The sequence below is a fragment of the Achromobacter sp. 18P8.1.1 genome, assembly GCF_057799415.1.
In genome coordinates, this window is sequence record NZ_JBYOKH010000028.1 from 1 (window position 1) to 55,415 (window position 55,415).

52 protein-coding genes and 5 tRNA genes are annotated in these 55,415 nt (G+C 65.1%); 22 read left to right on the forward strand and 35 right to left on the reverse strand.

The annotated features are described in order from the left end of the window. Positions 1-41: 41 nt before the first annotated feature. The 7 genes from AC27VE_RS18155 to rnr all read right to left on the reverse strand — a co-directional run bounded on the left by AC27VE_RS18155 (position 42) and on the right by rnr (position 7,444). Positions 42-839 (reverse strand): energy transducer TonB, encoded by a 798-nt coding sequence (locus AC27VE_RS18155; protein WP_035213168.1) that lies wholly within the window; start codon positions 837-839, stop codon positions 42-44. A 347-nt stretch (positions 840-1,186) separates the two neighbouring features. After that, positions 1,187-1,262: transfer RNA gene (locus AC27VE_RS18160), tRNA-Val, on the reverse strand. A 169-nt stretch (positions 1,263-1,431) separates the two neighbouring features. Continuing rightward, entirely contained in the window at positions 1,432-1,704 is a 273-nt protein-coding gene (locus tag AC27VE_RS18165) for an HU family DNA-binding protein (RefSeq protein WP_003812968.1), read from the reverse strand. 359 nt (positions 1,705-2,063) lie between these two features. Next, positions 2,064-2,744, reverse strand: coding sequence for a Fe2+-dependent dioxygenase (locus AC27VE_RS18170; protein ID WP_488704627.1), 681 nt, complete (start codon positions 2,742-2,744; stop codon positions 2,064-2,066). A 58-nt stretch (positions 2,745-2,802) separates the two neighbouring features. After that, on the reverse strand, positions 2,803-4,047 hold the full coding sequence (locus AC27VE_RS18175; RefSeq protein WP_280029933.1) for a cystathionine gamma-synthase family protein: 1,245 nt from the start codon (positions 4,045-4,047) through the stop codon (positions 2,803-2,805). 51 nt (positions 4,048-4,098) lie between these two features. Next, on the reverse strand, positions 4,099-4,836 hold the full coding sequence (gene rlmB / locus AC27VE_RS18180) for a 23S rRNA (guanosine(2251)-2'-O)-methyltransferase RlmB (protein WP_006224937.1): 738 nt from the start codon (positions 4,834-4,836) through the stop codon (positions 4,099-4,101). Between the two features lie 142 nt (positions 4,837-4,978). Continuing rightward, positions 4,979-7,444 (reverse strand): ribonuclease R, encoded by a 2,466-nt coding sequence (gene rnr / locus AC27VE_RS18185; protein ID WP_035213170.1) that lies wholly within the window; start codon positions 7,442-7,444, stop codon positions 4,979-4,981. Positions 7,445-7,666: 222 nt separating this feature from the next. Between rnr and AC27VE_RS18190 the strand changes: the two genes are divergently transcribed. Together AC27VE_RS18190 and AC27VE_RS18195 are read left to right on the forward strand one after the other, a co-directional pair. Continuing rightward, a tRNA-Leu gene (locus AC27VE_RS18190) sits at positions 7,667-7,751 on the forward strand. Positions 7,752-7,854: 103 nt separating this feature from the next. Next, positions 7,855-7,939, forward strand: a tRNA-Leu gene (locus AC27VE_RS18195). Between the two features lie 206 nt (positions 7,940-8,145). On the opposite strand, the gene AC27VE_RS18200 is transcribed toward AC27VE_RS18195, so the two are convergent. Further along, positions 8,146-8,757 carry a tRNA-uridine aminocarboxypropyltransferase gene (locus tag AC27VE_RS18200; protein ID WP_006224939.1) on the reverse strand — a complete coding sequence of 204 codons (612 nt, stop codon included), beginning with the start codon at positions 8,755-8,757 and terminating at the stop codon, positions 8,146-8,148. A gap of 160 nt (positions 8,758-8,917) precedes the next feature. On the opposite strand from AC27VE_RS18200, the gene AC27VE_RS18205 reads away from it, so the two are divergent. Further along, positions 8,918-9,002, forward strand: a tRNA-Leu gene (locus AC27VE_RS18205). 124 nt (positions 9,003-9,126) lie between these two features. On the opposite strand, the gene AC27VE_RS18210 is transcribed toward AC27VE_RS18205, so the two are convergent. Then, positions 9,127-9,576, reverse strand: a complete 450-nt coding sequence (locus tag AC27VE_RS18210) for a GNAT family N-acetyltransferase (RefSeq protein ID WP_006224940.1) — start codon at positions 9,574-9,576, stop codon at positions 9,127-9,129. Positions 9,577-9,688: 112 nt separating this feature from the next. Here AC27VE_RS18210 and AC27VE_RS18215 point away from each other — a divergent pair, with 112 nt between their 5' ends. The 4 genes from AC27VE_RS18215 (at position 9,689) to AC27VE_RS18230 (ending at position 14,723) form a co-directional block, all read left to right on the forward strand. Beyond that, the gene (locus AC27VE_RS18215) at positions 9,689-10,585 is read left to right on the forward strand and encodes a DMT family transporter (RefSeq protein WP_488704628.1); all 897 of its coding nucleotides are present in this window, start codon (positions 9,689-9,691) and stop codon (positions 10,583-10,585) included. Between the two features lie 38 nt (positions 10,586-10,623). Beyond that, entirely contained in the window at positions 10,624-11,568 is a 945-nt protein-coding gene (locus tag AC27VE_RS18220) for an AEC family transporter (RefSeq protein WP_488704629.1), read from the forward strand. 175 nt (positions 11,569-11,743) lie between these two features. Beyond that, entirely contained in the window at positions 11,744-12,967 is a 1,224-nt protein-coding gene (locus AC27VE_RS18225) for a YeeE/YedE family protein (protein WP_488704630.1), read from the forward strand. Positions 12,968-13,082: 115 nt separating this feature from the next. Next, complete coding sequence (locus tag AC27VE_RS18230; protein WP_315844605.1) at positions 13,083-14,723, forward strand: FMN-binding glutamate synthase family protein; 1,641 nt, start codon at positions 13,083-13,085, stop codon at positions 14,721-14,723. A gap of 27 nt (positions 14,724-14,750) precedes the next feature. Here the strand turns inward: AC27VE_RS18230 and AC27VE_RS18235 are convergent, their stop codons facing one another. Both AC27VE_RS18235 and AC27VE_RS18240 read right to left on the reverse strand, forming a co-directional pair. Continuing rightward, positions 14,751-16,127 carry a phospholipase D-like domain-containing protein gene (locus tag AC27VE_RS18235; protein WP_488704631.1) on the reverse strand — a complete coding sequence of 459 codons (1,377 nt, stop codon included), beginning with the start codon at positions 16,125-16,127 and terminating at the stop codon, positions 14,751-14,753. 138 nt (positions 16,128-16,265) lie between these two features. Continuing rightward, entirely contained in the window at positions 16,266-16,598 is a 333-nt protein-coding gene (locus AC27VE_RS18240) for an ElaB/YgaM/YqjD family protein (protein WP_088590621.1), read from the reverse strand. 336 nt (positions 16,599-16,934) lie between these two features. Here AC27VE_RS18240 and egtD point away from each other — a divergent pair, with 336 nt between their 5' ends. From egtD to AC27VE_RS18255, 3 genes are all read left to right on the forward strand, one after another. Further along, positions 16,935-17,912 carry an L-histidine N(alpha)-methyltransferase gene (gene egtD, locus AC27VE_RS18245; RefSeq protein WP_488704632.1) on the forward strand — a complete coding sequence of 326 codons (978 nt, stop codon included), beginning with the start codon at positions 16,935-16,937 and terminating at the stop codon, positions 17,910-17,912. Between the two features lie 36 nt (positions 17,913-17,948). Next, positions 17,949-19,265, forward strand: coding sequence for an ergothioneine biosynthesis protein EgtB (gene egtB, locus AC27VE_RS18250; protein ID WP_488704633.1), 1,317 nt, complete (start codon positions 17,949-17,951; stop codon positions 19,263-19,265). 150 nt (positions 19,266-19,415) lie between these two features. After that, a tRNA-Met gene (locus tag AC27VE_RS18255) sits at positions 19,416-19,492 on the forward strand. 158 nt (positions 19,493-19,650) lie between these two features. Here AC27VE_RS18255 and AC27VE_RS18260 read toward each other — a convergent pair. The 3 genes from AC27VE_RS18260 to AC27VE_RS18270 all read right to left on the reverse strand — a co-directional run bounded on the left by AC27VE_RS18260 (position 19,651) and on the right by AC27VE_RS18270 (position 21,337). Next, the gene (locus AC27VE_RS18260) at positions 19,651-20,562 is read right to left on the reverse strand and encodes a hypothetical protein (RefSeq protein ID WP_006224949.1); all 912 of its coding nucleotides are present in this window, start codon (positions 20,560-20,562) and stop codon (positions 19,651-19,653) included. Positions 20,563-20,760: 198 nt separating this feature from the next. Continuing rightward, positions 20,761-20,952 (reverse strand): hypothetical protein, encoded by a 192-nt coding sequence (locus AC27VE_RS18265; RefSeq protein ID WP_081534216.1) that lies wholly within the window; start codon positions 20,950-20,952, stop codon positions 20,761-20,763. 133 nt (positions 20,953-21,085) lie between these two features. Further along, positions 21,086-21,337 (reverse strand): hypothetical protein, encoded by a 252-nt coding sequence (locus tag AC27VE_RS18270; RefSeq protein WP_088590617.1) that lies wholly within the window; start codon positions 21,335-21,337, stop codon positions 21,086-21,088. Positions 21,338-21,597: 260 nt separating this feature from the next. Here AC27VE_RS18270 and AC27VE_RS18275 point away from each other — a divergent pair, with 260 nt between their 5' ends. Continuing rightward, positions 21,598-21,789, forward strand: a complete 192-nt coding sequence (locus AC27VE_RS18275; RefSeq protein WP_006224951.1) for a hypothetical protein — start codon at positions 21,598-21,600, stop codon at positions 21,787-21,789. 30 nt (positions 21,790-21,819) lie between these two features. On the opposite strand, the gene yddG is transcribed toward AC27VE_RS18275, so the two are convergent. After that, on the reverse strand, positions 21,820-22,728 hold the full coding sequence (gene yddG, locus AC27VE_RS18280; RefSeq protein WP_488704634.1) for an aromatic amino acid DMT transporter YddG: 909 nt from the start codon (positions 22,726-22,728) through the stop codon (positions 21,820-21,822). Between the two features lie 174 nt (positions 22,729-22,902). On the opposite strand from yddG, the gene AC27VE_RS18285 reads away from it, so the two are divergent. Continuing rightward, positions 22,903-23,151 carry a 6-phosphofructokinase gene (locus tag AC27VE_RS18285; protein WP_315139468.1) on the forward strand — a complete coding sequence of 83 codons (249 nt, stop codon included), beginning with the start codon at positions 22,903-22,905 and terminating at the stop codon, positions 23,149-23,151. Between the two features lie 17 nt (positions 23,152-23,168). Here AC27VE_RS18285 and AC27VE_RS18290 read toward each other — a convergent pair whose 3' ends face one another. Beyond that, positions 23,169-24,743, reverse strand: a complete 1,575-nt coding sequence (locus AC27VE_RS18290) for a diguanylate cyclase (RefSeq protein WP_488704635.1) — start codon at positions 24,741-24,743, stop codon at positions 23,169-23,171. A gap of 187 nt (positions 24,744-24,930) precedes the next feature. Here AC27VE_RS18290 and AC27VE_RS18295 point away from each other — a divergent pair, with 187 nt between their 5' ends. Next, entirely contained in the window at positions 24,931-26,778 is a 1,848-nt protein-coding gene (locus AC27VE_RS18295; RefSeq protein ID WP_488704636.1) for a DUF4153 domain-containing protein, read from the forward strand. A gap of 1 nt (position 26,779) precedes the next feature. Here AC27VE_RS18295 and AC27VE_RS18300 read toward each other — a convergent pair whose 3' ends face one another. The 4 genes from AC27VE_RS18300 to AC27VE_RS18315 form a co-directional block, all read right to left on the reverse strand. After that, positions 26,780-27,001: a hypothetical protein gene (locus tag AC27VE_RS18300; protein ID WP_006224956.1), complete on the reverse strand. Its 222-nt coding sequence runs from the start codon at positions 26,999-27,001 to the stop codon at positions 26,780-26,782. Between the two features lie 130 nt (positions 27,002-27,131). Continuing rightward, positions 27,132-28,223, reverse strand: a complete 1,092-nt coding sequence (locus AC27VE_RS18305) for an AI-2E family transporter (RefSeq protein WP_088590612.1) — start codon at positions 28,221-28,223, stop codon at positions 27,132-27,134. A 67-nt stretch (positions 28,224-28,290) separates the two neighbouring features. After that, positions 28,291-28,995 carry a DUF3053 family protein gene (locus tag AC27VE_RS18310; protein ID WP_488704637.1) on the reverse strand — a complete coding sequence of 235 codons (705 nt, stop codon included), beginning with the start codon at positions 28,993-28,995 and terminating at the stop codon, positions 28,291-28,293. Between the two features lie 194 nt (positions 28,996-29,189). Further along, positions 29,190-29,696: a GNAT family N-acetyltransferase gene (locus AC27VE_RS18315; RefSeq protein ID WP_488704638.1), complete on the reverse strand. Its 507-nt coding sequence runs from the start codon at positions 29,694-29,696 to the stop codon at positions 29,190-29,192. Positions 29,697-29,811: 115 nt separating this feature from the next. On the opposite strand from AC27VE_RS18315, the gene AC27VE_RS18320 reads away from it, so the two are divergent. From AC27VE_RS18320 to AC27VE_RS18330, 3 genes are all read left to right on the forward strand, one after another. Further along, the gene (locus AC27VE_RS18320) at positions 29,812-30,171 is read left to right on the forward strand and encodes a hypothetical protein (RefSeq protein ID WP_488704639.1); all 360 of its coding nucleotides are present in this window, start codon (positions 29,812-29,814) and stop codon (positions 30,169-30,171) included. 817 nt (positions 30,172-30,988) lie between these two features. After that, entirely contained in the window at positions 30,989-31,270 is a 282-nt protein-coding gene (locus AC27VE_RS18325; RefSeq protein ID WP_006224961.1) for a hypothetical protein, read from the forward strand. 87 nt (positions 31,271-31,357) lie between these two features. Then, positions 31,358-32,050: a cytochrome b/b6 domain-containing protein gene (locus tag AC27VE_RS18330; protein ID WP_088590609.1), complete on the forward strand. Its 693-nt coding sequence runs from the start codon at positions 31,358-31,360 to the stop codon at positions 32,048-32,050. 96 nt (positions 32,051-32,146) lie between these two features. Here AC27VE_RS18330 and AC27VE_RS18335 read toward each other — a convergent pair whose 3' ends face one another. Further along, on the reverse strand, positions 32,147-32,605 hold the full coding sequence (locus tag AC27VE_RS18335; protein WP_006224963.1) for a c-type cytochrome: 459 nt from the start codon (positions 32,603-32,605) through the stop codon (positions 32,147-32,149). Between the two features lie 58 nt (positions 32,606-32,663). Beyond that, positions 32,664-34,040: an adenylosuccinate lyase gene (purB, locus tag AC27VE_RS18340; protein ID WP_315139482.1), complete on the reverse strand. Its 1,377-nt coding sequence runs from the start codon at positions 34,038-34,040 to the stop codon at positions 32,664-32,666. Positions 34,041-34,201: 161 nt separating this feature from the next. On the opposite strand from purB, the gene AC27VE_RS18345 reads away from it, so the two are divergent. Beyond that, a complete protein-coding gene (locus AC27VE_RS18345) occupies positions 34,202-34,813 on the forward strand; it encodes a glutathione S-transferase (protein ID WP_006224965.1) in 612 nt (203 codons plus the stop codon). 118 nt (positions 34,814-34,931) lie between these two features. On the opposite strand, the gene AC27VE_RS18350 is transcribed toward AC27VE_RS18345, so the two are convergent. From AC27VE_RS18350 to AC27VE_RS18360, 3 genes are all read right to left on the reverse strand, one after another. Next, positions 34,932-35,753: a sulfite exporter TauE/SafE family protein gene (locus tag AC27VE_RS18350; RefSeq protein WP_280029950.1), complete on the reverse strand. Its 822-nt coding sequence runs from the start codon at positions 35,751-35,753 to the stop codon at positions 34,932-34,934. 110 nt (positions 35,754-35,863) lie between these two features. Next, complete coding sequence (gene mnmA / locus AC27VE_RS18355) at positions 35,864-36,982, reverse strand: tRNA 2-thiouridine(34) synthase MnmA (RefSeq protein WP_488704640.1); 1,119 nt, start codon at positions 36,980-36,982, stop codon at positions 35,864-35,866. A 7-nt stretch (positions 36,983-36,989) separates the two neighbouring features. Next, complete coding sequence (locus AC27VE_RS18360) at positions 36,990-37,916, reverse strand: LysR substrate-binding domain-containing protein (RefSeq protein WP_035213183.1); 927 nt, start codon at positions 37,914-37,916, stop codon at positions 36,990-36,992. Between the two features lie 258 nt (positions 37,917-38,174). On the opposite strand from AC27VE_RS18360, the gene AC27VE_RS18365 reads away from it, so the two are divergent. The 5 genes from AC27VE_RS18365 to AC27VE_RS18385 all read left to right on the forward strand — a co-directional run bounded on the left by AC27VE_RS18365 (position 38,175) and on the right by AC27VE_RS18385 (position 43,273). Next, a complete protein-coding gene (locus AC27VE_RS18365; protein ID WP_006224969.1) occupies positions 38,175-39,164 on the forward strand; it encodes a Bug family tripartite tricarboxylate transporter substrate binding protein in 990 nt (329 codons plus the stop codon). Positions 39,165-39,235: 71 nt separating this feature from the next. Beyond that, a complete protein-coding gene (locus AC27VE_RS18370; RefSeq protein ID WP_035213185.1) occupies positions 39,236-40,111 on the forward strand; it encodes an N-formylglutamate amidohydrolase in 876 nt (291 codons plus the stop codon). A gap of 287 nt (positions 40,112-40,398) precedes the next feature. Then, positions 40,399-41,517 carry a Re/Si-specific NAD(P)(+) transhydrogenase subunit alpha gene (locus tag AC27VE_RS18375; RefSeq protein WP_488704641.1) on the forward strand — a complete coding sequence of 373 codons (1,119 nt, stop codon included), beginning with the start codon at positions 40,399-40,401 and terminating at the stop codon, positions 41,515-41,517. Between the two features lie 2 nt (positions 41,518-41,519). After that, on the forward strand, positions 41,520-41,837 hold the full coding sequence (locus AC27VE_RS18380; protein ID WP_006224972.1) for an NAD(P) transhydrogenase subunit alpha part 2: 318 nt from the start codon (positions 41,520-41,522) through the stop codon (positions 41,835-41,837). After that, complete coding sequence (locus AC27VE_RS18385) at positions 41,834-43,273, forward strand: NAD(P)(+) transhydrogenase (Re/Si-specific) subunit beta (RefSeq protein WP_488704642.1); 1,440 nt, start codon at positions 41,834-41,836, stop codon at positions 43,271-43,273. Before AC27VE_RS18380 ends, AC27VE_RS18385 begins: the two co-directional genes overlap by 4 nt. Positions 43,274-43,327: 54 nt before the next feature. Here the strand turns inward: AC27VE_RS18385 and glcF are convergent, their stop codons facing one another. The 10 genes from glcF to tldD form a co-directional block, all read right to left on the reverse strand. Continuing rightward, on the reverse strand, positions 43,328-44,563 hold the full coding sequence (gene glcF, locus AC27VE_RS18390) for a glycolate oxidase subunit GlcF (RefSeq protein WP_280025248.1): 1,236 nt from the start codon (positions 44,561-44,563) through the stop codon (positions 43,328-43,330). Between the two features lie 6 nt (positions 44,564-44,569). Continuing rightward, positions 44,570-45,676: a glycolate oxidase subunit GlcE gene (gene glcE / locus AC27VE_RS18395; RefSeq protein ID WP_424625728.1), complete on the reverse strand. Its 1,107-nt coding sequence runs from the start codon at positions 45,674-45,676 to the stop codon at positions 44,570-44,572. Between the two features lie 12 nt (positions 45,677-45,688). Continuing rightward, complete coding sequence (locus AC27VE_RS18400; protein WP_006224976.1) at positions 45,689-47,188, reverse strand: FAD-linked oxidase C-terminal domain-containing protein; 1,500 nt, start codon at positions 47,186-47,188, stop codon at positions 45,689-45,691. 131 nt (positions 47,189-47,319) lie between these two features. Continuing rightward, positions 47,320-48,168, reverse strand: coding sequence for an IclR family transcriptional regulator (locus AC27VE_RS18405; RefSeq protein WP_488704643.1), 849 nt, complete (start codon positions 48,166-48,168; stop codon positions 47,320-47,322). Positions 48,169-48,212: 44 nt separating this feature from the next. Next, the gene (locus AC27VE_RS18410; protein ID WP_488704644.1) at positions 48,213-48,929 is read right to left on the reverse strand and encodes an SDR family NAD(P)-dependent oxidoreductase; all 717 of its coding nucleotides are present in this window, start codon (positions 48,927-48,929) and stop codon (positions 48,213-48,215) included. 10 nt (positions 48,930-48,939) lie between these two features. Beyond that, entirely contained in the window at positions 48,940-49,458 is a 519-nt protein-coding gene (locus AC27VE_RS18415) for a 2,4'-dihydroxyacetophenone dioxygenase family protein (RefSeq protein ID WP_006224979.1), read from the reverse strand. 3 nt (positions 49,459-49,461) lie between these two features. Beyond that, complete coding sequence (locus AC27VE_RS18420; RefSeq protein ID WP_488704645.1) at positions 49,462-50,427, reverse strand: tripartite tricarboxylate transporter substrate binding protein; 966 nt, start codon at positions 50,425-50,427, stop codon at positions 49,462-49,464. Between the two features lie 242 nt (positions 50,428-50,669). Then, positions 50,670-52,079 (reverse strand): FAD-binding oxidoreductase, encoded by a 1,410-nt coding sequence (locus AC27VE_RS18425; protein WP_088590599.1) that lies wholly within the window; start codon positions 52,077-52,079, stop codon positions 50,670-50,672. A gap of 102 nt (positions 52,080-52,181) precedes the next feature. Continuing rightward, positions 52,182-53,255: a 3-deoxy-7-phosphoheptulonate synthase AroG gene (gene aroG, locus AC27VE_RS18430; RefSeq protein ID WP_006224982.1), complete on the reverse strand. Its 1,074-nt coding sequence runs from the start codon at positions 53,253-53,255 to the stop codon at positions 52,182-52,184. A gap of 277 nt (positions 53,256-53,532) precedes the next feature. Next, positions 53,533-54,993 carry a metalloprotease TldD gene (tldD, locus tag AC27VE_RS18435; protein ID WP_006224983.1) on the reverse strand — a complete coding sequence of 487 codons (1,461 nt, stop codon included), beginning with the start codon at positions 54,991-54,993 and terminating at the stop codon, positions 53,533-53,535. Positions 54,994-55,415: the final 422 nt, after the last annotated feature.

Genomic DNA, 55,415 nt, shown 5'->3' on the forward strand with positions numbered 1-55,415 from the left:
CCTGCGCCACCAGGGTGGCGCTATGCAGTGCGTTGGACATCTCAGTTCCTCATTACGAAATCGAACGGAATTTTGGCTTTGGCGGGATAGGCCACGCCGTTACGGGTATAGGGCTTGAACTTGGCCTTGCGGGCGGCGGTCAGTGCCGATTCGTCCAGTCTCGGGAAACCCGATGACGTGTCGATCGAGGCGCGGTCCACCAGGCCCTGCGTATTGATCTCCACCAGCACCAGCACCCGTCCCTCTTCCCGCATGCGGCGTGAGGTCTGCGGGTAGACGGGCATGGGGCGCGCACCCTGGAACTCGATGCTCGACACCAGGATCGGCTGGTCAGGCGGAGGCCCTTGCTGCGGGCTCTGCGAGGCCTGCGCACCATCCGTCGCGCCAGCGGGCGGCGTCTGCGGAGGCGGCGTCTCGGGCTTGGGCTCGGGTTTGACTTCCTGCTTGGGCTGGGGCTTGGGTTTGGGCTTCGGTTTGGGCTTGGGCGCCGGCATCGGCGGCTTCTCGACCACCGGCTCGGGTTCCGGTTCGGGCTCGGGCTTCAACTCGGGTTCGGGCTCGGGTTCCGGCTCGATCTCGGGTTGCGGCTCGGGCGGCGGTTCGACGACCGGCTGCGGCACTTCCGGCGTGGGTTCAGCCTTCGCGATCTGCGGGATGGGCGCATCCACCAGACTGACCATGACGGCCTCGGGCTCCTCCAGTTCAGGACGATTCGCAGGAGCCATGAAAATGGCACCGATCACTGCCGCATGAAGCGCGACAACCGCCAGGCCAGCGCCTGCACGTATACCAAATGAAGACGGCGAAGATGAATTCCAACCGCGTTGAAAACTAGGCATGAATCAGCCAGGGGTGCATTGACTTATCCGGCCAGCCAGGAAGAAGACGCACACGAAAAAGTGACGCCGGTTGGCCGGTACAAGCCGAACATAATATCTTAAATGCGAATGATTCGCACGTCCTATTTCGTCTGGGCTAGCGTAGCACCCCTGGGCGCGCATCCGTTCCGAATGCATAAAACGTTTACGAAAAAATCTGGCGCCCCGGAAATGGCGGGGACAACCGGGGCCGGCCCGCACGCGAAAACGGGGGCCCGAAAACAAAAAACCCGCCACGGTGACGTGTGCGGGTCTTGTGTGCGGCAGGAAGGGAACCCTTGGGGATCCAAACCGCCTGCGTGGGCTTCTGGTGGGTGCTACAGGGGTCGAACCTGTGACCTACGCCTTGTAAGGGCGCCGCTCTACCAACTGAGCTAAGCACCCGATCCTGACTGCTTATCGCTGCTTGCCACTCGCCATCAATGTGATGATTCGTGCCAGGCAAACTGCCAACTCGGGGTACTCAAAAGCAATACGCGGGCCGGAGTATACCGGACCGCGTAGTTGTCGGCAAATCGCTTGGGGCCAATGCCCGGCGACCGCCATGCCGTCCTTAGTTGACGGCGTCCTTCAGGGCCTTGCCCGGACGGAACTTCGGCACCTTGGCCTTCTTGATCTTGATGGTTTCGCCGGTACGCGGATTACGGCCGGTGCGAGCAGCGCGAGCCGACACGGCAAACGTGCCAAAGCCAACCAGCGTGACCGTACCGCCCTTCTTCAGGGTGGTCTTGACGGCACCGATCAAGGCGTCGAGCGAACGACCGGCGGCAGCCTTGGAGATATCGGCCTTGCTGGCGATGTGATCGATGAGTTCGGTTTTGTTCATTCAGGTGTACCCCTCACAAGGTATTGAGTCTGGCGAGGCCGTGCGGTTCATGGCTGTCAAGATGGGACGCCACAAACCAACGCATGGCCCGACAAACGACGAACAGACAGTGGATAAACTTTTTTCTTGCGCTGCAAAGCACAACTTTTAAACTGCTGCGCCGCTTAGGTTTTGATGGCTTTGATGCCGTCAAACCGTCAGCGACGCAGACATGTATTAGGCCTTGGCGGGGCGCGGCTGTCAAGCGAAAACCTCACCACAACCCGCGCCAATACTAGCTTTTAGCTGATTTCGCAATATACAAAAACGCGCATTTCGGTGTTTGCGCGACACCGTCCGGATATCGTTTCAAGCCTGAATCAAACATCGACCCAACGACGCAGCAAATTGTGATAAATGCCCGTCAGCTGCACGATGGAAGGATGCCCCGCGGCATCCTGGTTCAGACGCTGTATGGCCACATCCATGTCCAGCAGCAAGGCGCGCTGGCTGTCTTCCCGCACCAGGCTCTGCATCCAGAAGAACGAGCTCACGCGCGCTCCGCGCGTCACGGGATTCACCTTGTGCAGGCTCGTGCCCGGGTACAGCACCATGTGCCCTGCAGGCAGCTTTACCGCCCGCGGCCCGTAGGTGTCGTCGATGACGAGCTCGCCGCCGTCGTAGGAATCGGGTTCAGAGAAGAACAGCGTGGCGGACAGGTCGGTGCGCACGCGCTCGGCCGTGCCGGTAATGCCGCGCACCGCGTTGTCCACGTGATAGCCGAAGGCTTCGCCGCCTTCATAGCGGTTGAATAGCGGGGGGAATATCTTGCGAGGCAACGCGGCCGACATGAACAGGTTGTTCGCCGCCAGTCGCTGCAGGATCAGGTTGCCCAGCTCTTCTGCAAGCGGGTGCTGCTCGTGCAACTGGCGGTTGCGCTTGACCTCGGCCGACTGGTAGCCCGCCGTGACCTTGCCGTCCACCCAGTCGGCGGCGTCCAGCCTGGCCCGGATATCCGCTGCTTCTTGCGGCGTGAAAACTTCTGCGATCTGTATAAGCATGAGAACCGTCCCGATTGCAAAGCCGGCGCGCCCTCGCGCCCGGCTTGCGCTTGCCGCATTATCCCTTCAGGCAGCCGGTCAGCGCCTGATCGAAATCAAACAGCAAATCGGCCTCGTCCTCGATGCCCACCGATACCCGGATGAGGCTGTCGGCAATGCCCATCTGCTTGCGGCGTTCGGCGCCCATCTCGTAATAGATGGTGTGCGCGGCAGGCAGCGCCAGGCTGCGCGTGTCGCCCAGGTGCGTGGCCATCAGCACGATGCGCAGGCGATTCAGGAAATCGAAGCAATCGACGCCATCGGCCAGCTCCACACCCAGCAGCCCGCCGAAGCGCGCGCCGAACAGCGCCGTCGCCCGCGCATGCTGCGGATGGCCTGCCAGGCCCGGATAGTGCACCTTGGCCACGCCGGGGTGCTCTTCCAGGAAACGCGCCAGCGCCAGCGCGTTGGCGCAGTGCTTGGCCATGCGCAGCGCCAGCGTCTCGGCGCCCACCGCGATCCGGTGCGCGGGCTCGGCGGCCAGCGTGCCGCCCATGTCGCGCAAGCCCTTCTTCTTGATCTGAGTCAGCCCCCAACCGGTGGACGGGCCCTTGCGGTACGCGTCATAGATGTTGGAGTAGTCGGACCAGTCGTACAGGCCGGTGTCGGTAACCGAGCCGCCCAGCGCGTTGCCATGGCCGCCGATGTACTTCGACAAGGAATTCATGACCAGCGACGCACCCACCGTCGAGGGGCGGAACATCCACGGCGAGGTCAGCGTGTTGTCCACGACGTAGACCAGGTTCTTCTCGCGGCAGATCTCGCCGATGACGGCCAGGTCGGCAATCTGCGTGCCCGGGTTGGCAATCGTCTCGGTAAAGACCATGCGCGTGTTGGGCTGGATCGCAGCGCGCACCTGGGCCGAGTCCGTCGCGTCCACGAAGGTGATCTCCACGCCCAGCTCAAGCAGCGTGCCCAGCAGGCTGTTGGTGTTGCCGAACACGAACTGGCTGGACACCAGATGGTCGCCCCGGCGCAGCAGCGTCGTGAAGATGGCCGACAGCGCGGCCATCCCCGTGGCGAAGCTGACCGTGCCCTTGCCGCCTTCCATGTGGTTGATCTTGGCTTCCAGCGCCGTGGTGGTGGGCGTACCCTGGCGCGCGTAAGTGAAGCCCGCCTTCCCCTGGAACACCGCAGCCAGCTCGCGGGCGTCGTCATAGGCGAACTCCGACGACGGATGCATGGGCTTGTGCACCGCTCCGTGCTCGACGGATTGTTGGCGGTCGGAATGGAGGATCGTGGTGGTAAAGCCGTTCTGGTGCATGATGGGCTGACGCGTAAAGGAAGAGCTACGAATAAGTCGGGTCGGGCAAAATCAGGATTGGCGCTGGCGCACGGTCTCGTACAGGCAGACGGCGCTGGCCACGCTGACGTTCAGGCTTTCCACCGAACCCAGCATGGGGATGTTCACCAGTTGGTCGCAGGTTTCCCGCGTCAGGCGGCGCATGCCCTCGCCTTCCGCCCCCATGACCCACGCCATCGGCTGGCGCGCATCGATCTTGTGCATGCTGTCGGTCGCCTGGTCGTCGGTGCCGACCAGCCAGACGCCGCGGTCCTTCAGGCTGCGCATCGTGCGCGCCAGATTGGTGACCATCACGTACGGCACGGTGTCGGCGGCGCCGCAGGCCACGCGCTGCACCGTGGCGTTCAAGCCCACGGCACGGTCGCGCGGCGCGATCACGGCGTGCACGCCGGCGGCATCCGCGGTGCGCAGGCAGGCGCCCAGGTTGTGGGGATCGGTCACGCCGTCCAGGATCAGCAGCAGCGGCGGGCCCTCGATCACGTCGAGCACCTCATCCACGTCCACCGCCAGTTGGCGTTCGTCGGCCAGGGCCACCACGCCTTGATGGCGCGTGCCGCGCGACAGGCCGTCCAGGCGCTCCATCGGCACCGGATGCAGGCGGCAGCCCGCCTTTTCGGCTTGCTCGATGAACGTCTGCATCCGCTTGTCGCGGCGCGACGCCTCTACATAGATTTCCTTGATCGACTCGGGCGCGTGACGCAGCCGCGCGACAACCGCGTGAAACCCGGCCAGAACTTGGGTCGACGCCATAAATGCAATACCTTTAGATAAACGAATACCCGCCCCAAAGGGGGCGGGCCACCGGACCAAGCCGGCCATCAGCGCAATGTTACCCCTTATGGCCGCGCCGCCCTAAGACGGGCTGGCCATAACGGGGCGCATTCAGGGCAGATCAGTGCCGCTTGTGCGTCGCCTTCTTGGCCGGCGCGGCGCGTTTGGCTGCCCTGGGCGGCTTGCCCGCCTTCTTGGCGTCCGCGCGCCGCTCCTTGGCGGTCTGTCCCTTCAGGGCGGCCGGCTTGGGCGCCGCCGCCTTCTTCACGCGGCGCATCGGCTCTTCCGGCCCACGGGCCGCCGCCTTGCGCAGCGCGTCGAAACTCGTGCCTTGCACCAGGCGGAATTCGATGCGGCGCGCTTCCAGATCCACGCGCGCCACCTGCACCTGCACCTTGTCGGTCAAGCGATACCGCATGCCGGTGCGCTCACCGCGCAGTTCGTGCAGGGCGTCGTTGAACTGGAAGTACTCGCCGCCCAGTTCGGAGACGTGCACCAGCCCTTCGACGTGCAGCGTATCCAGCGTGACGAAGATGCCGAAGCTGGCCACGCCGGTGACGGTGCCGCTGAAGTCTTCGCCCACACGCTCCTTGACGAACCAGCACTTGAGCCAGGCCTCGACGTCGCGCGACGCCTCATCGGCGCGGCGTTCGCTGGCCGACAGCACCAGGCCCATCTTTTCCCAGATGGCGTGCTCGTGTTCCTTCTGCGTGCGGCCGATGACGACCGCCTGGTCGTCCAGGCTGGGCACATAGCGCTGCCCGGCCAGCAAGGCCTTGATCACCCGGTGCGTCAGCAGGTCGGGATAGCGGCGGATGGGCGACGTGAAGTGGCTGTAGCCCGGGTAAGACAGGCCGAAGTGGCCCATATTGTCGGGGCTGTAGACGGCCTGCTGCATGGAACGCAGGCACATGGTCTGCAGCAGCTGGTAGTCGGGACGGCCGCGCACGGTATCCAGGAAATCGCCGTAATCCTTGGCGGTAGGCGTTTCGCCACCGCCCATCGACAGGCCCATCGTGCGCAGGAATTCGCGCAGCGACTGCAGGCGTTCCGGGGTGGGACCTTCGTGGATGCGGTACAGGCCCGGATGCTTGCTGCGCGTCATGAAGTCGGCCGCGCAGGTGTTGGCGGCCAACATGCATTCTTCGATCAGCTTGTGGGCATCGTTGCGCACCGACGGGACGATCTGTTCAATCCGGCCCAGTTCGTTGCAGACGATCTTGGTCTCGACCGTGTCGAAATCAATGGCGCCGCGCTTCTTGCGGCCCTGCACCAGTAACTGGAACAGCTCGTACAGGTGCTGGACCTGCGGCATGACGGCGCGCATCGCCGCGGCGGCCGGGCCGCCGGGCTGCTGCAAGGCCGCCCAGATGTTCGTGTAGGTGGTGCGGGCATGCGAGTGCATCACCGCGTTGTAGAACTGGTAGGCCGTTACCGTGCCGGCCTTGGCGCCGGTGGCCGGAATCACCATGTCGCAGACCAGCACCAGGCGGTCCACGTCGGGGTTCAGCGAACACAAGCCATTGGACAGCGTCTCGGGCAGCATCGGAATAACGCGGCGCGGGAAGTAGACGCTGGTGCCGCGTTCGATCGCGTCATCGTCCAAGGCGTCGCCCGGGCGCACATAGTGGCTGACGTCGGCAATGGCCACCAGCAAACGCCAACCCGGGCGCTTGCGCTGGCCCGTGCCCAGTTCGACGGGTTCGCAATAGACGGCATCGTCGAAGTCGCGCGCGTCTTCGCCATCGATGGTGATCAGCGGCACATCGCGCAAGTCCACGCGGTCTTTCAGGTCGCTCTTGCGCACCACGTCCGGCAGGCGCGCGGCCTGCTTGCGGGCGGCTTCCGAGAATTCGACGGGCACGTCGAACTTGCGCACCGCGATCTCGATTTCCATGCCGGGGTCATCGATTTCGCCCAGCACCTCGGCCACGCGGCCCAGCGGCTGCGTGTGGCGCGTGGGCTGTTCCATGATCTCGACCGCGACCACTTGCCCGTGCTGGGCGCCGTTGGTGTCACTGGGCGGAATCAGGATGTCGTGCTTGATGCGCTGGTCTTCGGGCACGACGATGGACAGGCCATGCTCGTGCAGGAAACGGCCCACCAGCTTGTTGGTGCGGCGTTCGATGACTTCGACGATGGTGCCTTCCGGCTTGCCGCGGTATTCGCCCGACGGCTTGACCAGCACGCGGTCGCCATGCAGCACCTTGAGCATTTCGCGCGGCGACAGGAACAGGTCCGGGCCGCCGTCATCACGCAGCAGGAAGCCGAAACCGTCGCGGTGACCCAGCACCTTGCCGGCGACAAAATCCAATTTGGTCGCGAGCAGCAACACGCCCTTGCGGTTGGGCATCAGTTGCCCGTCGCGTTCCATGGCGCCAAGCCGGCGCTCGAACCCGACCATCGTCGCGGCACGCTCTACGCCCATGCGCTCGGCCAATTCCACCGGAGACAACGGCGAACCCGCGGCACGCAGCGCGGTCAGAATGGCTTCACGGGACGGGACATCAGGATCGAAGTCCGGCGGCGCTTCGGGCAAGGGTGTTGATCTGTTGTTTTTCGATTCGTTATTCGATCGTTTTGCCAAAGCTGAAATTTCCGTATATAATGCGCAGCTTCTGTGGTTCGCCCAAGGCTGAACACTGAAGCAGAAATGGTCAGAGGGGTCGAAAGACCCATTGTAAAACCAACTGCGCTCGGGACGCATGTTTTAGTTAAGTAAGTACGCTGGAAACAACGTACAGGCCTTAATAAAAACAAAGCAACTAGAGCGGCAGCGTATCACATAGTTCTGACAGTATCTTTCAGTGCCCAGGTGGCGGAATTGGTAGACGCGCACGGTTCAGGTCCGTGTGCCGCAAGGTGTGGAGGTTCGAGTCCTCTCCTGGGCACCACGGAATTTAAATCGAATCAGCTTTCGGGCTGGCTTGATAAGAAAGCAGTAAATTAAAGAGCAGTAAAAATAGCAAGACGCGAAGTACGCAAGTATTTCCCAGTGCCCAGGTGGCGGAATTGGTAGACGCGCACGGTTCAGGTCCGTGTGCCGCAAGGTGTGGAGGTTCGAGTCCTCTCCTGGGCACCACCCGCATATAGGTCTAATCAGCAGCATGCTGGTTTTGATAGCAAGGCTGAAAGCCCCGAAAATCGAAAGATGTTCGGGGCTTTTGCTTTTTCCGCACGTATCCTTGCCCCGATCTTTATCCCCCGCCCTTTAAACGCATCTTCCCCGCATTCATCGTTGAGCGCCCTGCCATTATTTTCCAGGCCAGGCGCGCCCCACCGCTGGCATCAGCGCCACGGCACCTTGCGCTGCAGATGATGGCGCGCATACAGGTCTTCGCCCATGCCCTCGATCTGGCCGTCGATCAAGGCTTCGAAAGGCCGCAACAACGCATCGGCGTTCATCGGCGCCTCCAGCGCATTCAAGGCATGCGTCACGGCTTCGATCGTGGACAAGGCGCCCGGGATGTCCGCATGGCGCACGCGATAACGCGTCGTCAGCCCCGCCGGCAGCATCACGCGCGGTAGCGCCGCCAACTCAGGATTGATGTGCAGCAGCTTGCGCGCGTGCCCCCAGGTGCCGTCCGGCACGATCAATTGGATCGGCAGGTCCTGGTCCTGCCCATATCCGGGATGCAAAATGTCGGCCGCTGGACCGGGAAACAGCAGACGGGGCGCGTAACCGGGCTCCGCCCAATCGGCCGGCGAGAAATATTCGCCCACGACGCGCCGCGCGCCCGCCAACCCCAGGACGGCCAACCTGGCCGTGTTCAGCGCATGGCGCGCTTCGCTGGGATGCTGCAAGACCACGACGCGCGTGCGGCATGACAAGGAAGGAATGAGCGCGCACAGGCAGTGCGATTCGGGACGCAGGCAACGCGTGCAAAGGGTACGGGACATGGGGCGACACTATAGCGAAAGCCCGCCGCTCGAAAAAATGCAAAAAAGATGAAAAATGGTCGCCATTACTTGCACACCTTAAAAAAAGCATGCATAATCTCGTTCCTCTGCTGCTGAACAAGAAACGAAGCGAAAGCGACGCAACAAGTGAAGCACCAGCGCCCAGGTGGCGGAATTGGTAGACGCGCACGGTTCAGGTCCGTGTGCCGCAAGGTGTGGAGGTTCGAGTCCTCTCCTGGGCACCAATTATTACATCACGAGGTACCTGTCGTGATGCGCCAAGAAGAACCCCGTTCGTGAAAACGACCGGGGTTTTTTCTTTTTCGTCCCGGCCTTTTCAGCCCCGGCAGCGCCGGGGCCATGGGCGCCCTACTTCAGCACGCGGGTCATCACCACGTGCGGAATCCCGGCTTCGACGAATTCCTCGCCCTCCACGGTAAAGCCGTGCGCCTCGTAGAACCCGGCGGCATGGGTCTGCGCGTGCAGCACCAGCATGCGGTGGCCGTCGCCGTGGCCTTGCCCGATCAACGCATCCAGCAATTGGCCGCCTACCCCCATGCCACGCGCCTTCTTATGCACGGCCATGCGGCCGATATGGCCGTCGGGCAGCAATCGGCCCGTGCCCATCGGCGTGCCGTCAGGTCCGTAGGCCACGGCATGCACTGACACGGCATCGTCGTCATCCAGCTCGACCTCAGGGGGCACTCGCTGTTCGACGACGAACACCTCGTAGCGAACCGAGTAGGCATCTTCGCGCAGCCGGTCCCACGTACCCAACGCGATACGCACCGATGATTGCTTGTTGGTCGACATCTCCATTCCCTCGCGTGCAGCTTGTCAATAATAAATATCCTACGCCGCATTCTCGCAGGGATGACATCCAGGCGAAAAGGGGTACGATCGCGGCTTGCCCACGTTGCCTAGGCACGACATGACGCCCTCCGCCCCACCGGCTTGGCTGAAAGCCGCCCCCGCGCTTTTCCTGGTGTTGTGGTCCAGCGGCTTCGTCGTGCTCAAGATCGGGCTGGCCTATGCAGACCCGATGACGTTCCTGGCCGTGCGATACGCCTGCGTCGTCCTCATCCTGCTGCCTTTCATGCTGGTCCTGCGTCCGCCGCTGCCGCCGGGCGCCAGCGCCTGGGGCCATCTGGCGATGGTCGGGCTGCTATTGCAGGCCGGCTACTTCTGCTGCACCTATCTCTCGCTGAAGCTGGGCATGTCCGCGGGCGGCATGGCGCTGATCGCCTCGCTGCAGCCGATCCTGATCGGGCTGTTGGCGCCCCTGATCGCGCATGAACGCGTGGATGCGCGGCGTTGGGCCGGCCTGGGCCTGGGGGTCGCGGGCGCCGCGCTCGTCATCGTCGCCAAGGCGTCCATCGACGTGCTGGCGCCGCTGGGACTGCTGTTCGCCGTGGGCGCGCTGCTTTGCATCACGAGCGGCACCCTCTATGAAAAGCGCTATGGCGCGCAGACGCACCCCGTCACGTCCAACCTGGTGCAGTACGCCGTCGGGCTGGCCGTATCGGCGCCGCTGGCCTTCTGGCTGGAACCGATGCGCATCGAATGGACCGGCCCGTTGCTGGCGTCGCTGGCCTATCTGGTCGTGGGCAATTCGCTGGTTGCCATCACCTTGCTGCTGACGATGATCCGGCACGGCGAGGCCTCGCGCGTGTCGGCGCTGTTCTTCCTGGTACCGCCCTGCACGGCGGTCTTCGCCCTGATGGCGCTGGGCGAGCCCATTCCGCTGCTGGCCTGGCCTGGCATGGCGCTGGCGGGCATCGGCATCCTGCTCGTCACCCGCAGCGCGCGGGCGCCGCAAGTAGAATAGGCGCCTTCCCGCGCCCCTGGCCCGCCACACCGTCGACCATGAATGCCGTCGTTACCGCTGCCCTGCCCGTCTTTGCGCTGATCCTGACTGGCTGGCTGGCCGCCCGGCTCCAACTGCTGGGGCCCGGCGCCACCGACGCGCTGAACCGCTACGTGGTCTACCTGTCCTTGCCCGCGCTGCTGTTTCGCGCGATGACGCAGGTGGATCTTGCGCACATGGCGCACTGGGGTTTTGTCGGCGCATTCGCAGGCGGCATCGCGGTCACGTTCCTGGTGTCGTTCCTGCCGGGACGCGGCGGCCGGCGCGCGCTGACCGACCGCAGCATCGAAGGCCTGGCCGCGTCCTACGCCAATGCCGGCTACATGGGGATCCCCTTGTGCCTGGCGCTGTTTGGCGCCGAAAGCCTGGCGCCCGCCGCCTTCACCACGCTTCTGACCGCCAGCGTCCTGTTCGGCTTCGCCATCGCGATGATCGAGTTCGACCGCCAGCAGACGCCCAACGTGGCCGCCACGCTCATCAAGGTCGGGCGCGCGCTGATGCGCAACCCGCTGCTGGCCGCGCCGGTGCTGGGCCTGGCTTGGGCATCGACCGGCGTGGCGCTGCCGGAAGGCGTCGACCGCTACGTGTCGCTGCTGGGCGCATCGGCCAGCCCGTGCGCGCTGGTCACGATCGGCCTGTTCCTGGCGCAGACGGAAACCGCTACGGCGGGCCCCGGCGTCCTGCGTCTGGTGACGGGCAAACTGCTGCTGCAACCCGCCGTCACGGCGGTGCTGGCCTTCTACGTTTTTTCCATGCCCCCGCTCTGGGCCTGGACCGCCGTGCTGATGAGCGCGCTGCCGATCGGCACGGGTCCCTTCATGCTGGCCAAGATGTATGGCCGCGACGCACGGGTAACGTCGCGCGCCATCCTCGTCTCGACCGTGGCGTCAGTGTTGACCGTCAGCCTGCTGGTCGCCTGGATCAACGCGCACCCCATTTCCTGATCGCTCTTCATCGGGACCCCGCAGGGCGGCGTGCCATATATAACTATTAGTTATTATTGAAGCAGTAATCAATAGTTTGAAGGCGTTAAGGCCCGGCCTTACACTTTCGATATTCCGACGGGCGCCCTTTACGCGCCCGTTTGCATTGACGATCCAGATCCCACCGGGACGCCCCATGAGCTCCAACGCCTCTACCCTGCCCTTGCCCTCGGCCCTGCCGCCCATCCAGATCAACCGCGCGCCGCTCTGGATTGCGCTGCTGCTGGTGCTGGCCGGCGCGCTGTATTTGAACCAGACCGTCAGTTGGCGCCAAGGCGCGCTGTGGGTGGTTGGCGCACTGCTGGGCGTCACGCTTTATCACGCCTCGTTCGGCTTCACGCAAGCCTGGCGCGTCTTCGTGTCCGACCGCCGCGGCGCCGGCCTGCGCGCACAGATGTTCATGCTGGGCGTCGGGGTGCTGCTGTTCTTCCCCTTCCTCGCCTCGGGTTCGCTCTTCGGCCAGCCCGTCACGGGGCTGGTTTCGCCGCCGGGGGTGTCGGTCGTACTGGGCGCGTTCCTGTTCGGCATCGGCATGCAACTGGGCGGCGGCTGCGCGTCGGGCACGCTGTTCGCAGTCGGCGGCGGCAACACCCGCATGCTGGTCACGCTGCTGTTCTTCATCGTGGGCTCGGTGATCGCCACCGCCAATTTCGGCTGGTGGTCCACGCTGCCGGCGCTGGCACCTACCTCGCTCATCAAAACCTGGGGCCTGGCGCCCGCGCTCATCGCCAACCTGGCGGTGTTCGCGCTGATCGCCTGGGGTGCCACCGCGCTTGAGAAGCGCCGCCACGGCCATGTGATCTCGTTCGCGTCGCGCACCGCGCGGCCGGTCTCGCTGCTGCAGGGCCCCTGGCCGCTGATCTGGGGCGGCGTGGCGCTGGTGGTGTTGAACTTCGCGACGCTGGCGCTGGCGGGTCGCCCCTGGGGCATCACTTCGGCGTTTGCGCTGTGGGGCGCCAAGGCCTGGAACGCCATTGCCGGCGACGTGGCGACCTGGACCTACTGGAGCAAGCAGCCCGCGTTGGCGGCGCCCCTGCGCCAGGACGTCACGACCGTCATGGACATCGGCCTGATGCTGGGCGCGCTTGCCGCCGCCAGCGCCGCCGGCAAGTTCGCCCCCGTCTGGAAGGTGCCGGCCCGTTCGCTGGCCGGCGCCGTCATCGGCGGCCTGCTGCTGGGCTACGGCGCCCGTCTGGCCTTCGGCTGCAACATCGGCGCCTACTTCAGCGGCATTCTTTCGGGCAGCCTACACGCCTGGCTGTGGCTGCCGGCCGCATTCGCGGGCAGCGCGTTGGGTGTGCGCCTGCGCCCCGCCTTCGGACTGGCGGTGGAAAAGACACCGCCGCCCTCCAGCTGCTGACATCCCCCTGCCGGAAAACAGTGTTCCAGAACAGCCCCCTATTTCAGGGGGCTTTCTTTTTTTTCGGTGGTTCAGCTGGTGTATGGTTGCTGCATTCCGCAATACGGAGAGGACTATGAGCTGGATCGTCGGCCGCTACACGGCCTTTATCTTGACCCTGGCGGGCGCAGCCGTCACCGCCGTGCTGGCGTTCACGAGTTCGCTCTGGTGGCTGTGGGCCGCCGTTCCGCTGGCGATGCTGGGTGCGCTTGGCGTCTATGACCTGATCCAGACCCGCCATGCCATCCGGCGCAACTACCCGGTCCTGGGCAACCTGCGCTTCCTTTTCGAATTCATCCGCCCCGAGATCCGCCAGTACTTCCTGGAAGACGACACGCAGGCCGCGCCGTTCTCGCGCGCGCAGCGCTCCATCGTGTACCAGCGCGCCAAGCGCGAGATCGACAAACGCCCCTTCGGCACGCAAGAAGACGTCTACGGCGACCGCTACGAATGGATCAACCATTCCATGTCGCCCTCGCACATCAACGACACGGACTTCCGCGTCACCGTGGGGGGGCCCGACTGCAAGCAGCCCTACTCCATGTCGGCGTTCAATGTGTCGGCCATGAGCTTCGGCGCGCTGTCGGCCAACGCCATCCTGGCGCTGAACGAAGGCGCGCGCCAGGGCAATTTCGCGCACGACACGGGCGAAGGCGGCATCAGCCGCTACCACCGCCAGCCCGGCGGCAGCCTGGTATGGAACATCGGTTCGGGCTACTTCGGTTGCCGCGACGAGCACGGCGCGTTCTCGGAAGAAGCCTTCGTCAAGAACGCCTGTACGCCGCAGGTGAAGATGATCGAAATCAAGCTGTCCCAAGGCGCCAAACCGGGGCACGGCGGCATCCTGCCCGCGGGCAAGGTCACGCCCGAAATCGCGGAAGCGCGGGGCGTGGCCGCCTGGCAGGATTGCAATTCGCCAGCCAGCCATTCGGCCTTCGACACGCCCATCGGGCTGATGAAATTCGTGGCACGCTTGCGCGAGTTGTCCGGCGGAAAGCCGGTGGGCTTCAAGTTCTGCGTGGGCCACCCGTGGGAATGGTTCGCCATCGTCAAGGCCATGCTGGAGACCGGCATCACGCCGGACTTCATCGTGGTGGATGGCGCGGAAGGCGGCACTGGTGCCGCGCCCGTGGAGTTCGTTGACCACGTCGGCACGCCGCTGCGCGAAGCGCTGCGCCTGGTGCACAACACGCTGATCGGCGTGAACCTGCGCGACCGCATCAAGCTGGGCGCGTCAGGCAAGATCATCACCGCGTTCGACATGGCGCGCGTCATGGCCATGGGCGCCGACTGGTGCAACGCCGCGCGCGGCTTCATGTTTGCCATCGGCTGCATCCAGGCGCAGGCGTGCCATACCGGCAAATGCCCCACGGGCGTCACCACTCAGGACCCCATGCGCCAACGCGCACTCGTCGTGCCCGACAAGGCGCAGCGCGTGGCTTACTTCCACAGCAACACGCTGCACGCCCTGGCGGAACTGCTGGCCGCCGCGGGCCTGACACACCCCAATCAGCTGCGTCCGCACCACATCGCGCGCCGCATCTCTTCCAGTGAAATCCGGCTGCTGTCGGCGCTGTTCCCGGAATTGGCGCCCGGCGAACTGCTGCGCGGCGAATTCCGCCACCAGGTGTTCCGCGTGGGCTGGGCGATGGCGCAGGCGCAGTCGTTCCAACCGACGCGCGACATCACCACCGCGCTGGCCGAACAGCACGTCTAGCCACAAGCGCAGGCGGATGTCCGGACGCTACAGCCAGCGCTCGAACATCCGCGAAAAGAACTCCATGAAGCGATCATCGGCGCCACGGTTGCGCCAGTCTTCGGGCGTGATCTGCACCGAGTCGGCCACATCGCGCTGGAACAGGGCCTCCATTTCGCTGGCGAACTCGGGGCCCAGCACCACCGCATTGATTTCGTAGTTCAGCGCAAAACTGCGCCAGTCCATATTGCTGGAGCCCACGGTGGACCACACGCCGTCCACGACCGCCGTCTTGGCGTGCAGCAAGGCATCGCGCCGCTCGTAGAGCTTCACGCCCGCTTTCAGCAATTCCGTGTAGTGCGAACGCCCCGCGTTGAACACCAGCGACGAATCGGAAAAGCCCGGCAACACCAGCACCACATCCACACCGCGGCGCGCGGCGCCAGACAGTACGTCGATGAACGCCGGATCGGGCACGAAGTACGCCATCGTGATGTGGATGGACTTCTGCGCGCTTTCAAACGCGGACATCAGCGTCAGGTAGACCGTATAGCCATCGCTGCGATCGGGCTGGTTGGCCAGGATGCGCACGCGGGTGTCGCCCACGGCTGGCGCGATCGGGGCGCCGCCCGCGGCAAGCGGCTCGTCGGACTGCGATGCCCAGCCGGCCTGGATGACCTGCTCAAGTTGCGCGACTGCGGGCCCTTCGATACGCAGGTGGGTATCGCGCCACGGCGCCGTTTTCGCATCGCCTCCGCCCTTGCCGTCGCCCTTGCCCGCGCCGCGCCCCGGACTGGACCCCGCGCCCGATCCTGACCCGCCCCCGGGCGAAGACTCGTACACGCTGCTGACGTTGATGCCGCCCAGATAGCCGACCTTGCCGTCCACCACCAGCACCTTGCGGTGGTTGCGCTGGTTCGGCGACCAGCCTGCCCGCGCACTGGCCGGATTGACGGGATTGAACACCGCCACCTGCACGCCCGCGTCCCGCAGGCGCTGGAACAGCGCATCCGGGGTCTTGAGCGTGCCCACCGCGTCCACCATCAAGGCCACATCGGCCCCGCGGTTGCGCGCCGCGATCAAGGCCTCGGCAAAGCGCGCGCCTTCCGCGTCGTCGTCGAAGATATAAGTTTCCATGTGCACGTACCGGCGAGCCTGCCCGATGGACTGCAGCATGGCCTGGTAGGTGCTGGGGCCGTCGGCCAGGAGCCGGACACGGTTGCCCGCCGATAGCGGCGTGCCGCTGACGGCCTGCTCGACGGCCAGATGGCGCGCCAGGAAATCGTCTTTGGGAGTTTTTGCATCCGCCGCAATGCCTTGCCCGCGGCGGTAGCTGTCGCGGGCCGCCTCGGCGGACAAGCCTGCCTGCGCCTTGCGCGCATCTCGCTCCTGCGCGCTGGGCACACTGGCGCAAGCGGCCAGCATGGCGACAGCGCATGCCAGGAACAGCGTTTCTGCCCAGCGGCGCGCGCCGGGCAGCCATGAGGCTATCCTCGAGCGCCCTCCGCGCCGGCGCGCGGCCGGCGTCGGAGGCTGCACTGGTGGCCTCATGGCGAGACCGGCTTAGCGCCTGCCGCTTGCCACCAGGCAGCCCAGCAGCGCGCCGACCAGGGCGGCCACGCCGACGGACTTCCAGGCATGTTCATGCACGTACTCGTCGGCGTACGCCGTGGCGCGGCGGGCGCGTTCGCGCGCGGCGCCTTCCCAGTCACCCGCCTGGTCGCGGGCGTCGGCCAACTGCTGCTTCAGGCGAGCGCGGGCCGATTCGATTTCGGAGCCGGTATAGGAAGCCGTCGAACGCAAGAGGTCTTCCGTGCCGGCAAGCAGCTCATGGAAGCTGTCGTTGACCCGGTCGCGATGCAAAGCCATCTCGGCGCGTTGGTGCTTTCGATTCATAGTCGCTCCTTGTGAAGGTATTGGGCCTGCCGTTGTGCCGCCGTTCCGACGCGATTGCACGTCCGCGGGGCCATCCGGTTGACCATGTCCCCATTGTGCCGATCATTCGGCACCGCCGCCCGAGCTTTGGCAACCAGCCGTAATCCGATATTTCAGCGGAGCGAAACTTGCTGGGCGATTGCCTGGGCCCGCCGCGCCGTCCTTGCGCCCCGACGGACCCAATTTCGTAAAAGTCCATTGCATTCAGCGGCTTAGCGCTTGACAGCGGAACCCCACCCGCCGCGACAATAGCCCTTTGCAATGCGCTTACCCCACCTCAAAAAAGGAAGTGAACGCATGGTTTCCCCTTCAGCAGTGCTGGCCCACACCGCGCAGGAATATCAGGCGCGCCCTTCCCTGGCCTTGAGCGCCGAGCAGGTCGAACTGCGCGACGGCTTGCTGGATCACCCCGCCCACATCGATCCCAAATTCCTGTACGACGCGCTGGGTTCATCGCTGTTCACCGCCATCACCCAGTTGCCCGAGTACTACCCCACCCGCTGCGAAGCCGAGATCTTCGAGCGACACGGCCAGGACATCGCGCGCCATATCGGCCCGGTGCAGTCCATGATCGATCTGGGCGCAGGCGATTGCGTCAAGGCGGAGCGGCTGTTCGCCAGCCTGCGTCCGCGCCACTACGTGCCCATCGATATCTCCGCCGACTATCTAGAGACCGCCGTGCGGCGCCTGCGGCTCTCTTATCCCGACCTGCGCGTGACCGCCATCGGGCAAGACTTCTCGCAAGCGCTGGCCTTGCCCGCCGAGATTCCCGCGGAACAGCGGCTGTTCTTCTACCCGGGATCCAGCATCGGCAACCTCAGCCCCGACGACGCGCACGCCATGCTGCAGCGCATACGCGCGCAATGCGATGGCGGCGGCCTGCTGGTGGGCGTGGACCGCGTCAAGCCCAGGCAGGTGCTGGAACCCGCTTACGACGACGCGCTGCACCTGACTGCCGCCTTCAACCTGAACCTGCTGCGCCATGTGAACCAGGTGCTGGACGCCGACTTCAACGTGGACGACTGGCGCCACGTCGCGTTGTTCAACGCCGCGCGCTCGCGCATAGAAATGCATCTGGAAGCCCAACGCTCGCTGCGCGTGGCCTGGCCCGGCGGCACACGGGACTTCAGCGCCGGCGAACGCATCCACACCGAGAATTCCTACAAGTTCACCCCGCAGGCCTTTTCCGACCTGCTGCAAAGCGCCGGGTATCGCGACGTTGCCCACTGGTCGGATTCGCGCGGCTGGTTTTCGGTTTTCAGCGCCCGCGCCTGACGCGGACACCCCATCAACGCCCACTGGAGGATCGCCATGGAACCTGCCTGCCTGCTGACTCACCCCGCCACCGGACCGTATGCCAGCGGACAGGCCGGCCAGCACGACCGCTTCGACGCGGTGCGAACCACCAGCACGGCGCTTGCCGCGCCGCTCAGCCCCGAAGACTGCCAGGTGCAATCGATGCCCGATTGCAGCCCCGTCAAATGGCATCTTGCGCACACCACCTGGTTCTTCGAAACCTTCCTGCTGACGCAATTCCATCCGCCGTACACAATGTTCCACCCGCATTACCGGATGCTGTTCAACTCCTACTACAACGCGATCGGCGCCAAGCATCCGCGTCCGCAACGCGGCCTGCTCTCGCGGCCTTCGCTGGCCGACGTGCTGCAGTACCGCCAACACATCGACCGCGCCATGCACGATTTGATCTCGCGCCTGGGCGGCAATGACCCCGACTTCGACGCGCTGCTGGAATTGGGCCTGAACCACGAGCAGCAGCATCAGGAACTGATCCTGACCGACGTGAAGCACATGCTGTCGGCCAACCCGCTGAAACCGGCGTATGTGGCCACCGGATCGCCCGCCCTTCCCCCCGGCACCCCGGCGGGCTGGACGCGCTACGGCGGCGGCATCAGCCGTATCGGCCACGATGGCCGCGGCTTCGGCTTCGACAACGAGGGCCCCGCTCACGAGGTGCTGCTGGCCCCCTTCCATCTGGCAGACCGCCTCGTCACGCAGCACGAATTCCTGGCCTTCATCCGCGACGGCGGCTACAAGCGCCCTGAACTGTGGCTGTCGGCCGGCTGGGACCGCGTCTGTGCGGAAGGCTGGCGCGCCCCGCTGTACTGGGAGGGCCAGCGCGACGAGTGGCGCGTGTTCACGCTGCGCGGCATACAGGACCTGGAATTGCAGGCGCCCGTCACCCACGTCAGCTACTACGAGGCTGACGCGTATGCGCGCTGGGCCCGCGTGCGCCTGCCGCGCGAGGCGGAATGGGAACACGCCGCCCGGCAACTGGCTGACCCCGCGTTTCCCGGCCGCGCGAACATGCTGGAAAACGGCCATCTGGACCCGCGCCCCGCGCCGGCCCGCAACGGCTCGGGTGGCCCCGTGCAGTTGTTCGGCGACGCCTGGGAATGGACGGCCAGCGCCTATGACGGCTACCCCGGCTACAAACCCGACGCGGGCGCAGTCGGCGAATACAACGGCAAATTCATGTGCAACCAATACGTGTTGCGCGGCGGCTCCTGCGCCACGCCGCGCGATCACATCCGCGCCAGCTACCGCAATTTTTTCCCGCCTGAAGCGCGCTGGCAATTCTCGGGCATCCGGCTTGCCCGGGACGCCTGAAACACGCCTTTAAATTTTTGCCTTCCCCCCGCTTGCATGGCAAAAAAGTTTCGTGCTAGAATTTCGTTCTTCGTTGCTCAGCGCTACAAAACAAGCACTGAATGGCGAGGAATGCAGCAAAGTAAAGCAAGAGAAAAGCAAGACCCAGATGGCGCATTAGCTCAGCCGGTTAGAGCGACGGAATCATAATCCGCAGGTCCCCTGTTCGAATCAGGGATGCGCCACCAAGAATTCAAAAAGGCCCTCACTTCGGTGAGGGCCTTTTGCTTTGCGGCGACGACTGTGATCGGTTCAACCTCGGCCGATCGTCATCGACCACTGCAAACCACAGTGGCCGATGACAGCAGACATCACACGCGACATCACACGCAACGCAGGGCGAGCATCAAATGCGACGCAACGCGTCGCGGCGCTTGCCGCCCCAGGTTGCCGCCAGGCTCGCCACAAAGGCGCCGATCAACATGGAGGCAAAGCCCCACAGCGCAAATGCGGCTGCGGCCTTGCGCGCCTTGTCGGCGGCTTCCTTGGCCTTTTGCTTGGCGTCTTCCGCCGCCTTCTTGGCATTGGCGATTGCCTGCTCGACACGGCGCTGCGCCACGGCGGGTTCGACGCCGGTTTGTGCAGCCACCACCTTCACCACATAGTCACGGTCTTCCGGCGCGATATCGCCACGCGCCAGGCTCATTGCCACGATGCGGCCCACTTCGGCCCTCGCGGTATTGCGATCGCCGCCCGCATCGGGGCGATCAGAACGCAGCAGCGTGTCCGTGAAGTAGTCGGTCGCACGGTCCATGCCGCCACCGCTTGCGCCGGCCGCCGCGGTCGCCGTGACTGCTGCGCCCGCCCCTGCCGCCACGGTCGCACCCGTCTTGGCGGCACCGGAAGCTACGGTAGCGATCGCCGAACCCAGCAGCGCGGCGCTGACCACTGCACTCAGCGCCCATACCAGGAAGCCATGCGCCGTATCGCGGAAATAGACCTCGTCCGAATGCACATCCACCCACTTCGTGCGCAGGCGGCCGGCCACGTAACCACCGATGCCGTAGGCCACGATCTGCGTGAACAGCATCCACGCAATGATGCTGATGCCGACCGCGGGGGCCGACATGCCCTCATCCGCCCACGGCGACACGGACAGGAAGCCCAGGCCGGTGCCGCCGGCGAACAGCGCCAGTGACAGCGCGGCGGCGATCACCGCGCCCGCGATCACTGCGGCCCAGGACACCGCCGAGACGGCCGATTCGTGCGGAGGCACGCCGCCGCCGTAGGGCTGGCTCAATGAAGATGCGTTTTCCATGGTGATTCCTTGTTGATTGTTTTGTCGCGCCGCTGGCGGGCCCTGGTCGGGCCGGCTCCGGCGCGGGAAACGGACGGCACGTCAGTGCCAGAAAAGCGCCAGCAGGATGATGATGGGAATAGGCACGCCTATCAGCCACAGCAAGATGGAACGCATAACGGACTCCTCATGGTTGTCATTGCATTGCGACGCTGGCGCTCAAGCCAGGTCAATTGCGCCCGGCAGGCGCGGGTCTGGGGCGGGGGGTGTGGGATCGTGAGCCGGCGGATCATCAGGCGGCTGATTCGGATCCGGCAGCGGATCGTCGGGCGGCAGGTTGCCGGGTAGCGAGGGATCGTCCGGCGGCAGGTCGTCGGGCAGGCCGGGCTCTCGATGCGGGGATGGGGTCATGGTGTAGCTCCTCCGGCGTCAAACGCGCCGCCCGCCTTACAGCAATTAGCGTTCCCGGCCCCGCGTGATCATTGCGCCAGACGCAAAAAAGCCCTCTTTCGAGGGCTTTCCCGTGGTGTCGAGCAAGACGGCATCAAGGCTTGGCCTTGTCATCCTTTTGCAGATCCAGGCCATTTATGCCATCGCTGCCCAGAAATGCCATCACGGCCGCCTTGCCGGCGGCAGAGGCTTCGTCCTGGCTTGCATAGCGCCTTTCCGAATAATTGGTGCTGTGCACATTACCGGATTCGGGATCGAGCAAGGTGATGATCCACGCGAACTCGCCCGGCATTAATTGCCTGACCTGTAGCGTGGCACGCGTGCCGGGGCGCAATCTGTGCGGCATCTGGCAGCCTTTTCAGTAATGGGATGCCCCCATCGTAGCGCAAAGCCGCCCTGCCGCAGCACCGCGCCGAACGCCGTTCGAAATGCTGCGCAAGCACATGAATCCATGCTGCACACCCCGAGGCAAAAACGCCACACCCCACGGTTTCCGCCAGGAAAACCCTAGGGTCCACGCCGCGAATACAGGCGCACAATCAGTACAAACATAGAGACCGCACAAGCGGCGCCGCATCCCTTTAATCAGGCGAGGACGGAGACAACATGACTTACGTAGCAGTGGTTATCAGCTGTTTTATGGTTATGGGTATCGTCGCGTTGGTGATTCAAACGATTCAAAGCGCGGGGCCCGAGCCCTGGCTGAAGATTTCGGCGGCGATTGTCAGTTCAACCTTTGCTTCGCTGTTGTTGATCCCGCTGGGCTACGCGGTTGCCCAGACCATGCTGATCGACTGACGCCTCCTTCCTCGCGGCAACCCGCCAGGGCTATCCGCCCCGGGCGGGCTTGCCACGCGTCGCCGCCCAACACAACAACGAACCGGCGGTGACCATCGCCACGCCCTGCCAGAACGGCGGAGCAAGGCGGGTCGACAGCCATACGGCTGCGAAGAAGGTGGAAAGCACGGGAGTGAAGTAGGACGCCGTGGCCAGCAAGGTCAGGTTGCCTTTGAGTATTCCCACGTTCCACAGCGCATAACCGGCCGCCATCGCGCCGCCGGTCACGCACAGTTCGAGCGTGGCGGGTCCGGTAAACGCCAGCGCCGGCTCGGCGCTGAAGCCATACTTGATCCACAATGCCGCCGCAGTCAGCATGAAGAACAGCGCGACGCCATTCTTGCCGTCGGCAAAGCGCGTGGTCACGTTGCAGTAAACGGCCCAGATAATGGCGCCACTGAATGCCAATCCATAACTGAGGGGGTTGCTCGATACGTTGGCCAAGGTGCGTTCCCACGACAGTCCGCCCGATCCGCCCACAACCCAGACGATGCCGCAGACCGACAGCACAATCCCGGGCACCACCCATGCGTTGGCGCGCTGGCCGTTGATGACCATCGCCAGCACCACCGTCAGGCAAGGCCAGAGATAGTTGACGATGCCAAGCTCGATGGCCTGCCCGCGATCAAGTGCGAAACCCAGCGACAACGACAGGCAGATCTCGTAGGCGACGAACAGCAGGCTGCCGACGATGAGATAGCGCCGGGGAAAACTGCGCAACGTCGGAAAGCCCAGCAAACACACCAGAAAAACCGACCCCACCGTGTAGATGAGCGCGGCGCCCCCGATGGCGCCGAAGCTTTCGCTGACGCTACGAATAAGCCCGACGACCGTGCCCCACAGCACGATCGCCAGCAAACCCAGGAAGGTGGCCGTATTCCGGCCAGGGGAAATTTGCATTACCGTTCCGCATGCTCGTTGCTGCACGCCGCATTGCCTGCAGACCAGGCAGGGCGTCAGGCGGGCAGTGTAACGAATACCAGGCGTTGAAGTCGTGACCTGCCGGCATGGGGAAACCCATGCCGATAAGCGCTATACCCACTGAAACAACGATGAAGAGGGAGAAGCATCCGCATGGCCATTTCCATACGCAGATTGAGCGATGTGCTCGCCAGCACGGAGTCGGGCAGGCTTTATCGGATAGAGGTTTTCTTGCAGGCGGATGATCCGGGGACCGTGGACCCGCCGCCCGCGGCCACGCGCTATATCCTCAGGACATCGGAAGGCGAACGCGTCATCGCCCTGGGCGACAAGCGCTATCGCCTGAAATCCGGTGAAGTGCTGACCGCCCTGGCGCCGCAGCAAGCGCCTCCCCCCAGTTGATGGGGCAGTGTCCGGCATCACAGATCCGACGCGACCCGCCGCTTGCCCTGCCCCTTGGCCTTGTACAGCGCCACGTCGGCACGCTCCAGCAGTTGCAGCATCGTGATGCCGGAATGCGGATAGACGGCGATGCCCACGCTGGCCGACACCGCCACGCGGATACCCGGATAAGGCAGCGACAGGCCCTCGACCAGCGCCTCGGCGACGATCTGGGCGTTTTCCTGGCCAACGCCCATCAGCAAGACGGCAAATTCGTCGCCCCCCAGACGGGCCGCCACGTCGGATACCCGGATCGCGCGCGCCATGCGGTCCGCGGCTTCCTTCAGCACCGTATCGCCGGCGGCGTGGCCGTGTAGATCGTTGACGGCTTTGAAGCCGTCCAGGTCGATCGCCAGGATGGCGAAGGATTCGCCGCTGCGCTGCGCCACCGCCAACTCACGCAGGATCAGTTCCCCGAACAGCACCCGGTTGCACAGGCCCGTCAGCGGGTCGTAGTGCGCCAGGTGCTGGGCATGCGCCAACATGCGCGAGGCCTGCAATAGCGCCGTGCCGACTTCCTGGGCCTCTTTCACATGGGTGGTCGGCAACTCGACGGTGCGGCCTTCCCCCAACGCCAGCGCCGGGGCGACCAGCCCCTGCACCGCCGAGGTCAGGCGGCTGGCCAGGCGCAAGGCCAACCACAGCCCCAGGCCGAACGCGAACAAGGTGCCCAGCGCCAGCCACGCGATCGAGCGGTACAGATCCGTCGTCAACAGGGTCATGGGTGCGCCGGCCGCGACGGTCCACCCCGAGAGCGCCGACCGGCTGAACGCGGTGTAGACCGGCGTGCCTTCCTTGGTGGTGGTCTCAAGCGCCCCCTCGCTTTCCTGCTGCACGGCCTGGGCCAGGGTGGGAACCGCCTTCTGCCCGACGAACCGCGCGGCGTCGCGGGTGCGGGCGACGATGGTCCCGGAGCTGTCCAGCACCGCCGCCACCCACCCATCCGGAAGCGCCCGGCGGCCCAATGCGTTGCCGATGCGGCTGGGCGACAGGCCCACATTCAGGCTGTAGACGACCGCATCGCCGCGCACCACCGGTACGCCCAGCGCAATCGTCGGCTGTTTGCTCACGCCACCCATGAACAGGCGGCTGAGTACCGGCGCGCGCGTCTCGAACACCCGGCTCAAGTCCTGCGGTGCGCCGCTCATGGGCAAGGGGGTGCCATAGGGCACGAGCGTGTTGATGATCTGCCTGCCGTCGCGATCGGTCAGGACGTAGCTGTCCACGATCTGGAACCGTACCGATTCCCGTGCACGCTGATGAAAGCTTGCGAGGTCCCCGCCAATCAGGTCGGGCGAGGTCGCCAGCATCTGCACGCCGGCTTCGACGCCGGTCAACTCGCGGTCGAGAATGGCGGTGAGGTTGCGGGCCAGGAAGATGGTGTCGCGAAAAATGCGCTCTTTCTGGATGACATAGCTTTCATACACGGCCACCGACGCCACCACCAGCGCCGGGGAAATACAGGTGAAAACGAGTGCCAGCAGACCGGTCCGCATGGAATACCGGTGCAGCGGCCGAGCCTTCGCGCCAGCCAGGCTTTCGCCGTCAGCCATCGCCTATCCCCCTTGGTCGCATGCGCCTCCCGCTATGTATTACGAAGCGATGTTCCGCCTGATGGCGTCCCGCTCCGCGTCCCCAATTTACTCCGAAATTTTCGGCGATGCGACGACTTCCTGACAGACGGATACGCTTGGTCATCTTCATTGGCGACAGGTTGCTACTATCGCCGCCATGACCAATATGTCCCCTGAATCATCCGCCTCCGGAAAGCTGGGCGCGTCCGACAAGACCGTGCTGATCTACGGCGCCATCGCCGCCCTGTCCGGCCTCGTCCTCCACCAACTCATGACGCTGCGCGCATGGCCCTGGAACCACCCGTTTGCGCTGGCCTTCCTGCTGCAGTGGATCGCGCTGGCGCCGCTGGCGGGCGCCTTGCTCGCGGGGATGCGCAGCGGTCGGCGCTGGCTGGCAGCGCTGGCGGCGTACGGGCTGGTCCTGCCCGCCCTGACGGCCTACGGCCTGACGTCCGCGAGCGGTTCTTTGCCGCAGGAACTGGGCGGGTGGCCGCAGGGCAATGACCTGGCGCTGGCGCTGCTGCTGACCGGCGTCGCGGGCTTTATCCTGCTGCCGCTGATCCAGGCATTGGACGCCGGCAAGCCGCACGGGAACTACCCCGCCGTCTTTCGCGCCGCCTGGCGCATGGCGGTCCATCTGACGCTGGCCGCTTGCCTGGCCATGGCGGTATGCCTGCTGCTGACCGCGGCGGGCGCCATGTTCACCATGATCGGCATCCAGGCCGTCCGCGCCATCGTCGACGACGCGCACTTCCGGCTCGCCGCCTGGCCGATGATCCTGGCCGCCTGCCTGGTGGGCGTGCGCCGCCGCCCGTCGTTGACCGAGACGCTGCAACGTTCCTGGCTGACGTTGAATGCGTGGCTGCTGCCGCTGGTCACCGTCGTGGGGCTCGCGTTCACCCTGGCGCTGGCTGCCCGGATGGCGCTGGGCCTGGAGGCCGTCCAGCTTTCCGCCGGCGCGCTGATCGCATTCTCGCTGGCCTGGATCAAGCTCATCAACGCCGCCTGGCAGGACAGCCCCGAGGCCGCCCCCTTTGGGCCGCGCCTGCGGGGGCTGCTACGTGCGGCGATGGTGTGCCTGCTGCCGCTGGCCGCGGTGGCCCTCTACGGCGCCGTCGTCCGCGTCGAGCAATACGGTTGGACCGTCCTGCGCGTGTGGGGACTCGCCGGCGGCGCGATGCTGGTCCTGTACGGCGCGGGCTACGCCTGGGCCGCGCTGCGGCCCAAGCGCTACTACGCCGTCCTGGGCGCCACCAACCTGATTGCAGCCTTCGCCACGCTGGGGCTGCTGCTGGCCATCAACACGCCGCTCGCCAATCCCCTGCGCCTGACGGCGGAAAGCCAGTTGCGGCGGATCGTCGACGGACGCCTGGATCCGGAGCGGTTCAGTTTTCACGCGATGGGCAAGGACTACGGCCATTGGGGCCGCGATGCCTTGCAGCAGCTGGCCGACGGCGCAGCCAATGCGCGGGACCCGCAGATTGCGCTGGCGGCCGCGCAGGCCCTGAAAGGCAGCTACTACAGCTGGGACGACGTGAAACGGGCTAATGGCCAGCCACCGGCGGCCGATCCCGCGCCGGCAGCCGTACCGGCGTTCGCCACCACGCCGGCAGGCCGCGCAATACCCGATGCATGGTGGAATGCGCTGCGCGACGACTCACCCGACCGGGCGAAACTGTGCTCGCCCCCGGCCACGCTGAACAAGGCGGCAACGCAGCCTTGCCGGCTGATCTTCGCCGACCTGACGGGCGACGGCGTGGACGAGATCATCCTGTACATCCCGCCACGCGACGCCGAGCCCGGCACCGGCGAACAGTTCATCGCCTACGTTTCGGATGCGCCGCAATCCTGGCACCAATTGGGCTGGCTGCGGGCAGAGAGCTTTCAGCAAGCCATGGATGACGCGACCGGCGTGCAAGACATCGGTCAGGCGCTGGAACAAGGGTTGGTGCGCACCCAGCCGCGGCCGGACCGCGACCTGATGATCGGCGACAACCTGCTGCGGCTGCGCTGAGCTACTGCTCTTCCAGATCGGGGGTGCCTGTGAACTGGCTTTTCAGCAAGGTCAGCGCCCCCTTCTCCGCCAATGCCTCGTTGGGGTAGACGTGCTTGGTGTCTTCAAGCACCGGGAATCCGAAGATCCGGACGCGGGTGTGAAAGCCTTCGGGGGTTTCGGCAAATTCGATATCGAAATTGCGCTCTTCGATCCAGCCCGATCGATGCAGTTTCCATTCCATATGCAACACGCTCCTGAGTGGCGACGTCGACACGAAAGGCCGGCCGGAAAAGGCCGACGCTGCTACACCATACACCCGGCGCGGTGCCTGCGGATGACTCGCCGCCACCGCAGGCGCCACGCCACGTGTCTTACTCTGCGGGAGGCGGCGCCGTTTCCGCCTTGCCCAGCAACTCTTCCGAAGCGGGCGAGAACAGGTCCCAGCAAGCCATGAACAAGGCGGCGATCAACGGGCCGATCACAAAGCCGTTCAGGCCGAACAAAGCCATGCCGCCCAGCGTGGAGATCAACACCACGTAGTCCGGCATCTTGGTGTCCTTGCCCACCAGGATCGGACGCAGCACGTTGTCCACCATGCCGATGACCAGCACGCCGAACGCGATCAGCACCGCGCCCTTGACCATGGCGCCCGTCAACAGGAAGTAAATCGCGACAGGCGCCCAGATCAGGCCCGCGCCGATTGCGGGCAAGAGGGACAGGAAGCCCATGATCACGCCCCACAGCAGCGCGCCCTGGATAGACAGGATCCAGAAGATGATCCCGCCCAGCGCGCCCTGCGCCGCGGCCACTGCGATGTTGCCTTTGACAGTGGCGCGCACGACGGTGGTGAACTTGCGGAACAGGTGCTGCTTGTGCGCGTCGCTCAGCGGCATGGCGCGCTTCAGGCGCGCCGTCAGCTGCGGACCGTCGCGCAACAGGAAAAACAGCAGATACAGCATGATGCCGAAGCTGATCACGAACTGGAACGTGTCCTGTCCGATGTTCAGCGCCTGGGTCGCCAGGAACTGGCTGGCCTGCATCGCGCCTGCGCTGAGTTTTTCCTGCAGGCTGGGAATGTCGGCCAGATCGAAGCGCGCCAGCAGGTCATGCACCGACGGCGGCAACGCAGCCATCGCTTGCTGGAAATAGGCGCCGAAGTTCAACTCACCCGACTTGATGCTCTGGTACAGGTTTGCGCCCTCACTCACCAGCGAACCGCTGATGGCGACCAGCGGCAGGATGACCAGCAGCAGGACCAGCAGCAAGGTGATGAATGCGCCAAGATTGCGGCGTCCGCCGATACGCGCGACCAGCCTGCGCTGCAGGGGCGCAAAGATGATGGCAAGGATGGCGCCCCAGAAAACGGCGCCGTAGAAAGGCCACAGGAGCCAGCCGAACGCGATGGTGACCACCACGAGCAGGAGCAGAAAGGTTCTGTAGTGCAAGCTGGTTGATTGGCTCATATTCCGTTCCAGGCACGGCGAACGCCGCGAGACCCGCATTGTACAAAGCGTCCGCCTTGCGGCGGGTTCAGGCCCCCAGCGCCACGGCGAGCAAGACGGTTTCACGCGCTTGCGCCAAACCGTCGGACTGCGCGTTCAGCCCCTGCAGGCGCAGGTTCAGTTCCTGCTGGAGCGTCAGCGTGGCTACGCGGGCCTGACCATCTACCAACTGGATGTCCGCGGCATGGGCGGCCACGAAATCCGCCACGCCCACGGCGTCGCGCGCCACGGAGTCCATCTGGGTGGCGGCTTGCATCAGATCCGCGGCGGGCGCGGTCACGGCTTCGTCATACGCGCCGCCATAGGCGGGCGCCAGGTCGGGCGGCAGCGTCATCGCGGCGCGCGCGCGATCGGCCTTGACGCGGGCATCCTGCAGCTTGCCCGCGCTATCTGCCAGAGTCTTGCGGGCGGCCTCGAAGCCAGCCTTGCGCTCGACAATGTCGCCCACCGACCGGATCGTCTCGACCGCCAACACCTCGCGCAACGGGGCAGCGGCCTCGGCCATCGCCTTCTGGAAATCGGTAATGACCTCATACGCGTCGGCGTAGTCGCCTATCGCGTCCTTCTCGGCTTTGGTCAGCGCACCGATGGGCAACAACGCGTCGCTGCTTACCCGCGCTTGCAGCAACTGGATGAACGCGACCCGCTCCTGGGGCTCTTTATTGACGCAGGCCGTCATGAACAGCATCGAAGCCATTGCCAGGCCCGTCAGGCAGGCTCGCCATGGTGACATGCGTGTCCTCCTTGCATGAGGGGGTTGAGATGGCGGGATTGACGCCCCGGGGGCCGCAGCCGCCCCCGCGGCGACGGCCGACACCCGTGGGCAGATTATCCCGAAGCGTCCTTCGGCAGCCATCGGTGGGCGGATTTTGTTGCGATCGAAGCGAGTTGACACAGGACGCGTCGGGCCGGGATCCGTCCGGGCCCTCATGCGTTCAACGGGTAGGCCATCGCGCATCGCCGCGCAGCATCGAAGCCCGCGTCCGACTCCGCTTGCAGCCGGGCCTGCAACAGCGGCGCAAGCGGCGCCGAAAGCTCGGCAAACCCCTGCCGCCGGTAGAACGGCGCATTCCAGAGCAGCTCCCGGTCCGTGGTCAGCACCACCGACCCGTAAACGCCCGCGGCCCGCGCATGCGCCAATACCGCCTGCAACAGCACCCGGCCCAGACCACGCCCCTGCCAAGGCAAGGCCACCGACATTTCAGCCAGGAACAAGTCGCCACCCATCGGCCGCGCCAATGCGAATCCGCGCACCTCGCCATCGGGCTGCGCGACCCACAGCAAGCCGGCGGCCTGGGCCGCGGCCAATTCTTGTGACGGCAGCGTATCGCCATCGGCGGCCCAGGCCAGGGCGGTGCCGCGGAAGCGCTCGGCGGCGGAGCGCTCGATATCGGCCAGGCAGGCCAGGTCGGAGAGGCGGGCGGATCGGATCATGAGGGGTGGAAGTATGCACCATGCAGGCGCACGGCCGCCTCCCCTTGCCTGATCCCTTAAAATGCCCGATCCGGCCGTGCCATCGGCCGCCCGCAACACTGGCTTTGCTTCAACGATGACCCAAAACGCTACTTCCGCCTCCTGGGGGTTCACCCAGCCCGATTGCCGCGGCGCAGCCGCCCTGCTGTTCTTCATGGACGATCTGGCGCGCGTCGTGAACCAGTACCTGGGGCATGGCCAATTGTCGGACGAAGCCCTGGCGGATGCCCAGAAGGCCGTCGACGCGCTGCTTGCCCGCTACGTCGAGATCGAGGCGGCCCCTGACGCGTTCAACGACGAACGCATCGGCCTGGCGCTGGAAACTGAGCGCCAGCCGGACGGCATGATGGGCGCGCAGGTGGCGCTGAGGATGTCGCCGCGCCTGGAAGGCCTGATCATCGAGGCCCAGCGCCAGGCCCGCCCTGCCGCGCACTGACGACCACGGGGGCTATACGCCCCCTTTCAAAAAAGGCTTGCAAAACTCATCGACCTGCGATAATATCGATGGTTGAGGTCTTTCTACACCAACCCAGTAGAAACACTCAAGAAACACAACACACAAGAACTACCCGGCTTGATTCACCGCCAATGACTGAACGTCATTGACTGCCGATGAGCCACTCGGATTCCGATCCGATTTGCGAAAACCCACAACGCCAAAACGCAAATCCCGGTTCCGACACGAAAGTCGCGCACTACCCGCGCAACTTCCACAATCAAAGCAGCTCCGAATGCAGCGACGGCCATGATGGCCAGCGTGCTGAATCGATCAACGCCCAGGCACTGAACCTGAATGGCGGAATCCGACGCAAGCAGCCTCGAAGCCGCCCACAGCACCTTCGCCAAACCGCCAGTCCGGCTTGGCCAGAAGCAACAGGATTACGCTGCGGCCCAAGTCGACCCAACGACGACAGCCGCACAGCAACCGCCAGAGCCAACCCACTCTGCGCGGCCCCTCAGGCCTAAAGAGCGCATGCACCGAACATGCCCGCCACCTGGCCCGAACCGATGCCGTCTTGGACTGACGGTCGGCATCAAACAGCGGCATTAAACCGTTACCCGCGCACGCAAAAATATGAGAATGCGCAAAGGGACGGCAACACTTATGCGTTAGTGTCATGCATGCCTGTCCGAATCAACCCGGCCGGACATGGCGAACGACCAGATGCGAGGCGCTTTTGTTACGCCCACATCTTGCGCGGCATGAACACCACGCAGCTTTCTAATAACTAGAACCTAAGAGAACAAACACCATGAATACTCGTTTCACTACCTCGGACCTGATCCGACGCCCGGCCCATACGACGCTGGACAACACCCCGATCCATATCGGCGACATCGTCTACCTGCAGCCGACCAACGGCCCCGCCATCCGTGCGACGGTCATTTTCAACGCGCCGATCGACGGCACGACGACCTACACCACTGAAGTCGTGCCTTGCGGCTCGTCCACGCAGAAGGTGCCTGGCCAGCGCATCCGCTTCCGCCACGAGCACGTGCACCGCATCGAACCCGTGCGCCGCACCACGCATTGATCCATGCCAAAATCGCCGCGCTTCATGCGCGGCGATTGCTTTTTGCCCGTGATAAATTCGCAGGCAATCCGTCCAGGCAGCTCAACCATGCAGAACAACCGACTCGCGATCCGCATCTGGGACCTTCCCACCCGTCTTTTTCACTGGGCGCTTGTCGTCTGCATCGTCGGCGCGTTCGTCAGCGTGAAACTGGGCGGCCTGTACATGGACTGGCACGTGCGCTTCGGCTGTACGGCGCTGGGCCTGATCATCTTCCGCTTGCTTTGGGGCATTGTCGGCCCGCGCTACGCCCGTTTCAGCCAGTTCGTGCGCGGCCCCGCCGCGGTGGCCCGGTACCTGAAGGGCGCCGCCGCGCCGGCCGGCCATAACCCGCTGGGCGCACTATCGGTGCTGGCCCTGCTGCTGGTCATCGGCTTCCAGGCCGCAAGCGGCCTGTTCACCACCGACGACATCATGACGCAAGGGCCGCTGTTCGGACACGTCAGCGAAGCCACCTCGGGGCTGCTGACGTCGTGGCACAAGCTCAACGAATGGGTCATCATCGGCCTGATCGCGCTGCATCTGCTGGCCGTCGTCTGGTATGCCGTGGTGCGCCGCAAGCGCCTGGTGCGCGCCATCATCACCGGCGACGTCGATGCCAAGGACTTGCCGGCCGGCACGCCGCCCGCCCAGGACGGCATCGCAGTCTGGGTGCGCGCGCTGCTGCTGGGCGCCTGCGTGACGGGCCTGGTGCTGTGGATACGGTCGCTGGAAGTGGTCGCGGACATGTCCTTTTCCTGAACCGCCCGCGAACTCGCAACAAAAAGCCCCTCGAAAAATCGAGGGGCTTTTTTCGTTCAGCGCTGACAGGCCGCCCTAAGGCTGCCCGCGCGTGGCTTACTTCTTCTTGCGGTAGGCGTCGTGGCAGGCCTTGCAGCTTGCACCCACGTCGCCGAAGGCCGCGCGCAGCTTGTCCAGATCGCCCGCGTCGGCCGCGGCCGACAGCTTCACGATATTGTCCTGGAACGCTTGCTGCTTCTGCTTGAAGCCGGCCGCGTCGCTCCAGATCTCGGGGCGGGCGTCGCCGCCTTCCGTACCCGGACCGAAAGCTGCCCACGGCAATGCGGCCAACGTCTTCAGCACTTCAACGTTGGCTTTGATCTGCGCGGCGTCATAGGGCGCCTGACCCTTGACCACCGGCGTCATGCGACCGAAGTGCGAAGCCATCAGCGTCAATGCCGACTGGCGGTACTTGACCGCGTCTTCCGGCTTGGCGAACTGCGCCGAGGCGCTGGTCGCCAACAACGGCCCCACCGTCATACAGGCCAACGCGACAAGCGTGGACAACTTCTTCATTGCAATCTCCCGTAAGGACAACAACAATGCCGCGCGCCTTGCGCGCGCGGCATGGCGACTATACCGCCCGGGCCAGCTCTGCAGCCAGTCCGATGTACGAACGCGGGGTCATCGCCAGCAAACGGGCCTTCGGCTCGTCCGGCAGCGCCAGGCCCTGGATGAATTCTCGCAGAGCTTCCTCGGTAATGCCCTTGCCCCGCGTCAAGGCCTTGAGCTGTTCGTACGGCTGCGGCAGGCCGTAGCGGCGCATGACGGTCTGCACCGGCTCGGCCAGCACTTCCCAGCACGCGTCGATGTCGGCATCGATGGCGGCCGTGTTGACTTCCAGCTTGCCCAGGCCGCGCATGCACGCATCCCACGCCACCAGGCAATAGCCCAGGCCCACGCCCAGGTTACGCAGGACGGTGGAGTCGGTCAGGTCGCGCTGCCAACGGGAGATCGGCAGCTTGTCGGCCAGATGGCGCAGCACGGCGTTGGCCAGGCCCAGGTTGCCTTCGGAGTTTTCGAAGTCGATCGGGTTGACCTTGTGCGGCATGGTCGACGAACCGACCTCGCCGTCCTTCAGGCGCTGCTTGAAGTAGCCCAGCGCCACGTAGCCCCAGACGTCGCGGTCCAGGTCGAGCACGATGATGTTGGCGCGCGTGATGGCGTCGAACAGGGCCGACATCCAGTCATGCGGTTCGATCTGGATGGTGTGGCGGTTCTGGGTCAGGCCCAGGCCGGCCAGGACGCGCTGGCTGAACGCGGGCCAGTCGATTTCCGGATAGGCCGACAGGTGGGCGTTGTAGTTGCCGGTGGCGCCGTTGAGCTTGGCCAGGGGCTCGACTGCTTCGACGGCGGCGATGGCGCGATTCAGGCGCGCCGCCACGTTGGCGAATTCCTTGCCAAGCGTCGTCGGGCTGGCCGGCTGGCCGTGGGTGCGCGACAGCATCGGCTGGTCGGCCTGGGCCACGGCCATGTCGTTCAGCTTGGCGGCCAGCTCGCGCAGGCGCGGCACCACGACCTGGTCACGCGCACGCGACAGCATCAGCGCATGCGAGGTGTTGTTGATGTCTTCGGAGGTGCAGGCGAAGTGGATGAACTCGGCGGCGCGGGCCAGTTCGGCGTCATCGGCCACTTTTTCCTTCAGCCAGTACTCGACGGCCTTCACGTCATGGTTGGTGACGCGCTCGATGTCCTTGATGCGGGCGGCGTCGGATTCCGAGAAATCCTGCACCAGCTGCTGCAGGCGCTGACGGGCGGCCGCGGAGAAAGCGGGCAGCTCGGGCAGGCCGGCGTCGGACAGGGCGACCAGCCACGCCACCTCGACTTCGACGCGGTGCGCCATGAAGCCGGCCTCGGACAGCAGACCGCGCAGCGCGTCGCCCCGGGAAGCGTAACGGCCATCCAATGGCGAAAGGGCATTAAGTTGGCTCAATTGATCGGCGATTTGCATGGTCTGAAGAAGAAATGGCTACGGATGGGAAAACCCGACGATTTTATCATCCGGGGGAATGCAACATTGTGGCAAACTGGCGAAGATTCCGGCCAGCGGACGGTTCGACGTTCAGCCGGCCTGCTATACTTCGGCCGCTTTTCGACTCCGCTTGTGACTCCATGAAACTGATCGGCTCGCTTACCAGTCCATACGTACGCAAGGTGCGTATCGTCATGGCCGAGAAAAAGCTGGACTACCGGCTTGAACTCGAAAACGTCTGGTCCGCCGACACGCAGATCCAAACGTACAACCCCCTGGGCAAAGTGCCCTGCCTCGTCATGGAAGACGGCGGCGCGCTGTTCGATTCGCGCGTCATCGTCGAATACGTGGACACCCTGTCCCCCGTCGCCCGCCTGATTCCGCAGCCGGGCCGCGACCGTGCCGCCGTGAAATGCTGGGAAGCCATCGCCGATGGCCTCCTGGACGCTTGCGTGGCCATCGTGAAGGAAAACCAGCGTCCCGAGGCGCAACGCAGCCCCGAATGGATCGAGCGCCAGTACAGCAAGATCCACGCCAGCCTGGATGCCATGAACAAGAGCCTGGGCGACAACGCCCACTGTATGGGCATCAACTACAGCCTGGCGGACATCGCCGTGGGCTGCGCGCTGGGCTACCTGGACCTGCGCTTCGCCTCGCTCGACTGGCGCGTCAACCATTCGAACCTTGCCCGCCTGTACGACAAGCTGTCGCAGCGGCAATCGTTCATCGACACCATCCCCAAGACCGCCTGAGGGCGGTCCCGGAAAGCCCGCTCCGCACGGGCCGCTCCACGAAGGCAGCCCCGCAGGGCACCTGACTACCGGCCGCGCAATGCGACCGGTTTGCATTTCTGCGCCCCGAAATTCCGTCCTATTGCGCCGCGAAGGTCTGCCAGGCCTTGAACAGCATGTAGGCCGCCAGCGCGAACAGCAGGCAGGCAAACACCCGCTTCAAGGTCTGCACCGGCAGGCGGTGCGCCATGCGCGCACCCAGCGGCGCCGTCAGCACGCTGGTGCACACCAGCGCCACCAGGGCCGGCCAATAGATGTAGCCCAGCATGCCCGGACGCGAGGTCCCTTCGTTCAGGCCCGACACCACATAACCCACGCTGTTGGCCAGCGCGATGGGAAAGCCCAGCGCGGCCGACGTGGACACTGCGTTGTGCAAGGCCACGTTGCACCAGACCATGAAAGGCACGGACAGGAACCCGCCGCCCGCGCCGACCAGCCCCGACAGGAAGCCGATACCGGCGCCCGCCGCGCTGGTGCCGACCACGCCAGGCATCTGGCGCGCCGGCTTGGGCTTCTTGTTGCGCAGCATGCTCCAGCCGGAATAGCCCACGAACAGCGCGAAGAACAGCGACAGCCACAGCGTGCTGAGCGCGGCGAAGACCGCCCCGCCCGACAGCAGCCCGCCCACGATGATGCCTGGCGCCATCGCCCACACGATCGGCCACTTGATGGTGCCCTTCTGTTGATGCGCCCTGACGCTGGACACGGAGGTAAAGAGGATGGACGTCATGGACGTCGCGATCGCCGCGTGCACGACCAGTTCAGGCGGCATGCCTTGCCATGCGAACAGCATCGTCAGGAAAGGCACCAGCACCATCCCGCCGCCAATGCCCAGCAGACCCGCCGCAAAGCCCACCACCGCCCCCAGCACCAGCAGGCAAATCAACATCGTCACATCCACAACCGTCTCCTCTTTTATTGTTCGGTTTCTTGCTTGTCATGAGCGAAGGCCCCGCCGGCATCGCGCCTGCGGGGCCTTGTCGGGGTCCGATCAGGACGGACCCGCGTGCATTACAGGATGATCCCGCCGCCCAGGCAAACCTCGCCATCGTAAAGCACGGCCGACTGGCCGGGCGTGACAGCCCATTGCGGCTCGGCGAAATCCAGCGCGAAGGTGGCGCCTTCGGCCTGGTCCAAACGGCAGGCCGCGTCGGCCTGGCGATAGCGCGTCTTGGCGCCGTAACCGGCGATGGCCGGCGGATGCCCCGCCACCCAGCTGGCGTCCTGCGCCTGCAACTGGCCAGACAGCAGCCAGGGATGGTCGTGCCCCTGCACCACGTACAGGATGTTGCGTTCGAGGTCCTTGCGCGCCACGTACCAGGCTTCGGCCGTGCCGTCTTCGCGCTGGCGTCCCTTCACGCCACCCACGCCCAAGCCCTTGCGCTGGCCCAGCGTGTAGAAGGACAAGCCTTCGTGGCGCCCGACCTTCTGCCCTTCGGGCGTCAGGATAGGCCCCGGTTCGGTCGGCAGGTAGCGGTTCAGGAATTCGCGGAATGGCCGTTCGCCGATGAAGCAGATCCCCGTGGAATCCTTCTTGGCAGCGTTGTGCAGGCCGATCTCGTGCGCGATACGCCGCACTTCGGTCTTGTGGATCTCGCCCAGCGGGAACAGGGTGCGCGACAGTTGCGCCTGGTTCAGCCGGTGCAGGAAGTAGCTCTGGTCCTTGGACGCATCCAGCGCCTTGAGCAACTGGAACTGCGTGCCGCCGCCCTCGGCCGGCACCTCGCGCACCCGCGCGTAGTGGCCGGTGGCGATATGTTCGGCGCCGAGCGCCATTGCGTGGTCCAGAAAGGCCTTGAACTTGATCTCGGCATTGCACAGGACGTCGGGATTGGGCGTGCGGCCGGCGGAATACTCGCGCAGGAACTCCGCGAACACGCGGTCCTTGTATTCGGCGGCGAAGTTGACGAACTCGAAGTCCACGCCGACCAGATCGGCCACGCTGGCCGCGTCCAGCAGATCCTGGCGGGTCGAACAGTATTCGGAATCGTCGTCGTCTTCCCAGTTCTTCATGAACAGGCCGACGACGTCATAGCCTTGCTGCTTCAACAGCCAGGCCGTGACCGACGAATCGACCCCGCCCGACATGCCGACGACAACGCGGCCTTTCTTGCTAAATGTTTGACTCATGATGCGATCATTTTAGTTCGGACAACGCGTCTTCCCGCGGCTGCGGCTCCGCCGCCCGCGACACTTCCATCAGCCAGGCCCGGAAAGCCTGCAAGGTGGGCAGGTTGGCCTTCTGCTCGGGATAGCACAGGTAATAGCCCATGCGCGCGCGGATGGGCAGTTGGATGGCGACGGCCAGCTTGCCATCGCGCAATTCGTCTTCGATCAGGCAACGCGGGATCAGCGCCACGCCGAAGCCGGCGGCGGCCGCCTGGGACAGCAGCGCGTATTGATCAAAGCGCGCCCCTTCCAGGCTGCGCCGCGTGTCGCAGCCTGCCTGCTCGAACCAGTCGCGCCAACCCTCCAGCGCCGATGTGTGGTGCAGCAGCGGATACGCCAGCAAGGCCTCGGGCGACGGACAGCCGCCCGGGATCAGGCGCGGGCTGCAGACGGGCACGATTTCGCGGCCGACGATGTAGTCCGAGCCGCTGCCGGGCCACAGGCCTTCGCCGAAGCGCACGGCGGCATCCAGTTCAGGCGTTGAAAAGTCGTAGCCCTGGCGGTGCGGCAGGAACTCCACATGGATGTCCGGGCGCAGGCGCATGAACGCCGTCAGGCGCGGGATCAGCCAGCGCGCGCCGAAGGTCGGCATACAGGTCAGGTTGAGCGTGCCGCCCTGCCCCTGGTGCGCGATCAGCTCCACGGTGGCGGCCTCGATCTGGCCCAGGCCCGCCTGGATCTTGGTCAGATAACTGCGGCCGGCCTCGGTCAGGACCAGGCCTTGCCTGATCCGCAGGAATAGTTCGACGCCGACGAACTCTTCCAGATGTTTCACCTGTTTACTGACGGCGCCCTGCGTCACGCACAATTCCTGCGCCGCGCGCGTGAAGCTGCTATGGCGTGCCGCGACCTCGAATGCCTGAAGATCCGTTAATGAGGGACAGAAACGTCGCATGTGTAGCCCCCACGAAGCGTGGGGCTCCTGCCCCAGCGGGGCTTGACCGGGGGATGATCCCCGCTGCCTCCGGCCTATTGAAAAGCAACAAGAAAGTTACACAAAAGTAACGTCCCAACGATGCTGGCCCAAGAGAGGCATGAAAAAAAGTCATAGCTTACGGAGAAACTTTCGTTTGCGCAAACCGCCTCGCCAGGAAAGAATCGTTGCGTTTGCGTCTGCCTTTGCGCATCCGCTTTCCATTTATTAGGGGAATTCATGCAACGCCGTAACGTAGTACTGGGCCTGTGTGTCGCCGCCGCGACCCTGGCCATGCCGCTGACCTCGGGTATCGCACACGCGGAAGACGCGTATCCGAGCAAGCCCATCCGCCTGATCGTCCCCTTCCCGCCCGGCGGCACCACCGACATCGTCGGCCGCCTGTTCGCGGACAAGCTGGGCAAGGAACTGGGCCAGACCGTCGTGGTGGAAAACCGCGGCGGCGCCGGTGGCTCGATCGGCAGCGCCTTCGTCGCCAGCAGCGCGCCGGACGGCTATGTCCTGGGCATCGCCACCGTCAGCACGCACGGCATCAACCCGGCCATCTACCCGAACCTGCCGTTCGATGGCGAGAAGGACTTCACCCCCATCTCGAACCTGGCCGCCGTGCCGAACATCATGACGATCAACCCGAAGGTCCAGGCCAAGAACATGGCCGACTTCATCAAGCTGGCCAAGAGCCAGCCGGGCAAGCTGACGTACGCGTCCGCCGGCAACGGTTCGGTTTCGCACATGATGGGCGAACTGTTCAAGATGGCCTCGGGCACCGACCTGATGCACGTGCCTTACCGTGGTGTGGGCCCGGCGCTGAACGACGCGCTGGCCGGCCAGGTCGATGTCATGTATGACAACCTGCCCTCGACCCTGCCGCACGTGCAGTCCGGCCGCCTGATCGCCATGGCGGTTGCCGCGCCCAAGCGGGTCGCAAGCCTGCCCGACGTGCCCACGTTCGCCGAAGTCGGCCTGCCGGCCGTGAATGACGCGTCCTGGTTCGGCCTGGTCGCCCCGGCCAAGCTGCCGGAACCCATCCTGGCCAAGCTGAACGCAGCGGTGCAGAAGGTCAGCGCCGAAGCTGACGTCAAGACGCGCCTGGAAGCGCTGGGCGCCGAACCGGCCGCCAACAGCTCGGCCGACTTTGGCAAGCAGATCGCGGCGGAAATCGCCAAGAACAAGCGCATCGCCAAAGAAGCCAACGTGAAGATCGACTAAGCGGTCTTCGGCCCCGCCCGCGCAGGCTTGCGCGGGCGGGCGCCTCCGATTCACGAACGCAAGACCCCAATATGCGAATTACCCAACCCCTGTCTTACCGGCTCGACCTTCCGCAGCAATATCCGGATTCGGAAACCTCGGCCCCGCTTGTGCTGGACTCCCCGCACAGTGGCACCGCCTACCCTCCCGATTTCGCGGCCGCGGTGGACTTTGGCGCACTGCGCACTGCCGAGGACACCTGGGTTGACGACCTGTGGGGCGACGCCATGGAAATGGGCGTACCGATGATCGCCGCCGGTTTTCCGCGCGCCTACATCGACGCCAACCGCGCGCCCGACGAGATCGACGAACTGCTGCTGGACGCCGCCTGGCCTGACGCCATCAACGCCTCGCCCAAGGTCAAGCTGGGCAAGGGCCTGATCTGGCGCATGCTGGACGACGGCACCCCGCTCTACAACCGCAAGCTGACGGTCGAAGAAGTCCGCCACCGCATCGACGCCTGCTGGAAGCCCTACCACGCCGCGCTGGGCAAGGTGCTGGACGCCGCCCACCAGAAGTTCGGCAAGGTCTGGCACATCAACTGCCACTCCATGCCCAGCGTCGCCGGCGCCTTCGCCACCGACCGCCCCGGCCTGGTCCACCCCGACTTCGTGCTGGGCGACCGCGACGGCAGCACCAGCGACCCGGCCTTCCGCGAATTCATCGCGGCGTGGCTGCGCGAGCGCGGCTACAACGTCACGGTGAACGATCCCTACAAGGGTGTGGAACTGGTGCGCGCCTTCGGCCGCCCCGAAGAAGGCCGCCACAGCCTGCAGATCGAAATCAACCGCAAGCTGTATATGGATGAGGTCACGCTGCGTCCGACCGAAAACTACGGCCGCTTGAAGGCCGATCTGCGCGACCTGACCGCCGCGCTGATCAACTGGACTCGCGCGCAGACGGCCTGACGCCGGACGCCTGCACGCAAGTAGCCGGCCAGCGGCGTGGTAAGACTGGCCGGAGCAAGTGGGTTGAAAGACCCGAAGCCCCATGGTTCGCCATGGGGCTTTTTTTTGCGCGGAAGATTGCGTAAGCCAAAAGAAGCAATGTCCGCCCCCCGCCAGTCTGCAGCAGAATTGCCGGCCCGCCGCCGGGCCGCCCCAAGGCGGGCCAGCCCCCTCGGGGGGCAGCAAACGAGTGAAACGAGAGCGGCGTGGGGGCATATACTACGGCGAACCTTCTAGGAGAGGCGTCGATGCACATCGGGATACCAAAAGAAACCCGAGACGGGGAAACCCGTGTCGCAGCAACACCGGAAACCGTCAAGAAGTACGTAGGCGGCAAACACACCGTTGTCGTAGAGCGTGGCGCAGGCACTGCGGCCCGCTATCTGGACGACGCCTACGTGGCCGCGGGCGCCACGCTCGGTTCCGCCCAGGATGCCCTGGGCGCCGAACTGGTCATGAAGGTTCGTGCGCCCTCCGCCGCGGAATTACCGCACATGAAGCCCGGCACGGTCGTGGTCGGCATGCTCGATCCGTTCGATGCCGAAGGCCTGGAGCAGATGGCCGGTGCAGGACTGGTCGGATTCGCGCTCGAGGCCGCCCCCCGCATCACGCGCGCCCAAAGCCTGGACGTGCTGTCCTCGCAAGCCAACCTGGCCGGCTACAAGGCCGTGCTGCTGGCGGCGCACCATTACGGCCGGCTGATCCCGATGATGATGACCGCCGCGGGCACCCTGAAAGCTGCGCGCGCGGTGGTCCTGGGCACCGGCGTGGCCGGTCTGCAGGCCATCGCCACGGCCAAGCGCCTGGGCGCGGTGGTCGAAGCGTCCGACGTGCGTCCCGCCGCGCGCGAGCAGGTGGAATCGCTGGGCGCCAAGTTCATCGACGTGCCTTTCGAGACCGAAGAGGAACGCGAGATCGCCCAAGGCACAGGCGGCTACGCGCGCGCCATGCCGCCCAGCTGGATGGCGCGGCAGGCGGCGCTGGTGTCCGAACGCTGCAAGCAGGCGGACCTCGTCATCACCACGGCCCTGATCCCGGGCCGTCCCGCGCCAACACTGGTGTCCGCGGAAACCGTCGCGGCCATGAAGCCCGGCTCGGTGCTGGTCGACCTGGCCGTCGAACGCGGCGGCAACTGCCCCTTGTCCGAGAAAGGCCAGGTCGTGGAGAAGCACGGCGTGACGATCATCGGGCTGACCAACCTGCCCGGCCTGGTGGCCACCGATGCGTCCGCGCTGTACGCGCGCAACATCCTGGACTTCCTGAAGCTCATCATCAATGCGGACGGCGCGCTGGCAATCCAGCGCGACGATGAAATCGTGGCGGCCTGCCTGGTGTGCGAAGGCGGCAATGTGACGCGGAGGACCTGAACATGGAAGCGATCAACCCCACCCTGATGAACCTCATCATCTTCGTGCTGGCCATCTATGTCGGCTACCACGTCGTGTGGAACGTCACCCCCGCCCTGCACACGCCGCTGATGGCAGTCACCAACGCCATCTCGGCCATCATCATCGTGGGCGCCATGCTGGCGGCCGCCTTGACCGAAGGCGGACTGGCCCGCGGCATGGGCGTGTTCGCCGTGGCGCTGGCCGCGGTGAACGTCTTCGGCGGCTTCCTGGTGACCCGGCGCATGCTGGAGATGTTCAAGAAAAAGGATCGCAAGCCGGGCAAGGAGGAAGCGAAATGATCTCGCTTAACCTCGTCACCCTGCTGTACCTGATTGCCTCGGTCTGCTTCATCCAGGCGCTCAAGGGTCTGTCGCATCCCACCACCTCGCGGCTGGGCAACGCCTTCGGCATGGCCGGCATGGCAATCGCCGTGCTGACGACCGCGGCGCTCATCGTCGGCCTGGCCCGCGAAGGCACCGCCACGGTCGGCCTGGGCTGGGTCCTGCTGGGCCTGCTGGTGGGCGGCACCGTCGGCACGCTGATGGCGCGCCGCGTCGAAATGACGAAGATGCCGGAACTGGTTGCCTTCATGCACAGCATGATCGGCCTGGCGGCCGTCGCCATTGCCGTCGCGGTCGTGGCCGAACCGCATGCCTTCGGCATCGTCGCGGCAGGGGCGATGATCCCCACCGGCAACCGCTTCGAGCTGTTCATCGGCACGTTCGTGGGCGCCATCACGTTCTCGGGTTCGGTCATCGCCTTCGGCAAGCTGTCGGGCAAGTACAAGTTCCGGCTGTTCCAGGGCGCGCCCGTGGTGTTCCCCGGCCAGCACATGCTGAACCTGGCGCTGGCGCTCGTGATGCTGGGGTGCGGCGTGTGGTTCATGCTGACGCAGGACTGGACGCCCTTCATCATCATGACGCTGGTGGCCTTCGTGCTGGGCGTGCTGATCATCATTCCGATCGGCGGTGCGGACATGCCGGTGGTGGTGTCCATGCTGAACAGCTACTCGGGCTGGGCGGCGGCCGGCATCGGCTTTTCGCTGAACAACCCGATGCTGATCATCGCCGGCTCGCTGGTGGGGTCGTCCGGCGCGATCCTGTCCTACATCATGTGCAAGGCGATGAACCGGTCGTTCTTCAACGTGATCCTGGGTGGCTTCGGCGGCCAGGCGGGCGGCGGCGCGGATGCCGGTGCGGGCCAGCAGCGCAGCGTCAAATCGGGCAGCGCGGACGACGCCGCCTTCCTGATGACCAACGCCGAAAGCGTGACCATCGTGCCGGGCTACGGCCTGGCGGTGGCGCGCGCGCAGCACGCGCTGAAGGAACTGGCAACCAAGCTCACCGAACGCGGCGTGACGGTCAAGTACGCCATCCACCCGGTCGCCGGACGCATGCCCGGCCACATGAACGTGCTGCTGGCCGAGGCCGAAGTGCCCTACGACCAGGTCTTCGAAATGGAAGACATCAACAGCGAGTTCGCGCAGACCGACGTGGTGCTGGTGCTGGGCGCCAACGACGTGGTCAACCCGGCCGCCAAGAACGATCCGAAGTCCCCGATCGCCGGCATGCCCATCCTGGAAGCTTATAAGGCGCGCACCGTGATCGTGAACAAGCGCTCGATGGCCTCGGGCTATGCGGGCCTGGACAACGAGCTGTTCTACATGGATCGCACGATGATGGTGTTCGGCGACGCGAAGAAAGTGCTGGAAGACATGGTGAAAGCGGTCGAGTAACCGCCGCCTGCCCACGAATGCCCCGAACGGGGCGTTCGTGGGAACCTCCTGCCCTTATGCGGCAACCGCCTTCTGCAACTGTTCGTCCACGACTTCCACCCAATGCCGCACGGGCGTGTCGGTGCCGCTTTGCAGATGCCCGATGCAGCCGATGTTGGCCGACAGGATCACGTCCGGCCCGCCTGCCGCGATGGCGCCCAGCTTGCGGTCGCGCAGTTCCAGCGCGATCTCCGGGTTCAGCACCGAATAGGCCCCCGCCGAACCGCAGCACAAGTGCTTGTCGGCGAACGGCAGCAGTTCAAACCCCAGGTCTGCCAGCAGTTGCTCCGACAGCGGCCGCAGCCCCTGCCAGTGCTGCAAGGTGCAGGGCGGATGGAATGCGGCCCGCGTGCCGGCCGGCAACCGTGCGCGCAGCTGCTCGGCATGCGGCGCCACGATCTCGGCCACGTCCTTCACCAGCGCGACGATATCCGCGGCCTTCTGGGCGTACGCGGGATCGTGTTTGAGGTGATGCGCATATTCCTTCACCATCGCGCCGCAGCCCGACGCGTTCATGACGATGGCTTCGACGCCCCCGTCCTGGACCAGCGGCCACCAGGCGTCGACATTGGCACGCATCTGCGCCAGCGCCGCGTCCTGCGCGTCCAGGTGGAAGCTGACTGCGCCGCAGCACCCGGCGCCCGGCGCGATGCGCGCGCCGATGCCCACGGCATCCAGCACGCGGATCGTGGCCGCGTCGATCGTGGGCATCATGGCCGGCTGCACGCAACCGGCCAGCATGAGCACTTGCCGCGCATGCCCGGCCACGGCGGGCAACGGGCCTGCGTCGCGGCGTTCCGGCACCTTGCGCTTGAGCGCTTCAGGCAAGAAGCCGCGCACGGCCTGTCCCATCCGCATCGCCGGCGCGAACATCGGCGACAGCATGGCGCGACGCAGGAAATTGCGCTTGGCCTTTTCGGCCCAGGAACGCGGAACGCGCTCGTCCACGATCTTGCGCCCGATATCGATCAGATGGCCGTATTCAACGCCGGACGGACAGGTGGTTTCGCAATTGCGGCACGTCAGGCAGCGGTCCAGGTGCTGTTGCGTGGACTGCGTGGGCTCGGCGCCCTCCAGCACCTGCTTGATCAGGTAGATGCGGCCGCGCGGACTGTCCAGCTCGTCGCCCAATACCTGATACGTCGGACAGGTGGCCGTGCAAAACCCGCAATGCACGCAACGCCGCAGGATGGCGTCGGCCTCTTTGCCCAGGTCGGTATCGCGTGCCCAGGATGCCAGGTTGGTTTGCATGATGCGCTATAGCTCCAGGACCAGGCGGCCGGGGTTGAACAGGCCGGCCGGGTCAAGCTCTTGCTTGAGGCGGCGCGTGATTGACGCGATGCCGGGCGCCAGCGGATGGAACACACCGTCGGCCGGCGGCTTGCTGTGGCCCGCGCGGAACAGGGTGGCGTGCCCGCCCAGCCGCGCCGCGGTGTCGCGCAATTCCGCGGCATCACGCGGGCCGGATAGCCAGCGCTGCCCGCCGCCCCATTCGATCAGGGTCGGGCCCATCGCCAGCGCGGCGGCCGTGGGCGGCAAGGCCAGGCGCCACAGGGGCTGACCCGGCGCGAAGAAGGCGTGAGTCTGCTCGCGCAGCGCCAGCCACCAGGCCTGCGCCGCATCGGGATCCAAGGGGTCGCCGCCGATGACCTGGCGCGCGCTGGCGATGGCCGGCGGCGCGCCGGACAGGCGCACGTGCATCACCCCCTCGGCATGCTCATCGCCCCCCGTCCAACTGGTGGCCGAGATCGGCAAGGGCTTGCCGCGCCACAGCGCGAAGCTGGCCAGCGCCTGGGCCTGGGTGGCGGGCATGACGAGCGTCACCTCTTCCATCGGGCGCGGCACTACCTTCAGCGAGACGTCCAGCAGCGCGCCGAAGATGCCGTGCGAACCGGCCAGCAGGCGCGAAACGTCATACCCCGCCACGTTCTTCATGACCTCTCCACCAAACGACAGGATGCGTCCTTCCGAATCCAGCAGCCGCGTCCCCAGCACGAAGTCGCGCAAGGCGCCCGCGCTCATGCGGCGCGGGCCGGACAGCCCCGCCGCCACGCAGCCGCCCACCGTGGCGGCAGCCCCGAAATGCGGCGGTTCGAACGCCAGCATCTGGCCGTTTTCAGCCAGCGCCGCTTCCAGTTCGGCCAGCGGCGTACCCGCGCGCACCGTCACCACCAGTTCGGACGGGTGGTAGCTGACAATGCCGCGATACGGCGTCATGTCCAGCAGGCAGTGGCCGTCTTGCGGCCTTACCGGACGGTAATTGCCGTAGAACGCCTTGCTGCCTCCGCCCATCACAAACAGCGGTTTGTGGCCGGCACGGGCCGTCATGACCTGGTCGCACAATTCCGACAGGACAAAATCCATGGGGGATACGTCCTAGAAGCGGGCGAGATCGGGGAAGCGCAGCTCGCCCGCATGGACATGCATCTTGCCGTATTCGGCACAGCGAGCCAGCGTGGGAATGACCTTTTCAGGATTCAGCAGGCACGGCGGGTCGAATGCCCGCTTGACCGCCAGGAACGCGTCGAGTTCTTCGCGAGAGAATTGCACGCACATTTGATTTATTTTCTCCATACCCACACCGTGCTCTCCGGTCACGGTCCCTCCTACCTGCACGCACAGCTCAAGAATGGCCGCGCCGAATTTCTCGGCCCGTTCCACCTCGTCCGGCTTATTCGAATCGAACAGGATCAGCGGATGCAGATTGCCGTCGCCCGCGTGGAACACGTTGGCGCAACGCAAGCCGAATTCGTCTTCCATCTGTTCGATGGCGCCCAGCACGCGCGCCAGATGGCGGCGCGGAATCGTGCCGTCCATGCAGTAGTAATCCGGCGACACGCGGCCCGCAGCCGGAAATGCGTTCTTGCGGCCGGCCCAGAATTTCAGCCGTTCGGCCTCAGAGGTCGATACCTGGCAGCGCGTGGCGCCGGCGGCGCGGAACACCGCTTCCATCCGGTCGATCTCGTGCGCCACCTCTTCGGGCGTGCCATCGGACTCGCACAGCAGGATCGCCTGTGCGTCCATGTCGTAGCCGGCGCGCACGAACGGTTCGACCATATGCGTGGCGCGTCGGTCCATCATTTCAAGCCCTGCGGGGATCATGCCCGCCGCGATCACCTGCGTGACCGCGTTGCCGGCTGCCTCGACACTGGAAAAACTGGCCATCACGACCTGCGCGCAAGCCGGCTTGGGAATCAGCTTGACCGTCACCTCGGTGACCACGCCCAACATGCCTTCGGATCCGATGAAGACGGACAGCAGGTCCAGGCCCGGCGCGTCCGGCGCTTCGGAACCCAACTCGACCACGTCGCCGTCGATCGTGACCACGCGCACGCGCAGCACGTTGTGCACGGTCAAACCGTATTTCAGGCAATGCACGCCGCCGGAATTCTCGGCCACATTGCCGCCGATGGAACAGGCAATCTGGCTGGAGGGATCGGGCGCGTAGTAAAGCCCGTAAGGCGAGGCCGCTTCCGAAATCGCCAGATTGCGCACGCCAGGCTGCACGATCGCCGTGGCGCTGGCCAGATCGATATGCTTGATGCGGTTGAACTTCGACAGGCCCAGCAGTACACCCTGGCTGTGCGGCATGGCGCCGCCGGACAGGCCGGTGCCCGCGCCGCGCGCGACGATCGGCGCGTTCAGCCGCTTGCAGATGCGCATGACGGCTTGGACTTGTTCTTCGGTTTCCGGCAACGCCACGACGGCAGGCAGCGCGCGATACAGCGACAGGCCGTCGCATTCGTAGGGGCGCGTGTCCTCTTCGCGGAACAATACGCAGTGCGCGGGCAACGCGGCCGACAACGCCTCGATCAGCTGCTGCAACGAATAAGGCGCCTGCACTTGTGCCAGGCCGGTTTCGACCAGTGAATTCATGAGCGCAACAATAGCGCGACCAGTCCCTTAAAACAGGCCGGGATTTACCCGCATCCAGTCGTCTACCCTGCGGCGCACACGTAACCAGCGGTAATTCCAGACGGTGTTTGTCGTGGAAAAGCCGCAGCCGATCAGCCTGAAAAATCCAGCATCGCCAGCTTTCTGGAAATTGCCGCGCACGTGTCGACCAGCGGCTTGATATAGCTGACCTCGCGATTGGCGCTCATGCGGAACGCGGGAATGCTCAAACTCACGCACGCGACCGGCATGCCCTGCTTGTCGGTGATCGCGCAACCGAAGCAGAAGATGTCCTTCTCGTTCTCTTCACGGTCTTCCGCGTAGCCCTGCCGGCGGATCTGCTCCAGCTCTTTGCGCAACGCCTGCGGCGTGCGCAGCGTGGCCTCGGTGAACACTTTGAAATCCAGGGTCTGGATGAGGGCGTCGCGCGCTGCCGGAAGTAGCTGCGCCAGATAGGCCTTGCCCACCGAACTGGAGTACATCGTGACGCGGCTGCCCAGGCGCGAGTTCATGCGCACCGCCTTCGGGCTTTCCAGCTTGTCGATGTAGGTCATTTCGGACCGGTCCGGCACCGCAAGATGCACGGTTTCCTGCGTGACCTCTTTCAGGTCGAACAGGTGGTCCTTGCACAACTGCCGGATGTCGGAGCTTTCCAGCGCGCGGCTGGCCAGGCTGACAAGCCGAGGGCCCAGTGCGAAGGACTGGCCATTGCGTTTGGGCACGATCAATTGTTCGGCGATCAGCGCCTCGACGATGCGGTAGATCGTCGGGCGCGGATAGCCCAGCCGGGCACTCAGCTCGTTGACCGTCCAGGCTGTATCACCCCCCAACGCGATGGCGTCGAGCACGCGCATGAACTTGGAGAAAGAGGCGGTGCCGGCGACGGCCGGCGCCGCAACCGATGCAGTCGACGCGGCCTCTGTGGCGGCGGCGCGGGGAAGCTTCACGCGGGGGACTTTCATTGACGGTTTCCGTGACAAAGCGCGCCGGCGGGCCGGAGCGCGGGTCAGGTTACCATGTAGCCGCCATCCACCGGCATCACCACGCCCGTCATGAACGCCGACGCCGGCGAACACAGGAACATGACCGCCTGCGCCACGTCGTCCGGCGTGCCCCAGCGCTTGAGCGGTGTGCGTTCCAGGATGCGCGAGGCGCGCGCCGGGTCTTTCTGCAAGGCCTCCGTCAGCGGCGTGGCGATCCACCCCGGCGCCACCGCATTGACCCGGATGTCCGCCTCGGCATAAGCGATGGCAAGCGACTTCGTCAGTTGCGCCACCCCGCCCTTGCTCGCGCTATAAGCCGGCACCAGGCCGCCGCCAAAGAAACTCAGCATCGACGCCGTGTTGACGATGCATCCCTTGGCGCGCGCCAGCTGCGGCCGCAACGCTTCGCACACGCGCATGGTGCCGGTAAGGTTGATGTCCAGCACGCGCTCGAACACGGGCAGCTTGAACTCCTCTTGCCGGAAGATCACGCCGGCGCAGTTGATGAGGATGTCCACGCGTTCCAGCGTGGCGGCAAACGCGGCAACGTCTTCCGCTCGCGTGACGTCCAGCGTCGCCACCTCCACACCGGCCGGCGGCGCTTCGGCCGATGGCAGCCCCACCGCGATCACGCGCGCGCCCAGCCGCGCCAGCGCTTCGGCTACGGCCCGGCCCAGCCCCTGGGTGCCGCCCGTGACCACCGCGGTCTTTTCCTTGAACAGCCCTGCCTGAAAGCTCATGGCGTGTTCCTCAGCGGACGAACTGATCGACATAGTCCGCCCCCAGCCCCACGCTTTCGTAGTGCTTGCGACACATGTCCAGCTTGGTGAACACGTCTTCGTAGCCCGTGTGCCGGCCCTCGCTGTCGCAGTAGTACATGACGCCGTTGACCTGGAACATCGTGATCATTTCCTCCACGTCTTCCGGGACGTACAAGGTGTGCGTTTCGCCCGGGGGCTCGAAAACGTAGCTGCCTTCGCGGGCGATCCAGTCGTGCTCCAGATAACGCCACGACCCCTTGATGACATAGCCATGCACCGCCTGCGGATGACGGTGGCAGCTCAGCACGCCCGACTTGCGCACGCGCAGCAGGTTCATCCAGTAGCCCTGCGACACGTTCAGACAGAGCGGCCGGAACCAGACGTTTTCGGCCTGGGGCACCCAGACGCGCTCGTCGTCGGGAATCACCTGCGGCACCACGATGTCGGGCAGCGCTTCCTTGGGGTTGGGATAACGGTAGGGAGTGGGCACAGCAGTCGTTTGGCTCATGGCTTATTTGATGCTCAGGGTCTTCAGGACTTGCGCGTAATCGGCGGTCTCGGCCGCCATCTTCTTTTCGAAAGCGTCGCCGTCGGCATAGACGTAACCCAGGTTCTGGGCCTTGATCGCCGCGATCAGCTGCGGGTCCTGCGCGACTTTTTCGAAGACTTCCTTCAGCTTGGCCACGGTGGCGGGCGGCATACCTTTCGGCCCGGCGATGCCGCGCCAGGTGCCGTACGCCACGTCCAGGCCCTTCTCCTTGGCTGTCGGCACGTCGGGGAATTCCGGCACGCGCTTGTCGCTCATCAGCACCAGCAGGCGCAGCTTGCCGGCGCGCACGTATTCGGACGCCTCGGCAGGGCTCGTCGCCACCGCATCCAGCTGGCCGCCCAGCAGGTTCAGCAAGGCCGGGCCGGAACCCGGAAACGGAATGTGCGTGAAGCGGGTGTCGGACTTGACCTCGAAGGCGCTCAGCGCCACGTCATAGATGGACCCGGTGCCCGAGGTGCCGACGTTCATCGTGGCCGGCGCCTTCTTGGCCGCGGCCATGAATTCCTCAAGCGTCTTGTAGGGCGAATTGATCGGCACCACGATCGCGGCAGGGTCGGCGTTCAGCTGCACCAGCGGCGTGTAGTCCTTGTAGGTGTGGTCGAAGAGACCCAGCAACGGCAGGATCACGAACTCCGCCGTCACGACGGTCAGCGTGTGGCCGTCGTTCTTGCTGTTCAACACGTACTTCCAGCCCACCGCGCCGCCCGCGCCGGACTTGTTCAGCACCACCATGCCCTTGGGGAAATACTGCGCCGACACCTTGGCAAAGGTGCGGGCCACGGCATCCGTGCCGCCGCCCGGCTGGAACGGCACCACCAGCGTGACCGGTTGGTTCGGATACGCGTCCGCCTGCGCATGCGCCGGCAGCGCCGCCGCCAGGCCAGCCACGCTCAGGGCGGCCGCCATCAAGCCTTGTCTCATCAACATCCTTGTCTCCTTGGTTTCGGGGCGCGCCTTCTGTCGAGGCGTCGCCCGCTTTGATTTTTCCGCAGACCTTTATTGGAATATCCACAATGTGGACATTTGTCTACGAAAAAATAGAGTAAAGGATTTGATGAAAGGTGTCACTGGAAATTCACTACCCCCTCCCCCCGGGCCCAAACAAAAAAAGCCGACGGGCAGTGCCGTCGGCTTCGGGTCTTGCGGGCTGCGCGGTCGCCGCGCGGCGTTTACCAGGACACGATCTTGCCCGGGTTCAGGATGTTGTGCGGATCAAACGCATGCTTCAGGCTGCGCATCAGGTCCAGCGCGTCTTCGCCGTGCTCTTCCGCCATGAACTGCATCTTGTGCAGGCCCACGCCATGTTCGCCGGTGCAGGTGCCGTCCGCGGCGATCGCGCGGCGCACCAGGTTGTGGTTGATCGTTTCGGACTCTTCCCATTCCTTCGGATTCTCGGCATCCAGCAGCATCAGCACGTGGAAGTTGCCGTCGCCGACGTGGCCGACGATGGTGTACGGGAAGCTTGCGCGGTCCAGTTCCTCGACAGTGTCGCGCACGCAGTCGGCCAGCCGCGAGATCGGCACGCAAACGTCCGTGGTGCTGGCGCGGCAGCCGGGCCGCAATTGCAGGCCGGCGAAGTAGGCATTGTGGCGGGCGGTCCAGAGGCGGCTGCGGTCTTCGGGGCGCTCGGCCCACTCGAAGTCCATGCCGCCGTGTTCGGCGGTGATCGCCTGCACCGTTTCGGCCTGCTCCTGCACGCCTGCCGGGCTGCCATGGAACTCGAACACCAGCAGCGGCGTTTCACGCAAGGTGAGCTTGCTGTACTGGTTGACCGAGCGCACGCTGGCCGCGTCCATGAATTCGACGCGCGCGACCGGCACGCCCATCTGGATGATCTCGATCACGCTCTGGACGGCATCGTCCAGCGTGGGGAAATTGCAGACCGCGGCCGACACGGCTTCGGGTTGCGGATACAGGCGCACCGTCACTTCGGTAATGATGCCCAGCGTGCCTTCGCTGCCGATGAAAATGCGCGTGAGGTCATAGCCCGCCGACGATTTGCGCGCACGCCCCGCCGTGCGGACGATGCGGCCGTCGGCGGTCACCACCGTCAACGACATGACGTTCTCGCGCATCGTGCCATAGCGCACGGCATTGGTGCCCGAGGCCCGCGTGGCGGCCATGCCGCCCAGGCTGGCGTCGGCGCCCGGGTCGATCGGGAAGAACAGGCCGGTGTTGCGGATCTCTTCGTTCAACTGCTTGCGCAGCACGCCCGCCTGCACGGTAGCGGTCAGGTCTTCGGCGTTGATCGCCAACACCTTGTTCATCTGCGACAGGTCCAGGCTGATGCCGCCCTGGATCGCCAGCACGTGGCCTTCCAGCGAAGAACCTGCGCCATAGGGAATCAGCGGAACACGATGCTCGTTGCACAGCTTGGCGACCTCGGCGACTTCCTCGGTGGTGTGCGCGAAGACGACGGCGTCCGGCAGCATCGGCGGATACGGCGACTCGTCGCGGCCGTGGTGTTCACGCACGGCGGAGGACTCGGACAGGCGGTCGCCAAAGCGCGCGCGCAAGGCATCCAGACAGGCGGCCGGCACCGGGCGGCGCAACGTTTCAGCGTGCAAGGGAGCGTTCATGATCAGCGTGTTCTCGGGTTCGGTAATCAGAATATTCTACGCCGCTGCGCATGCTGCGCCGCACACCGCCCCAGGCAGGCGGCACACGGCGCTCGCACGGCATTACTTGCCGGAGGTCAGCGCGACCCGGCGGCGCTCGCGCACCGCGTGCGCCAGGCGTTCCAGCACGGCCACCGACGCGTCCCAATCGATGCAGCCGTCGGTGATGCTTTGGCCATAGACCAGCGGCTTGCCCGGCACCATGTCCTGGCGTCCGCCCAGCAGGTGGCTTTCCACCATCACGCCGACCAGACGCGCGTCGCCCGCTTCCATCTGGCGCGCCACGTCATCGATCACCCGCGGCTGGTTTTCAGGGTCTTTGCTGCTGTTGGCATGGCTGGCGTCCACCATGATGCGTTGCGCCAGGCCGGCCTTGGACACGTCCTGGCAGGCCGCGTCCACGCTGGCCGCATCGTAGTTCGGCGTCTTGCCGCCGCGCAGGATGACGTGGCAGTCCTCGTTGCCGGCCGTCGACACGATCGCCGAATGCCCGCCCTTGGTCACCGACAGGAAATGGTGCGGCTGCGATGCGGCCTTGATGGCGTCCACCGCGATCTTCACATTGCCGTCCGTGCCGTTCTTGAACCCCACCGGACACGACAGGCCCGAGGCCAGTTCGCGATGCACCTGGCTTTCCGTCGTCCGTGCCCCGATCGCCCCCCAGGAGACCAGATCCGCGATGTACTGCGGCGTAATCATGTCCAAGAACTCGCAACCCGCCGGCAGCCCCAGGCTGTTGATGTCCAGCAGCAGTTCGCGGGCCACGCGCACGCCCTTGTTGATGTCGAAGCTGCCGTCCAGGTCCGGGTCGTTGATCAAGCCCTTCCAGCCCACCGTGGTGCGCGGCTTTTCGAAGTACACGCGCATCACGATTTCCAGATCGGCGCTCAGGCGGTCGCGCACCGGCTTCAAGCGCTTCGCATATTCGATGGCGGCACGCGTGTCATGGATCGAACACGGCCCGATCACGACGATCATGCGGTCGTCCATGCCGTGCAGGATGCGGTGCATGCCCTGGCGGGCGGCGAATACGGTATCGGACGCCTCCTTCGTGCACGCGAACTCGCGCATCACATGCGCGGGCGGATTCAGTTCCTTGATTTCTCGAATACGAAGGTCGTCGGTATTGTGTGACACGGTACTGCTCCTGGGTTGCCCGCCAACGGGGTCCATTCCGATCGGTCTTTCCCGATCCCGGCGGCACAAAAAAAGCCGCCAGTTCGCTGGCGGCTTTTTTGGGGGGATTCTTTCCAAACTTCAGATTGAGCGCGTCCCTTCCTCCGCCAGCGGCTTCAGAAAACCATAAAAATAAAAGTAAAAGGCGGGGGACGCGAATTTCATGGGGATTGACTCTAGCACAGTTTTTTCGGGCCGTCACATCGTTTTTAAGGGACGCGACGGCCTTGCATGACGATTACGCCGTGCCGCCGACCGTCAGGCCTTCCATGCGCACGGTCGGCATGCCCACGCCCACCGGCACGCTCTGGCCGTCCTTGCCGCAGGTGCCCACGCCCGAATCCAGCTGCAGGTCGTTGCCGATCATCGTGACGCGCGTCATGGCGTCGGGGCCATTGCCGATCAGGGTGGCGCCCTTGACGGGATAAGTCACCTTGCCGTCTTCGATCATGTAGGCCTCGGAGGCCGAGAACACGAACTTGCCGCTGGTGATGTCAACTTGGCCGCCGCCGAAATTCACCGCGTACAGCCCGCGCTTGACGGACGACACGATTTCCTCGGCGGGCTTGTCGCCGGCCAGCATGTAGGTGTTGGTCATGCGCGGCATGGGCAGGTGCGCGAAGGACTCGCGGCGGCCGTTGCCGGTCGCAGCCGTCTTCATCAGGCGGGCGTTCAGCGTGTCTTGCATGTAGCCGCGCAGGATGCCGTCTTCGATCAGCACGTTGCGCTGGGTGGCGTTGCCTTCATCGTCGATGTTCAGCGAGCCGCGGCGGTCCGGCAGCGTGCCGTCGTCCACCACGGTCACGCCCTTGGAGGCGACGCGTTCGCCGATGCGGCCCGAGAACACGCTGGAACCCTTGCGGTTGAAGTCGCCTTCCAGACCGTGGCCCACGGCTTCGTGCAGCAGGATGCCCGGCCAGCCCGAACCCAGCACCACTGTCATCTCGCCTGCCGGCGCAGGACGCGCTTCCAGATTCACCATGGCTTCGTGCACGGCGCGCTCGACGTAGCTTTGCAGCATTTCGTCGGTGAAATACGCCAGGCCCAGGCGTCCGCCGCCACCCGCATGGCCCATTTCGCGGCGGCCGTTGCGTTCGGCGATCACGGTGAGCGACAGGCGCACCAGCGGACGCACGTCGGCGGCCAGGCGGCCATCGCTGCCGGCCACCAGCACCACGTCGTATTCGGCGCCCAGCCCTGCCATCACCTGGATGACGTGGGGATCGCGCGCACGCGCCATGCGTTCGATGCGTTCAAGCAACGCGACCTTTTCCGGAGCGCTCAACGTTGCGACGGGGTCGATGTCCGCGTACAGGCTGCGGCCCATCTCGGCCTCGACCTGCGCGGCCACCTTGACCTTGCCGGCACCGCGGCGCGCAATGCCGCGCACGGCATGCGCCGACGACAGCAAGGCGTCCGCCGACAGGGAATCGGAATAGGCGAAAGCGGTCTTCTCGCCGCTGACGGCGCGCACACCCACGCCCTGGCTGATCGAGAAGCTGCCAGTCTTGACGATGCCCTCTTCCAGGCTCCACCCCTCGCTGCGCGTGTACTGGAAGTACAGGTCGGCGTAATCGACCTTGTGGGTGAAGATTTCACCCAGCGCGCGCGCCATGTCCGCTTCAGTCAGGCCCCAGGGGTCCAGCAGCAGCGATTTGGCGGTGGCAAGGGATGCAATAGCGGGATCAATGATTTTCATAGGCTCTATTCAGGGGGCGCCGGCGCGGCACGGTCGCGCGCGCTTGCGTTGACGCTCAAGACCGTATCGTAACGCCGACCAGGGGCCGGCGTCCCGCCCCACGCCAAAAGAGCCCGTGGGAGCCCGGTCCGGCAGCGGGCGGAAAATGGCGGACATTATCCGCATCTGAATCAGATGGGGGCGCAATATTGAGTATCAAGTTAAGCAATTGCGACCAGGCATTGTTCCGTCACATAACAGTTTTGTCAGCTTCCCGCGCCCCGGGCATGCGAGTTGAAGGCGCCTTGGCGTACAAGGGCGGCAAATGCACTGAACTCGTCATACAAGCATGAACAAAATGTCACCCGAGCACGCGCTCGGTTCGTTTAAGACCCATATCATTCTCACCAAGCAGGAATGCCAAAATGCATGGCAGCGCGTCA

What these genes read in the sequence shown, in the direction of transcription:
- AC27VE_RS18155 (WP_035213168.1), bottom strand. Translation starts at nt 839, where the DNA reads ATGCCTAGTTTTCAACGCGGTTGGAATTCATCTTCGCCGTCTTCATTT.
- AC27VE_RS18165 (WP_003812968.1), bottom strand. Translation starts at nt 1,704, where the DNA reads ATGAACAAAACCGAACTCATCGATCACATCGCCAGCAAGGCCGATATC.
- AC27VE_RS18170 (WP_488704627.1), bottom strand. Translation starts at nt 2,744, where the DNA reads ATGCTTATACAGATCGCAGAAGTTTTCACGCCGCAAGAAGCAGCGGAT.
- AC27VE_RS18175 (WP_280029933.1), bottom strand. Translation starts at nt 4,047, where the DNA reads ATGCACCAGAACGGCTTTACCACCACGATCCTCCATTCCGACCGCCAA.
- rlmB (WP_006224937.1), bottom strand. Translation starts at nt 4,836, where the DNA reads ATGGCGTCGACCCAAGTTCTGGCCGGGTTTCACGCGGTTGTCGCGCGG.
- AC27VE_RS18200 (WP_006224939.1), bottom strand. Translation starts at nt 8,757, where the DNA reads ATGTCCCGTACCCTTTGCACGCGTTGCCTGCGTCCCGAATCGCACTGC.
- AC27VE_RS18210 (WP_006224940.1), bottom strand. Translation starts at nt 9,576, where the DNA reads ATGGAGATGTCGACCAACAAGCAATCATCGGTGCGTATCGCGTTGGGT.
- AC27VE_RS18215 (WP_488704628.1), top strand. Translation starts at nt 9,689, where the DNA reads ATGACGCCCTCCGCCCCACCGGCTTGGCTGAAAGCCGCCCCCGCGCTT.
- AC27VE_RS18220 (WP_488704629.1), top strand. Translation starts at nt 10,624, where the DNA reads ATGAATGCCGTCGTTACCGCTGCCCTGCCCGTCTTTGCGCTGATCCTG.
- AC27VE_RS18225 (WP_488704630.1), top strand. Translation starts at nt 11,744, where the DNA reads ATGAGCTCCAACGCCTCTACCCTGCCCTTGCCCTCGGCCCTGCCGCCC.
- AC27VE_RS18230 (WP_315844605.1), top strand. Translation starts at nt 13,083, where the DNA reads ATGAGCTGGATCGTCGGCCGCTACACGGCCTTTATCTTGACCCTGGCG.
- AC27VE_RS18235 (WP_488704631.1), bottom strand. Translation starts at nt 16,127, where the DNA reads ATGCTGGCCGCTTGCGCCAGTGTGCCCAGCGCGCAGGAGCGAGATGCG.
- AC27VE_RS18240 (WP_088590621.1), bottom strand. Translation starts at nt 16,598, where the DNA reads ATGAATCGAAAGCACCAACGCGCCGAGATGGCTTTGCATCGCGACCGG.
- egtD (WP_488704632.1), top strand. Translation starts at nt 16,935, where the DNA reads ATGGTTTCCCCTTCAGCAGTGCTGGCCCACACCGCGCAGGAATATCAG.
- egtB (WP_488704633.1), top strand. Translation starts at nt 17,949, where the DNA reads ATGGAACCTGCCTGCCTGCTGACTCACCCCGCCACCGGACCGTATGCC.
- AC27VE_RS18260 (WP_006224949.1), bottom strand. Translation starts at nt 20,562, where the DNA reads ATGGAAAACGCATCTTCATTGAGCCAGCCCTACGGCGGCGGCGTGCCT.
- AC27VE_RS18265 (WP_081534216.1), bottom strand. Translation starts at nt 20,952, where the DNA reads ATGACCCCATCCCCGCATCGAGAGCCCGGCCTGCCCGACGACCTGCCG.
- AC27VE_RS18270 (WP_088590617.1), bottom strand. Translation starts at nt 21,337, where the DNA reads ATGCCGCACAGATTGCGCCCCGGCACGCGTGCCACGCTACAGGTCAGG.
- AC27VE_RS18275 (WP_006224951.1), top strand. Translation starts at nt 21,598, where the DNA reads ATGACTTACGTAGCAGTGGTTATCAGCTGTTTTATGGTTATGGGTATC.
- yddG (WP_488704634.1), bottom strand. Translation starts at nt 22,728, where the DNA reads ATGCAAATTTCCCCTGGCCGGAATACGGCCACCTTCCTGGGTTTGCTG.
- AC27VE_RS18285 (WP_315139468.1), top strand. Translation starts at nt 22,903, where the DNA reads ATGGCCATTTCCATACGCAGATTGAGCGATGTGCTCGCCAGCACGGAG.
- AC27VE_RS18290 (WP_488704635.1), bottom strand. Translation starts at nt 24,743, where the DNA reads ATGGCTGACGGCGAAAGCCTGGCTGGCGCGAAGGCTCGGCCGCTGCAC.
- AC27VE_RS18295 (WP_488704636.1), top strand. Translation starts at nt 24,931, where the DNA reads ATGTCCCCTGAATCATCCGCCTCCGGAAAGCTGGGCGCGTCCGACAAG.
- AC27VE_RS18300 (WP_006224956.1), bottom strand. Translation starts at nt 27,001, where the DNA reads ATGGAATGGAAACTGCATCGATCGGGCTGGATCGAAGAGCGCAATTTC.
- AC27VE_RS18305 (WP_088590612.1), bottom strand. Translation starts at nt 28,223, where the DNA reads ATGAGCCAATCAACCAGCTTGCACTACAGAACCTTTCTGCTCCTGCTC.
- AC27VE_RS18310 (WP_488704637.1), bottom strand. Translation starts at nt 28,995, where the DNA reads ATGTCACCATGGCGAGCCTGCCTGACGGGCCTGGCAATGGCTTCGATG.
- AC27VE_RS18315 (WP_488704638.1), bottom strand. Translation starts at nt 29,696, where the DNA reads ATGATCCGATCCGCCCGCCTCTCCGACCTGGCCTGCCTGGCCGATATC.
- AC27VE_RS18320 (WP_488704639.1), top strand. Translation starts at nt 29,812, where the DNA reads ATGACCCAAAACGCTACTTCCGCCTCCTGGGGGTTCACCCAGCCCGAT.
- AC27VE_RS18325 (WP_006224961.1), top strand. Translation starts at nt 30,989, where the DNA reads ATGAATACTCGTTTCACTACCTCGGACCTGATCCGACGCCCGGCCCAT.
- AC27VE_RS18330 (WP_088590609.1), top strand. Translation starts at nt 31,358, where the DNA reads ATGCAGAACAACCGACTCGCGATCCGCATCTGGGACCTTCCCACCCGT.
- AC27VE_RS18335 (WP_006224963.1), bottom strand. Translation starts at nt 32,605, where the DNA reads ATGAAGAAGTTGTCCACGCTTGTCGCGTTGGCCTGTATGACGGTGGGG.
- purB (WP_315139482.1), bottom strand. Translation starts at nt 34,040, where the DNA reads ATGCAAATCGCCGATCAATTGAGCCAACTTAATGCCCTTTCGCCATTG.
- AC27VE_RS18345 (WP_006224965.1), top strand. Translation starts at nt 34,202, where the DNA reads ATGAAACTGATCGGCTCGCTTACCAGTCCATACGTACGCAAGGTGCGT.
- mnmA (WP_488704640.1), bottom strand. Translation starts at nt 36,982, where the DNA reads ATGAGTCAAACATTTAGCAAGAAAGGCCGCGTTGTCGTCGGCATGTCG.
- AC27VE_RS18360 (WP_035213183.1), bottom strand. Translation starts at nt 37,916, where the DNA reads ATGCGACGTTTCTGTCCCTCATTAACGGATCTTCAGGCATTCGAGGTC.
- AC27VE_RS18365 (WP_006224969.1), top strand. Translation starts at nt 38,175, where the DNA reads ATGCAACGCCGTAACGTAGTACTGGGCCTGTGTGTCGCCGCCGCGACC.
- AC27VE_RS18370 (WP_035213185.1), top strand. Translation starts at nt 39,236, where the DNA reads ATGCGAATTACCCAACCCCTGTCTTACCGGCTCGACCTTCCGCAGCAA.
- AC27VE_RS18375 (WP_488704641.1), top strand. Translation starts at nt 40,399, where the DNA reads ATGCACATCGGGATACCAAAAGAAACCCGAGACGGGGAAACCCGTGTC.
- AC27VE_RS18380 (WP_006224972.1), top strand. Translation starts at nt 41,520, where the DNA reads ATGGAAGCGATCAACCCCACCCTGATGAACCTCATCATCTTCGTGCTG.
- AC27VE_RS18385 (WP_488704642.1), top strand. Translation starts at nt 41,834, where the DNA reads ATGATCTCGCTTAACCTCGTCACCCTGCTGTACCTGATTGCCTCGGTC.
- glcF (WP_280025248.1), bottom strand. Translation starts at nt 44,563, where the DNA reads ATGCAAACCAACCTGGCATCCTGGGCACGCGATACCGACCTGGGCAAA.
- glcE (WP_424625728.1), bottom strand. Translation starts at nt 45,676, where the DNA reads ATGGATTTTGTCCTGTCGGAATTGTGCGACCAGGTCATGACGGCCCGT.
- AC27VE_RS18400 (WP_006224976.1), bottom strand. Translation starts at nt 47,188, where the DNA reads ATGAATTCACTGGTCGAAACCGGCCTGGCACAAGTGCAGGCGCCTTAT.
- AC27VE_RS18405 (WP_488704643.1), bottom strand. Translation starts at nt 48,168, where the DNA reads ATGAAAGTCCCCCGCGTGAAGCTTCCCCGCGCCGCCGCCACAGAGGCC.
- AC27VE_RS18410 (WP_488704644.1), bottom strand. Translation starts at nt 48,929, where the DNA reads ATGAGCTTTCAGGCAGGGCTGTTCAAGGAAAAGACCGCGGTGGTCACG.
- AC27VE_RS18415 (WP_006224979.1), bottom strand. Translation starts at nt 49,458, where the DNA reads ATGAGCCAAACGACTGCTGTGCCCACTCCCTACCGTTATCCCAACCCC.
- AC27VE_RS18420 (WP_488704645.1), bottom strand. Translation starts at nt 50,427, where the DNA reads ATGTTGATGAGACAAGGCTTGATGGCGGCCGCCCTGAGCGTGGCTGGC.
- AC27VE_RS18425 (WP_088590599.1), bottom strand. Translation starts at nt 52,079, where the DNA reads ATGAACGCTCCCTTGCACGCTGAAACGTTGCGCCGCCCGGTGCCGGCC.
- tldD (WP_006224983.1), bottom strand. Translation starts at nt 54,993, where the DNA reads ATGAAAATCATTGATCCCGCTATTGCATCCCTTGCCACCGCCAAATCG.